Origin of the sequence: Peribacillus alkalitolerans (genome assembly GCF_010882125.1) — a bacterium.
Lineage (GTDB): Bacteria > Bacillota > Bacilli > Bacillales > DSM-1321 > Bacillus_BN > Bacillus_BN alkalitolerans.
In genome coordinates this window covers 57672-115342 of the sequence record NZ_JAAGVZ010000010.1, presented here as the reverse complement: position 1 = coordinate 115342, position 57671 = coordinate 57672, and the positions used below count along the sequence as shown (strand labels likewise).

General features: G+C 37.0%; 55 protein-coding genes and 1 riboswitch (2 of these 56 cut by a window edge). Of the genes, 27 read left to right on the top strand and 28 right to left on the bottom strand.

Features of this window, described 5'->3' with window-relative positions; all coding sequences use genetic code 11:
- A protein-coding gene (locus G3O09_RS13645; RefSeq protein WP_240338432.1) for an alpha/beta fold hydrolase crosses the window boundary here: on the top strand, positions 1-702 show its 3' portion. It extends 105 nt beyond the left edge of the window; the window shows 702 of its 807 coding nt (coding positions 106-807); the start codon falls outside the window, past its left edge; its stop codon occupies positions 700-702.
- Between the two features lie 89 nt (positions 703-791).
- Here the strand turns inward: G3O09_RS13645 and G3O09_RS13640 are convergent, their stop codons facing one another.
- Complete coding sequence (locus G3O09_RS13640; protein ID WP_163102032.1) at positions 792-992, bottom strand: cold-shock protein; 201 nt, start codon at positions 990-992, stop codon at positions 792-794.
- Positions 993-1246: 254 nt separating this feature from the next.
- A complete protein-coding gene (locus G3O09_RS13635; protein ID WP_163102031.1) occupies positions 1247-2653 on the bottom strand; it encodes a SpoVR family protein in 1407 nt (468 codons plus the stop codon).
- 206 nt (positions 2654-2859) lie between these two features.
- Here G3O09_RS13635 and G3O09_RS13630 point away from each other — a divergent pair, with 206 nt between their 5' ends.
- Entirely contained in the window at positions 2860-3951 is a 1092-nt protein-coding gene (locus tag G3O09_RS13630; protein WP_163102030.1) for a nitric oxide synthase oxygenase, read from the top strand.
- A 262-nt stretch (positions 3952-4213) separates the two neighbouring features.
- On the opposite strand, the gene G3O09_RS13625 is transcribed toward G3O09_RS13630, so the two are convergent.
- On the bottom strand, positions 4214-5161 hold the full coding sequence (locus tag G3O09_RS13625) for a TIGR03943 family putative permease subunit (protein ID WP_163102029.1): 948 nt from the start codon (positions 5159-5161) through the stop codon (positions 4214-4216).
- Positions 5162-5176: 15 nt separating this feature from the next.
- Positions 5177-6187: a permease gene (locus tag G3O09_RS13620; RefSeq protein ID WP_163102028.1), complete on the bottom strand. Its 1011-nt coding sequence runs from the start codon at positions 6185-6187 to the stop codon at positions 5177-5179.
- Positions 6188-6379: 192 nt separating this feature from the next.
- Between G3O09_RS13620 and G3O09_RS13615 the strand changes: the two genes are divergently transcribed.
- Complete coding sequence (locus G3O09_RS13615; RefSeq protein ID WP_163102027.1) at positions 6380-7666, top strand: glycoside hydrolase family 18 protein; 1287 nt, start codon at positions 6380-6382, stop codon at positions 7664-7666.
- A 70-nt stretch (positions 7667-7736) separates the two neighbouring features.
- The gene (locus G3O09_RS13610) at positions 7737-8036 is read left to right on the top strand and encodes a YiaA/YiaB family inner membrane protein (protein WP_163102026.1); all 300 of its coding nucleotides are present in this window, start codon (positions 7737-7739) and stop codon (positions 8034-8036) included.
- 137 nt (positions 8037-8173) lie between these two features.
- Here G3O09_RS13610 and G3O09_RS13605 read toward each other — a convergent pair whose 3' ends face one another.
- Positions 8174-9151: a M14 family zinc carboxypeptidase gene (locus tag G3O09_RS13605; protein ID WP_163102025.1), complete on the bottom strand. Its 978-nt coding sequence runs from the start codon at positions 9149-9151 to the stop codon at positions 8174-8176.
- Positions 9152-9295: 144 nt separating this feature from the next.
- Between G3O09_RS13605 and G3O09_RS13600 the strand changes: the two genes are divergently transcribed.
- Entirely contained in the window at positions 9296-9535 is a 240-nt protein-coding gene (locus G3O09_RS13600; RefSeq protein ID WP_163102024.1) for a YhdB family protein, read from the top strand.
- A 100-nt stretch (positions 9536-9635) separates the two neighbouring features.
- On the opposite strand, the gene G3O09_RS13595 is transcribed toward G3O09_RS13600, so the two are convergent.
- The 3 genes from G3O09_RS13595 to G3O09_RS13585 form a co-directional block, all read right to left on the bottom strand.
- Positions 9636-11363, bottom strand: a complete 1728-nt coding sequence (locus G3O09_RS13595; protein WP_163102023.1) for a phospho-sugar mutase — start codon at positions 11361-11363, stop codon at positions 9636-9638.
- Positions 11364-11496: 133 nt separating this feature from the next.
- A complete protein-coding gene (locus G3O09_RS13590; protein WP_163102064.1) occupies positions 11497-13008 on the bottom strand; it encodes a bifunctional GNAT family N-acetyltransferase/carbon-nitrogen hydrolase family protein in 1512 nt (503 codons plus the stop codon).
- Positions 13009-13378: 370 nt separating this feature from the next.
- Complete coding sequence (locus G3O09_RS13585; RefSeq protein ID WP_163102022.1) at positions 13379-15064, bottom strand: glycoside hydrolase family 13 protein; 1686 nt, start codon at positions 15062-15064, stop codon at positions 13379-13381.
- A 98-nt stretch (positions 15065-15162) separates the two neighbouring features.
- On the opposite strand from G3O09_RS13585, the gene G3O09_RS13580 reads away from it, so the two are divergent.
- The 6 genes from G3O09_RS13580 to G3O09_RS13555 all read left to right on the top strand — a co-directional run bounded on the left by G3O09_RS13580 (position 15163) and on the right by G3O09_RS13555 (position 20483).
- Entirely contained in the window at positions 15163-15594 is a 432-nt protein-coding gene (locus G3O09_RS13580; protein ID WP_163102021.1) for a disulfide oxidoreductase, read from the top strand.
- A gap of 2 nt (positions 15595-15596) precedes the next feature.
- Positions 15597-16064: a thioredoxin family protein gene (locus G3O09_RS13575; protein WP_163102020.1), complete on the top strand. Its 468-nt coding sequence runs from the start codon at positions 15597-15599 to the stop codon at positions 16062-16064.
- A gap of 255 nt (positions 16065-16319) precedes the next feature.
- Positions 16320-17441 carry a tyrosine-type recombinase/integrase gene (locus G3O09_RS13570; protein WP_163102063.1) on the top strand — a complete coding sequence of 374 codons (1122 nt, stop codon included), beginning with the start codon at positions 16320-16322 and terminating at the stop codon, positions 17439-17441.
- Positions 17442-17454: 13 nt separating this feature from the next.
- Positions 17455-19566: a tyrosine-type recombinase/integrase gene (locus G3O09_RS13565; RefSeq protein ID WP_163102019.1), complete on the top strand. Its 2112-nt coding sequence runs from the start codon at positions 17455-17457 to the stop codon at positions 19564-19566.
- A complete protein-coding gene (locus tag G3O09_RS13560; RefSeq protein ID WP_163102018.1) occupies positions 19559-19939 on the top strand; it encodes a DUF6262 family protein in 381 nt (126 codons plus the stop codon). Before G3O09_RS13565 ends, G3O09_RS13560 begins: the two co-directional genes overlap by 8 nt.
- Before the next feature lie 145 nt (positions 19940-20084).
- Complete coding sequence (locus tag G3O09_RS13555) at positions 20085-20483, top strand: hypothetical protein (protein WP_163102017.1); 399 nt, start codon at positions 20085-20087, stop codon at positions 20481-20483.
- A gap of 695 nt (positions 20484-21178) precedes the next feature.
- Here the strand turns inward: G3O09_RS13555 and G3O09_RS13550 are convergent.
- Together G3O09_RS13550 and G3O09_RS13545 are read right to left on the bottom strand one after the other, a co-directional pair.
- The gene (locus tag G3O09_RS13550; protein WP_163102016.1) at positions 21179-21355 is read right to left on the bottom strand and encodes a hypothetical protein; all 177 of its coding nucleotides are present in this window, start codon (positions 21353-21355) and stop codon (positions 21179-21181) included.
- A gap of 296 nt (positions 21356-21651) precedes the next feature.
- Positions 21652-22074 (bottom strand): DUF5365 family protein, encoded by a 423-nt coding sequence (locus G3O09_RS13545; protein WP_163102015.1) that lies wholly within the window; start codon positions 22072-22074, stop codon positions 21652-21654.
- Positions 22075-22488: 414 nt separating this feature from the next.
- Here G3O09_RS13545 and G3O09_RS13540 point away from each other — a divergent pair, with 414 nt between their 5' ends.
- Positions 22489-23406 (top strand): RluA family pseudouridine synthase, encoded by a 918-nt coding sequence (locus G3O09_RS13540; RefSeq protein ID WP_338048411.1) that lies wholly within the window; start codon positions 22489-22491, stop codon positions 23404-23406.
- A gap of 61 nt (positions 23407-23467) precedes the next feature.
- Here the strand turns inward: G3O09_RS13540 and G3O09_RS13535 are convergent, their stop codons facing one another.
- The 3 genes from G3O09_RS13535 to G3O09_RS13525 form a co-directional block, all read right to left on the bottom strand.
- Entirely contained in the window at positions 23468-23728 is a 261-nt protein-coding gene (locus G3O09_RS13535) for a GlsB/YeaQ/YmgE family stress response membrane protein (RefSeq protein WP_163102014.1), read from the bottom strand.
- 227 nt (positions 23729-23955) lie between these two features.
- Positions 23956-24786, bottom strand: a complete 831-nt coding sequence (locus G3O09_RS13530) for an aldo/keto reductase (protein ID WP_163102013.1) — start codon at positions 24784-24786, stop codon at positions 23956-23958.
- A gap of 128 nt (positions 24787-24914) precedes the next feature.
- Complete coding sequence (locus G3O09_RS13525; RefSeq protein WP_163102012.1) at positions 24915-25814, bottom strand: manganese catalase family protein; 900 nt, start codon at positions 25812-25814, stop codon at positions 24915-24917.
- 468 nt (positions 25815-26282) lie between these two features.
- Here G3O09_RS13525 and G3O09_RS13520 point away from each other — a divergent pair, with 468 nt between their 5' ends.
- The 4 genes from G3O09_RS13520 (at position 26283) to ald (ending at position 30719) form a co-directional block, all read left to right on the top strand.
- Positions 26283-26900: a DUF47 domain-containing protein gene (locus G3O09_RS13520; RefSeq protein WP_163102011.1), complete on the top strand. Its 618-nt coding sequence runs from the start codon at positions 26283-26285 to the stop codon at positions 26898-26900.
- Positions 26901-26914: 14 nt separating this feature from the next.
- Positions 26915-27913, top strand: coding sequence for an inorganic phosphate transporter (locus tag G3O09_RS13515; protein ID WP_163102010.1), 999 nt, complete (start codon positions 26915-26917; stop codon positions 27911-27913).
- A gap of 268 nt (positions 27914-28181) precedes the next feature.
- Positions 28182-29435 (top strand): helix-turn-helix domain-containing protein, encoded by a 1254-nt coding sequence (locus G3O09_RS13510; RefSeq protein ID WP_240338431.1) that lies wholly within the window; start codon positions 28182-28184, stop codon positions 29433-29435.
- 150 nt (positions 29436-29585) lie between these two features.
- Entirely contained in the window at positions 29586-30719 is a 1134-nt protein-coding gene (gene ald, locus G3O09_RS13505) for an alanine dehydrogenase (protein WP_163102008.1), read from the top strand.
- Positions 30720-30765: 46 nt separating this feature from the next.
- On the opposite strand, the gene G3O09_RS13500 is transcribed toward ald, so the two are convergent.
- Both G3O09_RS13500 and proC read right to left on the bottom strand, forming a co-directional pair.
- The gene (locus G3O09_RS13500; RefSeq protein ID WP_163102007.1) at positions 30766-32154 is read right to left on the bottom strand and encodes an L-cystine transporter; all 1389 of its coding nucleotides are present in this window, start codon (positions 32152-32154) and stop codon (positions 30766-30768) included.
- A gap of 578 nt (positions 32155-32732) precedes the next feature.
- Complete coding sequence (gene proC, locus G3O09_RS13495) at positions 32733-33548, bottom strand: pyrroline-5-carboxylate reductase (protein WP_163102006.1); 816 nt, start codon at positions 33546-33548, stop codon at positions 32733-32735.
- Positions 33549-33701: 153 nt separating this feature from the next.
- On the opposite strand from proC, the gene G3O09_RS13490 reads away from it, so the two are divergent.
- Together G3O09_RS13490 and G3O09_RS13485 are read left to right on the top strand one after the other, a co-directional pair.
- Positions 33702-35276, top strand: coding sequence for an MDR family MFS transporter (locus G3O09_RS13490; protein WP_163102005.1), 1575 nt, complete (start codon positions 33702-33704; stop codon positions 35274-35276).
- Positions 35277-35370: 94 nt separating this feature from the next.
- The gene (locus G3O09_RS13485; protein WP_163102004.1) at positions 35371-35982 is read left to right on the top strand and encodes a DNA-3-methyladenine glycosylase; all 612 of its coding nucleotides are present in this window, start codon (positions 35371-35373) and stop codon (positions 35980-35982) included.
- Here the strand turns inward: G3O09_RS13485 and G3O09_RS13480 are convergent.
- Complete coding sequence (locus tag G3O09_RS13480; protein WP_163102003.1) at positions 35951-36253, bottom strand: hypothetical protein; 303 nt, start codon at positions 36251-36253, stop codon at positions 35951-35953. The genes G3O09_RS13485 and G3O09_RS13480 overlap by 32 nt on opposite strands.
- An 87-nt stretch (positions 36254-36340) precedes the next feature.
- The gene (locus G3O09_RS13475; protein WP_163102002.1) at positions 36341-39481 is read right to left on the bottom strand and encodes an efflux RND transporter permease subunit; all 3141 of its coding nucleotides are present in this window, start codon (positions 39479-39481) and stop codon (positions 36341-36343) included.
- 278 nt (positions 39482-39759) lie between these two features.
- On the opposite strand from G3O09_RS13475, the gene G3O09_RS13470 reads away from it, so the two are divergent.
- The gene (locus G3O09_RS13470) at positions 39760-39888 is read left to right on the top strand and encodes an asparagine synthase (RefSeq protein ID WP_240338430.1); all 129 of its coding nucleotides are present in this window, start codon (positions 39760-39762) and stop codon (positions 39886-39888) included.
- Between the two features lie 19 nt (positions 39889-39907).
- Here the strand turns inward: G3O09_RS13470 and G3O09_RS13465 are convergent, their stop codons facing one another.
- Together G3O09_RS13465 and G3O09_RS13460 are read right to left on the bottom strand one after the other, a co-directional pair.
- A complete protein-coding gene (locus G3O09_RS13465; protein ID WP_163102001.1) occupies positions 39908-40666 on the bottom strand; it encodes a hypothetical protein in 759 nt (252 codons plus the stop codon).
- 25 nt (positions 40667-40691) lie between these two features.
- Entirely contained in the window at positions 40692-41471 is a 780-nt protein-coding gene (locus G3O09_RS13460) for a tyrosine-protein phosphatase (RefSeq protein ID WP_163102000.1), read from the bottom strand.
- A 134-nt stretch (positions 41472-41605) separates the two neighbouring features.
- On the opposite strand from G3O09_RS13460, the gene G3O09_RS13455 reads away from it, so the two are divergent.
- Genes G3O09_RS13455 through G3O09_RS13450 form a run of 3 tightly spaced genes read left to right on the top strand, consistent with a single transcriptional unit; the run spans position 41606 to position 43295 of the window.
- Positions 41606-42013 carry a sigma factor gene (locus tag G3O09_RS13455; RefSeq protein ID WP_240338429.1) on the top strand — a complete coding sequence of 136 codons (408 nt, stop codon included), beginning with the start codon at positions 41606-41608 and terminating at the stop codon, positions 42011-42013.
- The gene (locus G3O09_RS22515; protein ID WP_338048412.1) at positions 42010-42183 is read left to right on the top strand and encodes a sigma factor-like helix-turn-helix DNA-binding protein; all 174 of its coding nucleotides are present in this window, start codon (positions 42010-42012) and stop codon (positions 42181-42183) included. Before G3O09_RS13455 ends, G3O09_RS22515 begins: the two co-directional genes overlap by 4 nt.
- Positions 42180-43295, top strand: coding sequence for a DUF4179 domain-containing protein (locus G3O09_RS13450; RefSeq protein ID WP_163101999.1), 1116 nt, complete (start codon positions 42180-42182; stop codon positions 43293-43295). Before G3O09_RS22515 ends, G3O09_RS13450 begins: the two co-directional genes overlap by 4 nt.
- A gap of 69 nt (positions 43296-43364) precedes the next feature.
- Here G3O09_RS13450 and lepB read toward each other — a convergent pair whose 3' ends face one another.
- The 4 genes from lepB to G3O09_RS13430 all read right to left on the bottom strand — a co-directional run bounded on the left by lepB (position 43365) and on the right by G3O09_RS13430 (position 48011).
- On the bottom strand, positions 43365-43898 hold the full coding sequence (gene lepB / locus G3O09_RS13445; protein WP_163101998.1) for a signal peptidase I: 534 nt from the start codon (positions 43896-43898) through the stop codon (positions 43365-43367).
- 312 nt (positions 43899-44210) lie between these two features.
- On the bottom strand, positions 44211-45248 hold the full coding sequence (locus G3O09_RS13440) for a ribonucleotide-diphosphate reductase subunit beta (protein WP_163101997.1): 1038 nt from the start codon (positions 45246-45248) through the stop codon (positions 44211-44213).
- A 19-nt stretch (positions 45249-45267) separates the two neighbouring features.
- Positions 45268-47514 carry a ribonucleoside-diphosphate reductase subunit alpha gene (locus G3O09_RS13435; RefSeq protein WP_275898315.1) on the bottom strand — a complete coding sequence of 749 codons (2247 nt, stop codon included), beginning with the start codon at positions 47512-47514 and terminating at the stop codon, positions 45268-45270.
- A gap of 29 nt (positions 47515-47543) precedes the next feature.
- Entirely contained in the window at positions 47544-48011 is a 468-nt protein-coding gene (locus G3O09_RS13430; protein WP_163101995.1) for an acyl-CoA thioesterase, read from the bottom strand.
- 159 nt (positions 48012-48170) lie between these two features.
- Positions 48171-48348: riboswitch (cobalamin riboswitch) on the bottom strand.
- A 167-nt stretch (positions 48349-48515) separates the two neighbouring features.
- Here G3O09_RS13430 and G3O09_RS13425 point away from each other — a divergent pair.
- Positions 48516-49001, top strand: coding sequence for an 8-oxo-dGTP diphosphatase (locus tag G3O09_RS13425; RefSeq protein ID WP_163101994.1), 486 nt, complete (start codon positions 48516-48518; stop codon positions 48999-49001).
- A gap of 33 nt (positions 49002-49034) precedes the next feature.
- Positions 49035-49454, top strand: a complete 420-nt coding sequence (locus tag G3O09_RS13420) for a cytidine deaminase (RefSeq protein ID WP_163101993.1) — start codon at positions 49035-49037, stop codon at positions 49452-49454.
- A gap of 63 nt (positions 49455-49517) precedes the next feature.
- Here the strand turns inward: G3O09_RS13420 and G3O09_RS13415 are convergent, their stop codons facing one another.
- Positions 49518-50765: a GNAT family N-acetyltransferase gene (locus G3O09_RS13415; RefSeq protein WP_163101992.1), complete on the bottom strand. Its 1248-nt coding sequence runs from the start codon at positions 50763-50765 to the stop codon at positions 49518-49520.
- Positions 50766-50988: 223 nt separating this feature from the next.
- Positions 50989-51837: an arginase family protein gene (locus G3O09_RS13410; RefSeq protein ID WP_163101991.1), complete on the bottom strand. Its 849-nt coding sequence runs from the start codon at positions 51835-51837 to the stop codon at positions 50989-50991.
- 107 nt (positions 51838-51944) lie between these two features.
- Here G3O09_RS13410 and G3O09_RS13405 point away from each other — a divergent pair, with 107 nt between their 5' ends.
- The 3 genes from G3O09_RS13405 to G3O09_RS13395 all read left to right on the top strand — a co-directional run bounded on the left by G3O09_RS13405 (position 51945) and on the right by G3O09_RS13395 (position 54829).
- Complete coding sequence (locus G3O09_RS13405; RefSeq protein WP_163101990.1) at positions 51945-52700, top strand: (S)-benzoin forming benzil reductase; 756 nt, start codon at positions 51945-51947, stop codon at positions 52698-52700.
- Between the two features lie 514 nt (positions 52701-53214).
- Positions 53215-53781, top strand: coding sequence for a sigma-70 family RNA polymerase sigma factor (locus tag G3O09_RS13400; RefSeq protein ID WP_240338428.1), 567 nt, complete (start codon positions 53215-53217; stop codon positions 53779-53781).
- Entirely contained in the window at positions 53774-54829 is a 1056-nt protein-coding gene (locus G3O09_RS13395; RefSeq protein ID WP_163101989.1) for a DUF4179 domain-containing protein, read from the top strand. Before G3O09_RS13400 ends, G3O09_RS13395 begins: the two co-directional genes overlap by 8 nt.
- A gap of 48 nt (positions 54830-54877) precedes the next feature.
- On the opposite strand, the gene yhbH is transcribed toward G3O09_RS13395, so the two are convergent.
- The 3 genes from yhbH to G3O09_RS13385 all read right to left on the bottom strand — a co-directional run.
- A complete protein-coding gene (gene yhbH, locus G3O09_RS13390; RefSeq protein WP_163101988.1) occupies positions 54878-56047 on the bottom strand; it encodes a sporulation protein YhbH in 1170 nt (389 codons plus the stop codon).
- Positions 56048-56577: 530 nt separating this feature from the next.
- On the bottom strand, positions 56578-56754 hold the full coding sequence (locus tag G3O09_RS22195) for a hypothetical protein (RefSeq protein WP_205439659.1): 177 nt from the start codon (positions 56752-56754) through the stop codon (positions 56578-56580).
- A 262-nt stretch (positions 56755-57016) separates the two neighbouring features.
- On the bottom strand, positions 57017-57671 hold the end of the coding sequence (locus G3O09_RS13385) for a PrkA family serine protein kinase (RefSeq protein ID WP_163101987.1). Its footprint extends 1241 nt past the window's final position; 655 of the gene's 1896 nt are visible here — the last part of the coding sequence; its start codon lies off the right edge, out of view — the gene reads right to left on this strand; its stop codon occupies positions 57017-57019.

Below are 57671 nucleotides of genomic sequence, written 5' to 3'. Positions count from 1 at the left end.
AGAGAATTTCGTAAACATTTCAATTTACTATTGATAGATCTTCCAGGACATGGAGGAAACAATGAGGGTTTAAAGGATGTAACAGATCGTTCCTTTGAAGGTATTGCAAAACAAGTGATTCAGGTACTTGATACCAATCGAATCCCAGTTGCCCATTTCGTAGGAATTTCACTTGGAACCATGGTAATCCGAGTGCTTCAAGACATTTCTCCTACTCGAGTGAAATCCATGGTATTAGGTGGAGCAGTTGAACGGATTCATCCACCTCTTCTTCTAGTAGCGAAGATTGCAGAAGGCTTTAAACGGGTAGTTCCATATATGTGGCTTTATCAGTTTGTTGCATGGGTTCTGATGCCAAGAGCTCATAATGCGGAAGCTAGAAAAGCATTTATCAATGAAGCTGTAAAATTAGGACAACGTGAGTTCTTCTGCTGGTACCGAATACTGAGATTGGAAATCAATGCATTTTTTACTAATAAAAAGATATTTGACGAGACTCCGACCCTTTACATAATGGGCAGTGAGGATTATATGTTTTTGCCGATTGTCAGCAAACGATATAAAAAATTCAAGAATGCCACATTACACATCCTTTCAAAGACAGGTCACGTGTGCAATATCGAAAATGAAAAAGAGTTCAATGAATTAGCGATCGATTTTATTCATGATCATTCTTTGTTGGCTTCAAAAAAACAAGCTTAATGCTTTAGGATTCTTGGGTTTGATACGATTTTTTAATAGTAAAAATAAAACCAGACTCGTTTTTCAGAGTCTGGTTTTTGTATTCATCGTTAGGCCTTTTGAACATTCGTAGCTTGAGGCCCACGTTGTCCTTGTTCAACTTCAAAAGTTACTTCTTGACCCTCGTCTAATGATTTGTACCCTTCACTTTGAATTGCTGAGAAGTGAACAAATACATCCTCTCCACCTTCACGCTCGATGAATCCAAAACCTTTTTCACTGTTAAACCATTTTACTTTACCACGTTCCATTTTTTGTTGCCTCCTGAAAATAAACAATATTGCAATTTAATCTTGCCTAATTATTATTACCGAATAAATCATAATTAAACATAATCTTGCTACTTTTTTATTTTGAAACAAAAATGGAACTCCGTTTAATGAGTTCCACAACCTAATCACTCGTATATTTTTACTTACCCACACTCAATACCCTTTTGCTGGAAATGGATATCCTACTTCCTAGTTCACTCTTCTATGAGGTAGAATTTCGATTGTTCTCGCTTCTATAAATACTTACGATGCATCCCTTTACTGTCATACGTGAATAGGATTGGCCTTCCTTCGACCACGGATTCAAGATGGCAAGCACGGCCCCAAAGTTGGTTAATGTATGGAAGCACCTTCTCTAAATATTTCACGTCTAGTTCAATACCTTCGTACCAGTGTTTTAAATACAACTCGCCGTTTTTTAGGAAATCTCCATCTGTGACAGTGATATAAGGAAAACCACCATTTACTCGCATGCTGACAAGTTGATCACGAACATGCTCCCATTGTTTATCAACGATTTTGTAATCCTTTCCTTGCTTTTGGAACAAATACATATCCTCTCGCATCACTAAATCCTTCGTCAAATAATTTCTTAGGAAGGAAATATCGGATTCTACCTCACGTGCTTCAAACATTTGCGCCCGACCAGATCCTATCTTTACTCCCCTACGCTGCATTTCTTCCGTTGGATTATCAAACCGTTCCTCAATGTCCTCAAAAATTTTGAGTCCTAAATAATATGGATTAATACCAGTACGTGAAGGCTGTACAACACCTGCATTCAACTTTGCAAACTCGATTGACTCAGATGAAGTAAGATCCATTTCCCTTAAGATACGCTGATGCCAAAACGAAGCCCAGCCTTCATTCATGATTTTTGTCTCTAGCTGTGGCCAGAAATACAGCATCTCATCCCGCATCATTGTAAGGATATCCCGCTGCCAATCGGTCAGCTCCCTACTGTACTGTTCTATAAATAACATAATATCCTTTTCTGGTTGAGGCGGAAATTTCTTCTTTTTCTTTTCAGGTTTTTTCTCATCCTTCTTCTCCAGATTCCAAAGATCGTCATATGGCGTTGTAGATTGTTTGATTTCGTCTTCATCTAGGTCATCCATACTCCATGAAAGTTTAGGACGAACTAAGGAAGGATCGATATGTTCTTCGATAGCCAGCACTGCATCGAGGAATGATTCAACCTCCTGCTTGCCGTAAAGAATTTCATATTGTCTGATACGGTCAGCTGTAGCTGCCATACTCTCTACCATATCTCGTTTCGTATTGCTAAATCTCACATTATTTTTGAAAAAGTCACAATGCGCCAATACATGGGCAACAATTAATTTGTTTTGTATCAAAGAGTTGGAATCCAATAGGAATGCATAGCATGGATCAGAGTTTATAACCAATTCATAAATTTTACTTAACCCAAAATCATAGTGAAGCTTCATCTTATGAAATTGCTTCCCAAAACTCCAATGGGAAAAGCGTGTAGGCATCCCGTATGCCCCGAACGTGTAAATAATCTCACTTGGACAAATCTCGTAGCGCATCGGATAAAAATCGAGCCCAAAACCTTTTGCAATTTCCGTAATTTCAGCAATTGCATATTCCAGGGCTTTTTGTTCAGAAGCTCTCATGTCCCTCTCCCCCTTTTAGCTCTTATCTCAATGTATGAAAAAAACAAGCGAAAATGACGTATAGAGGTAAAATTGCTATTTCTTGCATCGTCAAAAAATCGTCACATACTCCGTAGAAATTACTACCATTCGAAGTTTCGCATTATCCTTTGCCTTAATAATTAGATAGAATAAGTAGCAGTCAGACAATTTAAGGAGAGATTCCTTTGGATACACATACTACTACTTTATTAGAAGAAGCAGGAGCTTTAATTGAGACCTGCTATTCAGAATTAAAAAAATCAGATCAAGAAAAGAAACTTCGTTACTATGAAATATATGAAGAAATCATGGAAACTGACTCTTATACCCATACGCCAGAAGAGATTATACACGGAGCAAAAATGGCTTGGAGAAACAGCAATCGATGTATAGGTCGTTTATTTTGGTCTTCCCTTCATGTAATGGACCGTCGGGATGTAAAAAATGAACATGAGGTTAGAGATGCACTCTTTCATCATATTGACTATGCGACCAATAATGGAAAGCTCATACCCACCATTACCATTTTCCCCGCTGAAAAAAACGGAAAACAAACCGTTAAGATATGGAACCATCAATTACTTCGCTATGCAGGCTATGAAACGAAAGAAGGAATTATAGGTGATTCCACCTCTTTGGCATTTACGAAGGCATGCCTTGACTTAGGTTGGAAGGGGGAAGGAACCCATTTCGACCTCTTGCCGCTGGTTTTTCAATTTAATGAACAAGCTCCAAGGTTCTATGAAATCCCTTCGAGTATTGTTAAAGAAGTCCCACTCACCCATCCAGAACTAGACATATTTTCAGAGTTGGGCTTGAAATGGTATGCGGTTCCAATCATATCGGACATGAAGTTGGAAATAGGTGGAATTATCTATAACGCAGCCCCTTTCAATGGCTGGTATATGGGAACGGAGATTGGAGCGAGGAACCTAGCAGATGTTGACAGATACAACATGCTGCCTCGAGTGGCAGACCTGTTTGGTATGGATACGAGCCTTAATGCTACGTTGTGGAAAGATAAAGCGTTGATTGAACTGAATATTGCTGTTTTACATTCTTTTAAAGGTGCAGGAGTTAACATAGTGGACCATCACACAGCTGCCCAACAATTTAAGCTTTTTGAGGAAAAAGAAGCAGAACTTGAGCGAAAGGTGACTGGGGATTGGACTTGGCTGATTCCACCGCTTTCTCCTGCAGCGACTCATATTTTTCATAAACCATATAAAAATGATAAAATTACACCTAATTACTTTTATCAAAAGAAACCATACTAATTAAAAAGAGTGGTTCAAAAATGGTCTATTACGAATTTTTGAGCCATTCTTATATTATTTTAAGTATTCCACAACTTCCTTTATAGAATATACCGTTGTCATATAGTGATTAATACCTTCTAATATTGTGAGTTGTGAGTTCTGAATTTGGTATTTTTTTATGCAAGAATTTTGAGTGAGATAACGGAACAACCTCATCAGTTTTACTATGCCTAAGTATCACTAATTGATATTCTTCTATTGGTACAATTATCCTCTAACACTAGATTAATTTCACTACAATCGGGTAGACGTATGGCTGTTTTGGCTCTGAAGTTGTTTTCCAATTTGTCACTTGAATGATAGGTAGGTCCATTTCTCCGTACCGGCCAAGTTTTATTACCCCTTCAGCTTCGACCCACGTATCAGGCTTTAAACCTGAAGCATCATCAAACTCGGTTAAAAATCCAATGACACTCGCATCGGCCACACAATGAGTGACTAGGAATCTGGAAAGCACTAATTGATTTGAACCAAACCCTTCTTCTTTATAGACAAAACCAGTAAGCTTAATCTTTTTCCCTTCAAATGGTTTAATATCCTGAGAAATTAATTCATAGTATGTCGAAAACAGATCATCCTTCATATCAATAAAAGATTGTTTCTGCAGATCCGCTTGCAACTTTTCAAATTTATCTTCTGACATTTCCTTTTCATTGAAGGAGAGATCTGGTCCGTGTTCTCCTTGTAATACTGGATCATCTTGTTCTACTTCAGTGCTGTCTTCCTCTGGCAAATCCACTTCTGGAATTTCCCCTACTGATTTTGGAGACTTTTGGAAATCCCTTGCTAACAGAGCCCCTCCTTTACTTTCAGCCATGGATGCGTTTAACGTTTTCGCTGGTAGAATGATTCCTGTTAGAAGTGGAAGTATGATGATTACATATGAAACCAGCTTTTTAAAGGTAAAAGGTGTTTGTCCGTGATCATGATGACAAGCATCTCCATGGTCACAGGCATGTTCGTGATGATGCTGTTCCTTCCTATTCCATACCCTTGTCAATTGAACGATAAACAGAAGGAAGAAAATCAAAGCAGCAATTTTACTTAACGCTTCATATTTAGGGTTGATGTATTTGTTAATTTCACCTGTCCAATGTAAAGACATAATGAAACCCGAAAATCCTAAGATGATGAATGCACGAAACGCTTGTTGAAATGAAAATCTCACCTTACTTCCTCCTTTCTATAATCCTAGTACCATTTTGCTGATTAACATGACAACAAAGACAGTAGATGTAATGACAGTTAATAACACAACTACAAATTTAGCTTTGAATACACTCAGCATCATGATGGTGTTTTTCAAATCGAGCATAGGGCCATAGATGAGGAATCCTAGTATGGCAGTAGTTGGGAACAGATTATTAAATGAAGCCCCAATAAAAGCATCCGCTTCAGAACATAGTGACAAGAAGTAGGCTAACCCCATCATGACTAGAAGGCTGGATACCGTACCATCCCCCGCTTCTAATAAAGCTTTCGTAGAGCCATACGTTTGAAGTAGGGCTGCAAGAAACGCCCCAAAGATTAAATATCGACCCATATCAAAAAATTCATCAATAGAATGCTTTAGCATGTCCCAAAATTTTTCGATAAAAGGCTGATGACTCTGATTATGCTCATGAGGCGTAATGGCATCTACAACTTTCAATTGGTTGCCTTTAATCAACCAGCTAATGATCAATGCTATCATGATGCTAATTAAAAACCCTAGCCCCATTCGTAAAATAGCCATTCTGAGGTCGTTTCCAAACGCCATATATGTAGAATAGATTACGATTGGATTTATAAGAGGACCTGTTAATAAAAAGCCGATTCCTGCATAAAGAGGAACTCCCTTTTTGATCAGTCGTCTAACGATTGGCACAATTCCACATTCACAAGCAGGGAATAACGCACCAATTACACAGCTCATTAATACAGCAAGATACTTATTTTTCGGTATCCATTTTTGGATATGTTCTTCCCTTACAAAAATTTGAATGAACCCTGCAATCAGAACACCAATTAGCACGAAGGGCAAGGCTTCTATTAAAATGCTTATAAAAACAGTATTCATTTGAAGAATTTTTGGAGAAGCATTTATAGATATTCCCTCTCCAAATCCATTGCCAAATGAAAATAAATAAATCGCAAGACAAATCAAAATGATACCTGTCACATCAACAATATTAGAACGAAGAATACGAAACACAGCAACCTCCTTAATACACATTACTTTGAAATTCTAAATTAATTAACATTTTTCTTTTTATATACAAAAATATTATCGTAACGATTACGATTTGTAAATTCTATTTATATTTTACATTGTGTACTCCTTGTTTATCATGAATATGAATCCATCCTCATACAATGGTTATAACGCAATCAGAGGAGGGACAGCATGCAAATACACGTGGTACAGCCAGGTCAGTCATTATACAGTATTGCGCAGGGTTATGGAGTCACTGCAGAACAAATCATACATGTAAACGAACTTGAAACTCCCAATGAATTAGTTGTTGGTCAAACACTCGTCATCCCCATTGCAGGGAGTTATTATTGGGTACAGCCAGGTGATAGCCTCTGGTCGATTGCAAGGAAATTTGGGATATCAGCTCAAACACTTGCCACTATAAATCGCATTTCACCTACAACATCGCTACAAGTGGGTGAACGTCTATATATTCCTCCAACCAGAAAAGTCAGAGGAGAATTTAACGGTTATGTTGAACCGAGGGGGGGCACTGTTTCAAAAGAGTTAGAGGAAAGTGTACGAGAGAACGCACATTATTTGACATACTTAGCACCTTTCAGTTTTCAAGCATTACGGGATGGTTCACTTAAAGAGCCTCCTTTGAATAACTTTGCAGAAATCGCAAGACAGAATCGAGTCGTTTTGATGATGGTTATTACTAATCAAGAAAACGACCAATTTAGCGATGAATTAGGCCGTATTCTACTAAATGATATGAACATCCAAAATAAATTCTTAGATAATATAGAAGCTACTGCCGAAAAATATGGCTTTAAAGATATCCATTTTGACTTTGAATTTCTTCGTCCAGCAGATCGAGAAGCATACAATGCCTTTTTAAGGAGAGCAAAAAGCAGGTTTTCTCAGCAGGGTTGGCTCCTATCCACTGCATTGGCACCAAAAACAAGTGCCGAACAAAAAGGGAAATGGTATGAAGCACATGATTATAAGGCTATCGGAGAGATTGTGGATTTTGTGGTAATCATGACTTACGAATGGGGCTATAGCGGTGGTCCAGCCATGGCGGTTTCCCCTATTGGACCAGTCCGTCAAGTTTTGACCTATGCAGCCAGTGAAATGCCTGCTTCAAAAATCATGATGGGTCAGAACCTTTATGGCTACGACTGGACGCTTCCATTTAAGCCAGGTACGGTTGCAAAAGCAGTAAGTCCACAGCGGGCGATCCAAATTGCACGAGAAAACAAAGTAGCGATTTCATACGATTATAAAGCTCAAGCTCCTTATTTTAAATATACTGCCAAGGATGGGACACAGCACGAAGTATGGTTTGAAGACGCAAGATCCATCCAGGCCAAATTCGACTTAATAAAAGAGTTAGGCCTGCGCGGAATGAGTTATTGGAAGCTAGGATTATCCTTTCCTCAAAACTGGGCTTTGCTCGAGTATAATTTTAATATAGTAAAAAGAGCGTAAATTTCCATAATTAATAAATTTACACTAACGATCTAAAATAATTGTAGTGAGAGAGCATGGAGGGAAATTTATGTATTCACAAAAGCATAGAAGGCGCAATACGACAGCATTTACTGTATTAGCCTATTTCACTTTATTCGCAGGTGTAATTTTATTTGGAATTGGGTTATACAATGAAACCAGTCTGGAGTTAAACGAGAAGGGTTACTACGTCGCTGTCATGTTACTTTGTATTGTTGGGGCCATCCTCACTCAAAAAGTGGTTCGTGATAATGCAGAAGATGACGATATTATTAAGGAGCAAGAAAGAGAGTTAACAATAAAGGTATCAAGTGCTGAGAAAAACAAACCTAAAAGTGAAGGTTTCTAAATTATCTTTGTAGCATTTCTTTTTCTTTAACCTTAAAATTTTGGCGTTATTTAAGACCAGATTATTTTGTTTTTAACTATTTTTATTATCCATGCCGGGATTCTTAGCAAACCCCGGCATTATTTTTAGCATTTAATTCAACTTTCATCATTAGAAATACGACCTATTTCATTTAATAGCATAAAGGGAACCAATTTGTTCCTATGCCATTCTTCCTCAAACTGGAAAAGTGGAGGATGTCGGTTTTCTATTAGCTCGCATAATTCTAACGTCAAGGCCGGCCTATGGAATGTAGTGATAAACCAATCTGTATAGCCTCCCCCTACAGCACCTTCATCGGGGAGATCCAATTTGTACCCGGTCAATTCCGCTGTTCTCTTGGCTATTGTATAATCCCTCACAATATTTTCTGGTTGATTGTGATAATACCAATAAATCTCTTGTCCCGAGGTATGATATGCTACAGCCATCAGAGGATCAATCTTATTGGTTAAGTCTACGATTGCACGTGTTTCTTTTGTAAAAATTGGTGTTTTCCCACGATAAAACTGATAATAAGGATGTGTAACGTCTCGATCTAACCCTTCCCAGCCTGCAGGGTATTGGCGGTTTAAATCTACTCCGATCCCATTTGCTTTCCAACGGGTAAATTTAGGTAAAAAACCATTCAATTTGTATATGTTCCATTTTCTCTTCCAATCAAATCCGGAAAAATCGCCTTGTTGTATGGAAACCCCATCAGGATTCAGCATCGGTACAATATAAATGGATATAACATCGAGTTCTCGACTATCATAGCCTTCAAAACTCCCCCTTTGTTGGTAAGCCTCCCCATACACTTCTAGAATCTTCATAAGCATAAGGGTTGTAAACCATTCTCGACCATGGTGAGCACCTATAAGAAGTAGAGTTTTTTCACCTTTTCCAATCCTAACCCCCCATAAATCCTTTCCAAAATGGCTTTTACCAATAGTCTCCACCTGTAATGCATCAGGATATTTTTTCATTAATTCCTTAATATCTTTTGTCATATCCCCGTAACTATATGTTTGTGAAGTATTAACAACCTGGGCATGAGCCATGAATGGATGAAGTAGGAGAAGAATAAAGACCATTAGTATTTTCAGACTCCTCACCTCCCCTTTTTATTCTGGTAAAAATCCACAAGCTAGCAACAGCAGGATGACCAACTTTTACAATGAAATCTTTCTTCCTCCGTGACTAACACTATTCTTAACTCCTAGTAAGGAGGAGATAACATGAACAACACCGATTACGATAGAGCGTTGTATTATACACATCGTTCTGAATGGGATAACTTATTGATTCTAATGGTTCGGACCAAGGATCAATTTCTATCGAAGAAAATAGAGCTTTTCCTTCACGCCTACCGTTTTGAAAAGGATTATGAGTTGGTTCAAAACAGGCTATATGATTTACTCCGCTATCTTGACCATGCAGCAGAATCCACGTTTCCAGGCATTGCGCTGCATGGTTAATTATAGATTTTGTTCTTGCTCCAAAAAATATTCTTAACCACTCGTTGCGGGACTAAACGGAAAAGAGGGTCCAAAAATATTTGGACCCTCTTAACATTTTCTACAACATTTCTTGAATTAATTGCATGAATTCCTCAGTGGAGGTATTTAATTTTTGCTCTGCTTCTTCCATTGTGTTGCCTTGAACACCAAAGTAAAATTTGATTTTAGGCTCTGTACCAGATGGACGAAGGCATATCCATGTACCATCTTCAAGAGTGTATTTTAAGACATTAGATTTTGGAAGCTGGATTGGTTGGTCTGTTGAAGTGACTAAGTCATATTCTGTACTTGTTAAATAGTCTTCAATTTTAACTACCTTTTGTCCTGCTAATTGTAATGGTCTCTTGCTTCGGAAATCAGAAAGAATGGACTGGATTTGCTCCGCCCCATCCTTTCCTTTTAATGTTAAAGAACGTAACCCTTCAAGGAAGAATCCGTATTTACGGAACACTTCTAATAGACCTTCGTACATCGTCATTCCCTTTTCCTTAAAATAAGCACACACTTCAACCGCAAGAATGGCTGCTTGGACCGCATCTTTATCACGAGCAAAGTTACCAATTAAATAGCCATAACTTTCTTCATAGCCAAATAAGAAGGTATTGTCTCCTGTTTGTTCATACTCCTTCATCTTTTCAGCTATAAACTTAAATCCAGTTAACACATCGACTGTAGTGAGGTTGTTATGATTGGCAATCACTCGACCAAGTTCTGATGTCACAATGGTTTTAAGGACGACTCCATTTACAGGAAGCATGCCTTTTTCCTTTTTGGATGATATTAAATAATCCAATAATAAAGCACCTGTCTGGTTTCCTGTCATCACCACATATTCGCCTTCGAGATTTTTCACGGCAACGCCTAGTCGATCGGCATCTGGATCTGTCGCAATTAAAATATCCGCTCCGATTTCCTCACCCTTCTTAATGGCAAGTTCAAAGGCTGCGTGCTCTTCAGGATTCGGTGAAGTCACTGTCGAAAAATTCGGATCTGGCAGCTCCTGCTCTTCCACTACCGTCACATGTTGATATCCCATACTTTTTAGTGCGTTTCGAACTGGAATATTAGCTGTTCCATGTAATGGAGTGAAGACTATTTTAATATCAGACATATTTGCAAGTTGAGGATTCTCCAATATCGTTAAAAGCTTTTCATTATAAGCTTGATCAATTTGTTCACCAATTTCAATCAAGCCTTTTTCTCTTAACTCCGCTTCCTCTTGTACCTCCAGAGAAAGCTCGTCTTCGATGCTATTCACATATTTAATGACTTCATCAGCTGGTCCTGGTGGTAATTGTGCCCCATCTGGACCATATACTTTATAGCCATTATATTCTGGAGGATTATGGCTTGCCGTAATCACGATTCCTGCATATGCATTCAAATAGCGGACTGCAAATGAGAGCTCCGGAGTAGGTCGTAAATCGTTAAACAAATAAACTCTTATTCCTTCGCTTGCTAGTGTTTTTGCTGCCTCTAGAGCAAACTCCGGGGATTTGTGACGTGAATCATATGCAATGACTACTCCTCTAAGAGCAGCTTCTTCTCCAAACGATAAAATATAGTGAGCTAATCCAGCAGATGCTTTACGGATCGTATAGATGTTCATCCGATTTGTCCCAACACCAATTTCTCCTCTCATGCCCCCTGTTCCGAATTCAAGATTTTTATAAAATGCTTCTTCTAATGCTTTTTCATCATCTTTTAAGTTCACAAATAACTGACGTAATTCTTTATCTAGTAATTCATTATTTTCCCATCTTTGGGCCGTTTCTTTCCAATTCATTTCCATTCACTCCTATTCAAACTTCCATGTTCCTAAGGTAATTCGATACAAGACGGTTATTTCCCTTTGAATCTTATGTATAAAAAACAGAAGAATGACAGGCTACTTGAAATTTAGGCAGCCTGTCAAATCATTATTTCTTACCTGGTCTATATTGAATTTTGTAAATATCATGTCTTCGGTCCTTCAGCTGTTTCACTGTACCAGATTGGCGCTGGCGTCGCAATATTTCTAAATCAACGTCCCCAATCAAGACCATTTCTATATTCGGATTCGTTTCCCCTACAATTCCATCACGAGCAAATTCAAAATCAGAAGGAGCAAAGATCCCTGATTGGGCATATTGGATATCCATATTTTCCGTTTGTGGAAGATTACCCACCGTACCAGAAATGACGGTATATATTTGATTCTCGACTGCGCGTGCCTGTGCACAATATCTCACCCGAAGATATCCTTGGCGATCCTCCGTACAGAATGGTGTGAAGATGATTTTCGCACCTCGGTCTGTCGCAATCCGTGCCAATTCTGGGAACTCGATATCATAGCAAATCTGAATAGCGATTTTCCCACAATCCGTGTCAAACACCTTTACAGTATCTCCCGGACTGATTCCCCACCACTTTTGCTCATTTGGGGTAATGTGAACTTTATATTGCTTTTCTATCGTACCATCACGTCGGAATAAATAAGCGATATTGTATATATTATCATCATCTTCTTTTACAAAATGTGAACCCCCGATGATATTCACATTATATCGTACAGCAAGAGTAGTGAATAATTCAATGTATTGCTCAGTAAATTCTGTCAGCTTCCTAACAGCCATACTAGGGGATCGTTCATTTAGAAATGACATAAGCTGTGTAGTGAACAATTCTGGGAATACCGCAAAGTCTGCATTGGCATCGGAAGCAACATCTGTGAAGTATTCGACCTGGTTTCCAAAATCCTCAAATGAGGAGATCTGTCTCATCAAGTATTGGACCACACATATCCTAACAGGTTGTGCAGTCCTGTAATGTCGGTTCGTTTTAGGATGATAGTCAACATTGTTCCATTCCATCAAGGTAGCATATTTATTGGATTGTTTATCATCTGGTAAATAGTTTGGATTAATTCGCATTAGTGTAAATCCATTTAGCAATTGGAAGCTGAGCACAGGATCATAAATTTTATGTAGTGATACTTCCTTTACATATTCTCGTGGTGACAATTCTTCCGCATACTTATGGTAATTAGGGATGCGCCCCCCAATGATGATACTCTTCAAATTCAGTTGCCTAGCAAGCTCTTTTCGGGCCTCGTAAAGTCGTTGACCGATTTTCATCCTGCGATACCCTGGGTGAACCATGACTTCAATTCCATAAAGATTATATCCATCAGGATCATGATTTGTAATATACCCACCATCTGTTACATCATCCCAGGTATGGCGATCATCGTATTCGTCAAAATTGATAATCAAGCTAGAACAAGAACCAATAATATCCCCATCATACTCTGCACAAAACTGACCTTCAGGGAAGATTTCCAAATGACTTTCTAACTGACTTCGCTTCCATGGGTCCATACCTGGGAAACAGACAGCCTGTAAAGCGATAATGTCATCTATATCTTCATGCTTTATATTCCGAATCATCATCTTTTTTTCAAATTTATGTAAATCTAGGTTTGACACAAGCTTTCACTCCTTTTCATTAGGTATTTAACCTGAAGAAAACTTTTAAAACCTATCAAAGTATTCACACTATGTAGTATTTACAATTCCTTAGTAACCATCACAATGTTTATTTTTGAATTGAAGATGGTTTGATATTTTGATAAATATGAAGAAAAGGTTCCATAATGAACCATTTTGATAAAAGAATACATCTCAATGAGGAACGGCTATGTGCTCCATCTTCTCTACCTTTGCCAATAGAAAAAAGGCTGGTCCTGGGAAACTTAACTTATCTCACATAAAAGTGAAAAAAGTACTTAGACCCAAAACAGCCTTTTCATCATCATTATTATTATTTTAACTTATACACGCGTGCTTCCCATGGTCGTAATGTAAACGAGACTGGACTCTCTTTCTCATCGATTGAATCGTAATTGGAAATGATAAGAGAATGATCATTCCATGATTCATCCAATTTCGCATCAAATTCCTGGTTAGAACTCGAGAAGTTTGTCGCTATTAGCCATAACTCATCTTGGTGACGTCGAAGATAAGCATAAATGGACGGATGCTCTTCTAACAAAATCTCATATTTACCATAAACCATGATTTTATTTTCTTTTCTTAATTGAATAAGACGTTTGTAATAATGGAATACAGAATTGCCGTCTGCTACTGCAGCTACAGCATTAATTTCTGTATAGTTGGGGTTTACAGCGAGCCAAGGTGTGCCTGTTGTAAATCCACCATGAGCTGATGAATTCCATTGCATTGGGGTCCTAGCATTGTCCCTTCCTTTTGCATAGATGGATTTCATTAACTTTTCAGGACTATCACCGAATTGTTCCGTTCTTTCTTTAAACATATTTAATGTTTCAATATCTTTGTATTCCTCGATAGAAGGGAACTTCACATTAGTCATCCCCAATTCTTCCCCTTGATAAATATAAGGAGTTCCCTCCATCATATGAAGACATGTAGCTAACATTTTCGCTGAAAGTTCTCGATAATTTTTGTCATTTCCAAAGCGAGAAACGACTCGTGGCTGGTCGTGATTATTCCAATATAAGCTGTTCCAACCTTTACCGTGCAGATCGACCTGCCATTTTGTTAGGATATTCTTTAACTTCAATAAATCGAAAGGGATTAGATCCCACTTCCCACCTGGTCCACCATCAATGTCCATGTGCTCGAATTGGAACACCATATTCAATTCTTGACGATCATCACCTGTATATAAAATACCTTCTTCAGGAGTGACCCCAGGCATTTCCCCTACTGTCATGATGTCATATTTGGAAAGAACTTCACGGTTCATTTCTTGTAAATAATCATGAATTTTAGGTCCATTCATGAAGTATTCGTGACCGGAAGCATATTTTTTTCCTGGTTGCGCAGGTACTGAAGGAAGTCCCTCCACTTTTGAAATGAAATTGATGACGTCCATTCGGAAACCGTCAATTCCTTTGTCCAACCAGAATTTCATCATTTCGTAAATTTCTGTTCGTAAGACCGGACTTTCCCAGTTTAGATCTGGTTGTTTTTTTGAAAAAAGGTGTAAGAAGTATTCATCAGTTAATTCATCATATTTCCAGGCAGATCCACTGAATACTGATTCCCAATTATTCGGTTCTTCCCCCTCATTGCCGGGTCTCCAGATATAATAATCTCGGAAAGGATTGTCCTTAGATTTTCTTGATTCAAAAAACCAAGCATGCTCATCAGAAGTATGGTTCACGACTAGATCCATCATTAACTTGATGCCTCTCTCATGCATACCAGCAAGCATTTCTTCCCAATCATCCATGGTGCCGAATTCATCCATGATATTTCGGTAATCACTAATATCATATCCATTATCATCATTTGGAGATTGATAAACAGGTGAAAGCCACACTACATCAATTCCTAATTCTTTTAAGTAATCCAGTTTAGCTGTGATTCCTTTGATATCACCAATTCCATCTCCATTGGAATCCATGAAGCTACGTGGATATATTTGATAGACGACAGCTTCCTTCCACCATTGTGTTCGCAATTTAGACACATCCTTATATATTTTTCAGTTGCAATTATTTTACTTCACTTTGTTAAAATACTATAATTTTTTAGTAATAACAATTAGGTGGGATTAATTTGAACGAACGACAAAAACGAGATGAAAACCTATTATTCATCGCATGGGGAGCATCCATTATCGCCATGTTCGGAAGTCTGTACTTTTCAGAAATCCGTCAGTATGAGCCTTGTGTCCTATGTTGGTATCAACGCATTCTCATGTATCCTTTTGCAATTATTCTAGGTATTGCAACCGTAAAGAAGGACTTTGCTATCGCTTTCTACACCATGATTCTCTCTGGAATTGGAATCATCATCTCAACTTACCATTATTCATTGCAAAAATTATCTTTCTTTGCCGAGGCTGCACCTGCTTGTGGACGAGTCCCTTGTACAGGACAATACATTAACTGGCTAGGATTCATCACCATTCCGTTCCTTGCTTTAACTGCATTCATCATTATCTTTATTTGCAGCCTACTTATTTGGAAAAACCGAAAGGGGAAATAACCTTGAAAAAAGTCATCATATTTTTAGCAGTTATCATCGTCCTATTTGCTGGGATTGCTTATGTTACTAAGATGCAGAATTCGGAAAAATCTGAAGACAATCCATATGGTAAGGATACTCTTAATCCAGCCACTGTTGACCTTCTTGAAGACCCAAATTACCAAAACTTGATTCTACCTGATGAGCTAGAAGAAAAACTGAACAATAAAGAAGATTTGACAGTCTATTTCTTTAGTTCAACATGTCCTCATTGTAAGGCGGCAACTCCTGTCTTAATGCCATTGGCAGACGAGCTTGGAGTTGATATTGTCCAATATAATGTTCTTGAATTTGAACAAGGATGGGATGACTACGGCATTGAATCCACTCCAACTCTTATTCAATTCAAAGATGGTAAAGAAGTGGCTCGAATTGTAGGAAATCAACCTAAAGAAGAGTTCCAAAGCTTCCTAGAAAACAATTCGAAATAATATCAAAGTAGGGTAACTCATAGATTAAATAGACTAAACTAATAAGAGGATATTATGTTCAATATATGAGCATATATCCTCTTTTTTCATACATATTAGATTTATTAATTAGATATTGAAAATATAGTCTAATATGTAAATAATGAATTAGAACTCACGTTCGTATCTAAGGGGATGGGCGACGTAGCCCCACAGTGGGAGGCGTAGTGAGGTCTTTAGACCGACCGTCACTATATTTTTAAGGGGTGAAGTGTTATTAAGATTCAAGAGGTTATCTTAGAGAAAAACAACAAGAGGTACATATTACTGGATCAAGAGGGGTTCCCTGTAATGCCAGTCATGAGGTATATAAAGTATTTAGATAAGACAGGGAAAAGCCCAAATACTCAAAAAACATACTGTTATTCCTTAAAACATTTTTTTACCTACTTAGTTGAAATAGGCAAAAATTATAAGCATATTAGGTTAGAAGATTTGGTGGATTTTGTGGGATGGTTAAGAAGCCCTTATGTGAGTTCAAAAGTCATTTCCATTAAACAAAAGAAAGCAAAGCGAACAGAAAAAACAATTAATCTTACAATAACAGTTATCGCAAACTTTTATGACTACCTTTACCGTAATGAAGAGGTTCAAAATGACATGATGGATAAGTTGATGAAGCAAGTGTTTACATGGGGTAACTCACGTTACAAAAGTTTCTTACATCATGTAAATAAGGACAAGCCATCAATCAGAAACATACTGAAAATAAAAGAGCCACGAAAAAAAGTAGATACACTTACCAAAGAACAAGTACAACAAGTATTACAATCAACCACTAATATTCGAGACAGGTTCTTAATTCAATTGTTATTTGAAACGGGGTTACGAATTGGAGAAGCTCTCGCTCTTTTCATGGAGGATTTTGTTTTTGATCATGCAAATGGACACCGAATTCGTTTGATAGATCGTGGGGAATTAGAAAACGGTGCTATGTTAAAGACTGGTGAACGAGAAATTTATGTATCGCAGTCCTTAATGGATTTATATGATGATTACTTGTATGAAGTGCTTGATGAATTAGAATTGGATTCAAATTTTGTTTTTGTGAAACTACGAGGAAAAGATGTGGGGAAACCAATGGAATATTGGAACGTTGAATCCCTTTTTAAGCGTTTGAAAAAGAATACAGGGATAAACCTACACCCTCATCTATTTCGTCATACACACGCAACAATCTACTATCAGAAAACAAAGGATATTAAACAAGTTCAAGAACGATTGGGACACTCTCAAATTCAAACAACAATGAACCTGTACCTACATCCTTCGGATGAAGATATTCGAGAAGATTGGAATAAAGCACAATCTGAATTTAACCTAAAGAAAAATAACTGAAAGGAGTTACTGGATGAAGCAAGTTAAGAATGTTCAGGTAGAAGAAATAGGCTTTCACGAAGGCTTACAAAGAGAACTTTCAACGTATCTCGAAAAAACTGTACATGAAGATGGTTCTATTACAATTAAACAAATAAACAATCCCTATTTCTTAGTCAATGACAAATGGAGTATCAACGTTATAGGTGAAATCAAGCAATTCAAAGAAGTGGTAGCGAACTATAAATATTCAAATAATTATCTTCATTTTCGATTCAATAACCCTTCAATCAATTTAGAATTGAAATATGTTTATTATCAGCACTTATTTAATGATCTATGGTCAGTCAGAAGTATCTTTACCTACGGTAGTCCATTAAAAAAAATGGCGGATTTTATAAACGAAAATTATCCTAAACTCTCATCTTTGTTGGATTTAGATATAGATAAAGCAGAACGAGAGTATTTGTTTTGGCTAAATAACAAAGGTATCAAATCACATTATCTCCAAAAAGATAAGTTTGAATATGAAAGTTATGCTAAAACCTTTGTCGCAAGATTTTTAAGAAATGTTTATAATATCTTCTTCCAATACACTGATAAACGAGAAGAATGGGAAAAAGACAAATGGGATGTTCGTATTTTACATGATAAATACGGTATTGATTACAACAAAAGTAGAACTCACTATTACCTTGATTTTACAAAGATTGATGAAAAAGTTCGTGAACAAGTAAAAAAATACTTTAAACAACGGTTATTGAGTAAAAATAAATTCTCTTGGGGTACGGCAAGAAATTATCTTACATACACCTTAGAAATGTTTTTTACGTTTGTATTTTCTTTAGAACCAACATGGAAGGATATAAAATCTTTAAAACGGACTCATATTGAACAATTTATTGAACATTTACATGAATACGCTAAAAATAATATAAAACGGAACTCGCATCCTGAACATTATGTAAGTAAGGTATTGTCAATCTTACAAAAGTTTCTTGAAGACATTCAACGGTATGAGTATGACATGGCTCCAGAAACCCATTTAGGACTATTGATTTTTCCCGAAGATAAACCAATGCCACGAAAAAAATCTATTGATCAAATAGACTATATTCCAGACTATGTATTAGAGCAACTCTTCACTCACATTGATTACTTGCATAGAGATGTGATCCCTATTGTTTGGATTGCGTTTAAGACAGGTCTTAGAATATCAGATGTATTAGGATTAACCTCTGATTGCCTGGTAAAACTTAATGGTCAATATTCCATTGAAACGGATGTTGAAAAAACATATGTAAAAGGGCATCGAATCCCAATTGATGATGAATTAGCAGATATTCTTGCGGTTTTTATCGAGAAGTCAAAAGAACTTAGCAATCAAGACAACAATCCCGAAGGGTATATTTTCGTTCGTTATCGTGGTCATCGGAAAGGAAAACCGTTTAGACAATTTATTGTTAGTCAACAACTCAATATATTAGCAAAGCAAAAAAACATCACTGACGAAAAGGGCAATCTTTTTCACTTCAAAACCCATCAATTTCGACATACATACGGAGTAAAAATGTTAAATGGGGGTGCAGATATTCTGACAGTACAAGAGTTATTGGCTCACAGATCCCCCGAAATGACATTAAGATATGCCAAATTATTAGATAACACTAAAAGAAAAGCGTTTGAATCGGTTATAAAGCAAGGTGTATTTAGCTTTGACTTAAACGGTGAGGTTCAAGAAATTAAAGTAGGAGAAGATATACCAACAGACATCTTAGATGCCTTATGGCAGGATCACAAGCTAAATGCGATGGACAACCCTTACGGAACGTGTCACGCTCGTTTGAACGGAAACTGCCCTCATATGGAAGCTCCTCCTTGTTTGACTTGTGGGGACAATCAAACACCATGTAAGGATTTAGCGGTTGGTTTTTCAAAATTAGATAAACAGAAATATGAACTTCACATTAAAACAACTACAAAAGCAATTGAAATAGCAAAACAAAGAGGTCGAGAAGAAATTGCGGAGAAAAACCAAAAGAATTTAGAACGTTATCAAAACATTTTAAATACCCTCCAAGAAGGGAATGTTATCTTTGGTAGACAAGATCGGATGAAAAGAAAGTTAGGTGTTAAAAATGGCTGAATATGACCGTTCTGCACATTTGAAGGCGATTCATGCTAAACGAAAGGCAAATACCTATCAGAAAGTAGATGAAGCCATTAAAAGGCTCATAAAAGCCAATGAGAAAATAAATTTTAATAGTGTATCCAGTGAAGCTGATTTATCCAAAGCAACGCTCTATAACAACAAGGAATTTCGTTCGAGAATTGAAACTTTACGAAATCAACAGTCACAAGTGCCTACACCGAAACAAATAAAACGAGAAATGAATGAAAGTAATAAGGATGCCCTCATTGCATCCCTAAAAAGAAAAAATAAAAAGTTGGAAGAGGAAAACAAGCAATTAAGAGAACAATTAAAAGTAGCTTATGCAGAGGTTTACAAAAAGTTATGATGGAGAACACCGTTCTCCCCTTCTTGTTCAACTAAAGGGGCAGGTTAGTTTAATAAGAATTACTTTCTTAAACCCTAAAATATGGAATATAATTAGACGAAAAGATAAAGTGTTTTAACAAATAGTTAAAGAGAGGTGATTCTAAATGAATTTAGAAATACCCAATAAATGTGAGTATTCAATATTACTAATACAAGGGGTTAATAAAGAAGGGGAAAACTCTGATTTAACCTCAAAGATAATTAAGGATAAGGAAAAGGTTAAAGAGTTTATAGAAAAAGTGGACCAAATGGAATTTGTCGAGGCAACAAAAAAAGAATTATCCGAGATGAATAAGGAACAAACTATTGAGGGTAATTACTTTTTTGTTTTGTCAGATAAAGAGACAATGGATAATAAAGTCTACATAATGTTCTTTCTTGGGGATGGAAGGATTATTTTCCAAGAACCAAACGGAGAACAACAAAAAATTAATTGCTCTTCAAAAGAGAAGCATCTAGGTTTACTATTTGAATTGAAAAGATTATTTAATATAACGTTTTAAAGTTTTTTAAAATAAAACAGATTGTTTCTTGTTAAACTAACGGGGGCAAGAGTTAATGAGGGTGATCGCTGCGGCGGTCTTTTTGTTTGTTTGACTAAAGGGGCAGTTTAGTTGAAGAAGGCATAATAAATTTATATAGTCCTATCCCCAAAAATGGTTTTTACATAAATACATTTTTGCAAAGTGATATTTGACCAACATTGACTTTTCTGAATATTTGCGCTATAATAATTATAGTTAAATAGTTCGTATATTGAGCACTTACGAGTGTAACTGCAGCCCCATCTATACCAGTAGCAATAATCTTACTCCTGTTAGCAATTGTATTAAGAATTATCAGCATAAAAATATTGACGGGAGAGATGTCTATGAAAAAATTACCTAGTCTTCTAAACGCAAAATTCCTTATATCTGTTGTAACGGAAACAGTTTGGACAGGATTAGCTGGTATCGCTGTAAGTGCTGAGTATATGAGCGAATAAGTTTTTAAGAAGTCGTCATTTGACGACTTTTTTTGTTTCCATTTTTTAAAAGCGCATTATCTAAGAAAAAGGGGTTTGTTATTAAAGTAAAAGATTGCAAAACAAAGATGAAGGGTATCTTTGTGAAGGAATATACTTAAACAATCGGGTGCGTTAGTTGAAGAAGAAAGGACATAACATATTAGTCATATATAATATGTTATGCCCTTTAATTTATCTAACTTCTTTTAAATTTAGGTATTGATAAATTATTAGTTGCCCTCTTTTTATCAAATCGACTTGATCTATTACCAAAGTTCGGACAGCAAGTTTAAAAGTGATATCCATACTAATAAAAATTCGTACCATGGCACATGAAAGTCCATGTGATGCCTTAATTTGGATTTTCATCTTCATTTCCTCCTTAAAACCCTATATCCTGTATGATGTTTAATTGCTTTTTAGAAGAGACCCCCATTTCTTTTATCGAAACTGGAAAAATACATTCAAAACGGGAAAAATAAAAATCGATAATGCCAAAATACAATCGAAAATCCCCAATATCGATTTTTCGACAATTCTAATCAAAAAAACACACTCATTGGTTTGATCAATTATATGGTGCTTACCCAAAATGTTTGAAGTTATCTTCAAGGCAGCAAAAAAAAAGACAAACAAAACACCTCCTGAAGGTGCATGTTTGTCTCTTAAATCAACATGGAATTAGCTGGCTCCGAAAAAAGATAGAAAGCTTCTTCCTTACCCTTTTCTGTTGTATGTAGGGATGAATACTGGGAATATAAAATTGGAATGTAGACGCCGAAAATTTCCAATTGTTTCGTGTTTCGTACATATAACTCTTCTAATGCTTCATCATCTATGTTTGTTCCTACCTCTTTTCTCTCGATGATAGAGATGATGGTTTGCAAGCATGTCATGATTTGATAAGCTTCCTTTAATGTGCCATAGTAATAAGGACCTTGATTTGGGTGCTGAAGCATGCCCATTTTTTTATAACATTGTATTTCCTTATCACTTAAATATCTTGGAAGAATGTTAGCGTGAACATAGGATAAAAGAGCTGTAATCTCTTCTTCCTGCTCGTGAGTAGAAGAATAAACAATCTTCACAAAAACCCCACCTTTAACTGGACCAAAAGCCATTTTATAAATTGAACCTATCGATTTGCATACGCTTGCAAAAAAAGAAACTAAAGATTGTGTGTTTTTATTCCGTTCGTCTTTATTGCTTTAATCGCTGCAATTACCGATGAAGTTTTTAAATACTCTGTTTTCCTTTTTTAGAATAACATAAATACTATAAAAGTAGGGTGGTAATTATACCCACTGTCATTAATTTATAAAACTTTAGTCCTTACAATTGTATATCTGTTTACAATAACTCAGTACATAAGTAATTTATTTAAGGAAAAAGATTGTTAAATAACCATAATGTAGTGTCAATATTCCTTATCACCTTAAATTTGATACACCTCATCCGAGCATAACTACACATTTTATTAAGCACATTTTCAAATAAAGGAAGTGGACCCACTGATTAACTATGAAAGAAAAGGCGATTTTGCGGAATTAGCCGTCCCTAAAAAATGGGAACAATATACCCTAGATAGCTTACTAAAAGAATACTGGAAAGCCCCTAAAAAATTGGTTCACGAATGGAGAATGAACAAATCAATTTTTGTAAATGGGAAAGTACCTAATTGGTTGGCTACATTAAATGCAGGGGATCGTATTCTCTTACCATTCTTTATAGAAGAAGAACCCGAAATAGAACCAACCTTTCATGAAATTGACGTCCTTTACGAAGATGACCATGTGATTGTCTTAAATAAACCAGCTGGAGTTGATACACACCCTTCATCACATGAACAAATCAATTCATTAATTAATTTCGTTTCATTTTATTGTTTATCAAATGCGGAGTTAAGGAAAGTCCGTCACATTCACCGTTTGGATAAGGATACTACAGGTGCGATACTATTTGCTAAGCACGCTTTCGTTGGGAGCTTATTGGATAAATTACTAGAAGAAAGAAAAGTTAAAAGAACATACTTGGCTTTAGTTCAAGGTCATTTAAAACAAAAAAAGGGAACTATTGATCAACCAATTGGACGAGATCGACACCACGCAACCAGACGCCGTGTATCACCAACTGGTCAATCTGCTATTACTCATTTTCAGAAGCTTACATACTTGCCAGATAAAAAAATGACTTTAATCTCGTGCCAACTTGATACAGGCCGGACCCACCAAATCCGGGTTCATTTAGCTTCTATTGGCCATCCTCTGGCAGGAGATACTCTCTACGGTGGAGAACCAATTTTTGAACGCCAAGCCCTTCATGCCTATTCGCTTGATTTCGTTCACCCAATTACAGAAGAGCATATAAAAGTATATGCTCCATTCTGCGATCAACCACCGATTTTTCCTGAAATGGAATAGGTAATAATTAGAAACAATAACAAAAAACGATCCTCACAATAGGAGGATCGTTTTCAATCTTTTAATGTGTTGTCTTTCTCATGCCTCTGAAGATCATGCTTAGTAGGAAGACGAAGATTATCGCACCGATTAAAGCAGGGATTATAGCAAATCCACCTACATCAGGTCCCCAATTTCCAAATAACAAGGAGCCTAACCAAGCACCGATAAAACCTGCAATGATATTACCAATTATCCCGAATGGTACATCTCGTCCGATGATCATGCCTGCTAACCAACCGATAATACCTCCTACGATTAATGCCCATAAAAATCCTAACATGTTTATTCCTCCTTTTTAAGTTGATGCTTAAAGCATAATATTATTGCTTGTGTTGTTAGTGTTTTACTTTCCCGCAATATTAATTCTTGAAACCTAAAAAAAACAGAAAAAAAATTTAGTATCAATTGAATAAGAAGAAAGAGATTTGGGTAATACGCAAAAAAATACCACAGCCTTAAGACTGTGGTAAAAAATGTTCTTCACTTTCAAAAGAAAATCCAATCTTATTAAAAATTAAAATTATCAGGATCTGGCCCGAAGCGTGCATCCATATTAAGTGCATCGATTTGAGTCATTTCTTCTAAACTTAATTCAAAATCGAAAATTTGAGTATTTTCTTCAATACGCGAAGGTGTGATTGATTTTGGAATAATCACATTTCCGTGTTGAAGATGCCATCTAAGAATCACTTGGGCTGGTGACTTGTCGTGCTTGCTGGCAATATGATTGATTGTAGGCTCGTCCACTAATTTGCCTTGACCGATTGGAGACCATGCTTCAATTACGATTTCATTCTTTGTACAGAATTCACGGATCTCCGTTTGAATTAATCTTGGATGTAGCTCTATTTGATTGATGACAGGCTTATGTTTCCCATGCTTCATGATATCCTCTAGATGGTGAACATGGAAATTACTCACTCCAATGGCACGAACCTTACCATCTTCATATAACTTTTCCATAGCCTTCCAAGTCTCCACGTACTTGCCTTTTACTGGCCAATGGATCAAATATAAATCAAGGTACTCAAGACCAAGGCGCTCAAGACTGTCCTCGAAAGCTTGTAAAGTTGTTTCGTATCCTTGGTCGCTGTTCCATACTTTTGTTGTGATGAACAATTCTTCCCTTGGAATACCAGATTCACGGATAGCTTGTCCCACACCTTTTTCATTTTTGTAAATGGCAGCAGTATCGATTGATCGATATCCCACTTCCAATGCTTTTTTTACAGAATTAACTGTTGTTGCGCCTTCTTCTACTAAATATACGCCAAAACCAAGCTTTGGCATTTTAACACCATTATGTAATGTAATTGTTTCTGTATTCACATGGCTCATATTTACGACCTCCTTATTTTTACTTTATTTTAACATTCGTCAATCTTGTATCCTACATTAATGCTTAATCAAAAAATAAAAGGTACCCAGAAGGTCGCTTAACAAAACCAACGAGTACCATAAAATGATTAAGGTGTAATATTCCCTTCTTGAAGCAATCGTTTTAAAATTTGCTGGAAATCCTCTTCAGATATTCCAGGTGCGAATTCTTCTGGAAGGTCTGGAAGGTCAATCATTGGCGCTCCTTTTGGTGCACCTTCGAAAACCTGGAGTGGCATTCCATCTTCTGGATGAGTTCCTTTCCAAATTTTTGTGACCTCTTTATAGTCAGTATCGCTGAATGTATAAAGCCTGGTGTGTAAGCCCTGCTCTTCGAATTTTCTGGCATGCTCGAATTTATTATTGCTGATGTCTGGAATCGGCAACATTTTCGTTACATCAACCCCTGTAGCGATTTGAAGTGCCTTTGCATATGCTAGGATGTGAACACCTCCACGGACGAGTAGGTAGCCAATCATTTCTCTAGCAACTGGATTATCAGTCATTTCATATACTCTCATTTTATGAGTCCTAGCCCCACACTCTAAGAAGAAATTATGCAACAAATCAAGTACAAGATTACCACTGTTAAATACATTATTACCAGTCCATGGGTTTCCAGTCGAATCCCCCGGCAAACCTGTTTGTGCATTCACAATGAAATGATACGGATTCCCTTTTAACCCTTCGCGCAAAGGTGTAGTGTCCGGGTCTCCTGGATTTGTAGTACCCTCGAGGCACAAATTAATCGTATTAGTTACAAGTTCTACGTGGCCGAATTCCTCGGCTGTAATGCTTGCCACCAAGTCATAGAATGGTCTAAGTTTCTTTTTGTTACGAAAATTGAAAGATTGGAACATATAGTTATTAAGTGTAGACATTTCACCAAATTTTCCACCCAATAATTCCTGGACAACCTTTGCCGCTTTAGGATCAGCACTTTTAGGCCGTGGAAGCTCTATCGCCAAACGATCAAATCTTTTAATCAAAGCTGTCCCCTCCAACCTTAGATGAACATTACAATCTAAAGTATGAAGGAATCATTACAAATATGAGTTTTAACTATGGATTATAAGGGAAAAGTCTAAAATACGTATTTTCTCAAAATATTTAAAAATAAGATCACGGCAATGATAGCCATTGTAATAATCAGGTATTTTTCTTCTTTCTTCCCAAACATCATCCTTCACCTTCTTATCTTTCAGATTTATGTTCCCCGTTCTCCCATGGGCTAAGCTTAATATAAATTTATTAAAGAAAATAACCTATTTTCCGACGAAATGTTACAACAATGTAAATATTAAACGACGCAACGCATGTTATGTTAATTTTATGTAAATTTTAATAGTAGCATCTTTCTTAATTAAAGGTTTATGAGTACAATAATTCACGTTCAAACTTTTGAACAGGGGTCTTTTAAAAAAATACAATTTCTTGGATTGTGAGGGTTTTCAACAATGGTTTTCAAAAAAAAGGATAAGTTCGGTACCCTTCTTATTAATATTTCAGAAAATTTAAAAGAAGCTGCTGATTATTTTGCTGATTACAAGCTGAACAATGTTAGCGATTTAAAAGTATTTTCTGAAAAAATGAAGGATTATGAGCACAAAGCGGATTCCTATGTACATGAAGTAATTTTAGAACTTAACAAAGCGTTCATTACTCCGATCGAGCGTGAAGATATCCTTCATCTTGCTATGAGTATGGATGATGTGTTAGATGGCCTTGAGCATTGCTCAGCGTTATTCGAAATGTATTCTATTGTGAATGCAGACGAGTATATGCTGAAGTTTGTCGATGCAATTCGTAAAAGCACTTACGAAATTGAAAAAGCAGTTGATTTACTTTCAACTAAGAAACTGTTAGATATCCGAAACCATTCAATTCAAATCAAGGATTACGAATCAACTTGCGATGGAATTTTACGTCAATCCATTAAAAATCTATTCGCAGTAGAAAAAGATCCTATTCGAATCATTCAATTTAAAGAAATTTATGAAAACCTTGAGGATATTGCTGATAGCTGCCAAACTGTGGCTAACACACTTGAAACTATCATTATGAAAAATGCATAAGGAGTCCTTCTTACATGGATACATTATTAGTGTTAACTGTACTAATTGTAATTGGCGCCCTTGCATTTGATTTCATCAATGGGTTTCATGATACAGCTAATGCCATTGCGACTTCAGTTTCTACGAAGGCGTTAACGCCAAGACGCGCTATAATATTAGCTGCTGTCATGAACTTCGTTGGTGCGATGACATTTACAGGTGTTGCCAAAACTATTTCAAAAGATATTGTCGATCCATTCACATTACAAAATGGATCACTTGTAATCCTTGCAGCATTAATCGCAGCTATTGCATGGAACTTGATTACTTGGTATTACGGGATTCCTAGTTCTTCATCCCATGCAATCATTGGTTCTATCGCTGGTGCTGCCATAGCATCTGCTGGATTTGGCGCTATTCACGCTTCTGGTTTCCTAAAAATCCTTCAAGCGTTGCTACTTTCACCAATCTTGGCATTTGTAGTCGGTTTTATTGTTTATAGCATTTTTAAAATTGTCTTTAAAAATAATAACTTGCCTAAAACAAACAAGCGATTCCGTTATATTCAAGTTGCTACAGCTGCACTTCAATCCTACACACATGGAACGAATGATGCTCAAAAAGCAATGGGTATTATCACAATGGCTCTTATTGCAAATGGATATGCCGATACAACTGATATTCCTTTTTGGGTTCAACTCTCCTGTGCGATTGCAATGGGTCTAGGAACATCAGTTGGTGGGTGGAAAATCATTAAAACAGTTGGTGGGAAAATTATGAAAATCCGTCCTGTTAATGGCGTTGCTGCCGATTTAACTGGGGCTAGTGTGATTTTCGGTGCTTCTTTCCTAGGTGTACCTGTTAGTACTACACACGTTATTTCTTCTTCTATCCTTGGGGTTGGAACTGCTCATCGTGTGAAAGGTGTTAAATGGGGCACTGCTCAGCGAATGTTAATTACTTGGGTTATTACTTTGCCTATCTCAGCTACATTGGCTGGATTAATTTACTTTATATTAAATATTTTCTTCTAAATAAAAGGCTCCTTTGTACTCAATGTTCAAAGGAGCTTCTTTATGTTTAGCTCTGTTAAAACTTATTCTGGATTTATCCACTTAGATGATTGGAGTGGAAGTCGCTCGACTCCTGCGGGAGCAGCGGGAAGCGAGTGACTGGAACGGAAATCAACAGCCCCGTTTAACAGATCCTTATGTTTAAAAATTCATTAGTTCTTACGATTAATCTAATCGCTGATTTATAGTAAAATGAAGGAAGTGAATGTTTTTAAAGGAGCTATACATTGTGGACGAAAAGCAAAATAGTAGCATATTTAAAGGATTGAACGGAGATTTAGTTGAATTTGCCGATCGCGTAAGCGCAGTTCTTGGATGTCCAATAACAATAGAGGATGCTAACCACCGATTAATAGCTTATAGTATGCATGACGACAGTACGGATCAAGCCCGTATTGCAACGATTATTGGAAGACGAGTCCCTGAAAAAGTAATCAATAGTCTTTGGAGAGAAGGAGTCATTCCTAAATTGCTAAAAGATCCCTCTCCTGTTTTGATTCCATCCATTACAGAAGTTGGACTTGGCAAGAGAGCTGCTATTTCCATCCGTAAAAATCAAGAAGTGCTGGGATTCATTTGGGCTTTGGAAACGACCAAAGAGTTTACGGAACATGATTTGCATTTCTTGGAGTTAGCGGCTAAGGAAGCTAAAAATCAACTCTTACAACTACAGATGAGGAAAAAAAGAAAAGACGAGAGTTATCAGGAGTTTTTATGGAAGCTGTTGACAGGCCATTATGAAGATGAGGCAGATATATATGAAAAACTGAGTGATTATGGAATGGCGGTGCCTGAAGTATTTACAACCATCGTTTTTACCTTCCCGGACGAAATCACTACAGAAACAGAGCGCAATATTTCATATATGCTAACTACTACACAAAAGGTAAAACCTTTGTTCTTCACTATCAATATCAACCATTTAATCGTTTTAGCCAGTCCAGTCATCTCAAATCCTTTCCCTGCTTCAATCAATGATTTTATAAGCGTCTTTACCTCTCAAATGGAAACCCGATTTAGTGTGCGGGGCATACAAGGGGCTGCTGGACAATCATATACCAGCCTTTCTAAAGCACAAGACACTTATCAAGAAGCCCTTTACACGTTAAAAATTAAACGAATATTCCCTGAAATAACGTCTACGCTACACCTTTATAGTGATTTAGGGATTTATCAATACCTTGATGTCTTATCTACGAACCAAAGACGTGGTGCAGAACATAAGGGCTTATTAAGCCTAAAAGAATATGACGCAAAAAATCAAACGGATTTAGTACGTACCCTCCATATGTATCTACAGCATGATGGTAACCCATATGATACGGCGAACAGCTTACATCTACACGTTAATACCATTCATTATCGATTGAAAAGGATTTCTGAGATTGGAAGAATTGAGTTAAAGAATCCTTTAGTCAAAATGGCCCTCTTCTTTGAGTTATTATTAGAGAAATTTATAGAAGCGAATTCGAGAAAAATGTAAGTATAACACGGGTTCCTAAAGGCATTTGTAGAAATCTACAAATGCTTCTTTTTTTATTTTTTCTTTTACACAAACAAAAAAAGATGTCTTTTGATTATAATTTTGGTACAAACTAAATAATATTCGCTTTCCTTGGAGGTAGTAATAAACATGCGTATTGGTGTACCTAAAGAAATTAAAAATAATGAAAACCGTGTAGCTTTGACTCCTGCTGGTGTCGTTGCTTTTAAAAATGCTGGACACGAAGTATATATTGAATCTAATGCTGGTATTGGTTCTGGTTTCACAAACGAAGCTTACATGTCAGCTGGTGCTGTTATCGTAGAAGAGGCTTCTTCTGTTTGGGAAACAGCTGAAATGATCATGAAGGTTAAAGAACCTCTTGAAAGTGAATACAAATACTTCCGTAAAGACCTTGTATTATTCACTTACCTTCACCTAGCTGCTGAGCCAGAATTGGCTGAAGCTTTAAAGGAAAACGGAGTATTTGCAATCGCTTATGAAACTGTAACGGTCAATAATACACTTCCATTGCTTACACCTATGAGTGAAGTAGCTGGACGTATGTCAGCACAAATCGGTGCACAATTCCTTGAAAAACCAAAAGGTGGAAAAGGAATCTTACTTGGTGGAGTTCCAGGTGTAAAACGTGGAAAAGTTACAATCATCGGTGGTGGAGTTGTAGGTACTAACGCAGCTAAGATTGCTATTGGTCTTGGTGCAGACGTTACAATTATTGACTTAAGCCCTGACCGCCTTCGTCAGTTAGACGATATCTTTGGAAATGAAATCACGACTTTAATGTCAAATCCATTTAACTTGGCACAAGCAGTTTCTGAATCCGATCTAGTAATTGGTGCTGTATTGATCCCTGGTGCAAAAGCTCCTAAGCTTGTAACAGAAGAAATGGTTAAAACCATGTCTCCTGGTTCTGTAATCGTTGACGTTGCAATTGACCAAGGTGGAATTTTCGAAACAGTTGACCACATTACAACACATGATAATCCAACTTACGAAAAACATGGCGTTGTTCACTACGCAGTAGCTAATATGCCTGGTGCTGTTCCTCAAACATCTACAATCGCTTTAACGAATGTAACAGTTCCTTTCGCTCTTCAAATTGCAAATAAAGGCGCTGTTCAAGCTGTTAAAGACAATGCTTCACTTGCTAAAGGTGTAAACGTAGCAAACGGCTATGTAACTTATGAGGCAGTTGCTCGTGACTTAGGATATGAATATATCTCAGTTGAGCAAGCAATCCAAAACACTAATGTAAACGCGTAATATATAGAAAAGACTCAGTCCTTGAAAATAGGACTGAGTCTTTTTTTTAGGCCTCTACTTCTAAACTATTCGTTGCACTATTGTATTCTTCTTTATCAAGCTCATTTGTTACCTTACTTGTTAATATGCCTGAAGTCATGCTTCCGCTCACGTTAACAGCTGTTCTTCCCATATCAATTAGTGGCTCTACCGAAATCAGTAAACCCGCTAATCCAACCGGTAAGTTCATTGCGGATAGGACAAGTAAAGCAGCAAATGTGGCTCCTCCACCTACTCCAGCTACACCAAATGAACTAATAGCCACCACAAGTACCAACGTTGCAAGGAATGAAGGATCTAGAGGATCTTGCCCTACCGTCGGAGCAATCATGACAGCAAGCATGGCTGGATATATACCGGCACAACCATTTTGACCGATGGACAATCCGAATGAACCCGCAAAATTAGCAATTCCATCAGGAACACCGAGTTGCTTTTGTGTCTTTATGGTAATCGGCAGAGCACCTGCACTTGTTCTTGATGTAAATGCGAAAGCCAATACAGGAAATGATTTTTGAATATATTTTATTGGGCTCAACCCCGAGAATGTAAGCAATAGTAAATGAATACCAAACATAATTGCAAGCGCTACGTACGATGCACCGACAAACTTCCCTAACTTCGCAATAGCATCAATGTCGCTTAAAGCAACGGTCTTTGTCATGATTGCCAATACTCCATATGGTGTTAAACGGAGTATTAATGTTACAACACGCATTATGATTGTGTATAAAGAATCAACAATGCTTGCAATTTGGTAAGCCTGTTCAGGATTTTTTCGCCTTACTCCTAAATAAGCAATCCCTAGGAATGCCGCAAAAATAACGACGGATATTGTTGAAGTTGGTCTAGCACCTGTGAAATCAAGGAACGGGTTACTAGGCACTAAGTCAAGAATTTGATTTGGAAGCGTTTTTCCTTCAATCGTTCCGTATCTTTCCTCCAATTCTGTAGCACGGGCTGTTTCTGCATCCCCTTGGTCGATTTGGACGGCCTCCAGATCAAATACCAAAGTAGTTGCAATCCCTACAATTGCTGCAACAGCTGTTGTACCTACTAAAATCCCTATAATAAGAACACTTATTTTTCCTATATTCTTACTAAGTTTCAGTTTTGTAAAAGCAGATAAAATGGAAATAAAGACAAGTGGCATCACAATCATTTGTAAAAACTTCACATACCCACTTCCAACAATGTTAAACCAATCAATTGAAGTCGATAGCGCAACTGACTCAGGCTCATATGCATATTGCAGGACAAAACCAAAGAGAATCCCTAAAGCTAATGAGGTAAAAACACGTTTAGAAAAAGATATATTCTTGCGTTTCATATAAAACAGGACCGCGATTAACACTAACATAATTGCAATATTCAATAAGATTAATCCTGTTTCCATATCCTTTCCCCCTATACGTCATAAGATATAAACCTTTTCCCTATCAGTTAACTCGGATTTATAAAAAGCATCCTCCTTCCCTTTTGTTATTCAAACTATATGATGACCATTGAATTTTATTCCTAGAAACCTAACTGATTGGTAGCCCTCTAGATGAAGTTGCACACTCTTTGATTTCTTATGTAACTACGTTAATCGGCTGACTTACTATTTATGCTTTATAAAGAAAGCTTCTTTTCACATAGATTGTTGTTTTTAGACTATAAAAAGTTGTCCGTTGATTTCAGCGAGAAGCACTTGCTTTCCGCGGGGAGGGTCGGGAGCCTCCTCGGCGTTACCGCCTGTGGGGTCCCCCACTTCCCTCTTTTTCCCGCAGGACATTGAATAAGCTTCCTCGAATAAACACCGCACGAAGGAAATGCGAATGCATTTTCGTGGAGCCAAGTGCCCTCCGCTACAATCAACACAGATGGTTAAAGTTAAAATTACGCTTATAATGAACAAACTTTACGAAAACAGCATAAAAAAATAAAAAAGAGGTGATTCACTATCAAAAAGATTGTGGATCACCCCATTAATTATTTCATCGTTTCGCTTAGAAACTTTATTTTGTTTGTGCACTCATCCATGGCCATCAATATTGAGGAACGGAATCCTGTCTTTTCAAGAGATGCTACTGCCTCGATAGTTGCTCCCCCAGGAGTACATACATCATCCTTTAATGCTCCAGGGTGACGTCCTGTTTCAACCACCATTTTTGCCGCGCCTAATATGGCCTGTGCAGCAAGTTTATATGCTTGATCCCTAGGAATTCCTTGTTTGACCCCACCATCAGCCATAGCCTCTATCATCATATAAACATATGCAGGTGATGAACCTGAAATAGCTGGGATTGCGTCCATAAGATTCTCGGAAATACGCTCGCATTTTCCTATGGATTGCAAAAGATTCTCTATAACCGATTGATCTTCTTCAGTAATAAACCTATTGATACAATAGGGTGTCATGCCTTCTCCCACCATAGATGGTGTGTTCGGCATAGTTCGGACAACCTTCACTTCTCTACCAAATGCCTCTCGAACATACTCTGTATCAATGCCAGCGGCAACGGTAACAATAATAACCGATTCTCTCACAATATCTTTAATGCTTTCAATGATTTCACCATAAAGATTTGGCTTTATTGCTAGGAATAATATATCTGAACGCTTAGCGACTTCTTGATTATTTGTCGTACCCTGGATCTCAAAACGCGTCTTCAAATCTTCGAGTGTACTTTCTGTTCTGGCGCTCACTAATATTTTAGAGGGATCCATCCCTTTTCGTCCTATCATTCCGGATAAAATAGCCTGTCCCATTTTGCCGCAACCAATAAATCCAATTGTATGCTTCATATGCTGTTCTCCTAACCAAATAGTTTCACTCATTATAATACATGAAAATGATTTTTTACCAACTCAAACAGGCTGAGACAAACGTTGACTAATTAGTCAACCATCTTATATAATTTTGACCATGTAGTCAAAAATAAGTTAGGAGTCCTCATTATGGAAATTAATCAACCAACTATTAATAAAAAACTTGTATTAACTGGTCTAATCATCGGGATGTTTTTTAGTTCTTTAGAACAAACCATTGTAGGAACAGCCATGCCAACTATTATTGGGGAGTTAAATGGCTTTTCAATTTTCGCATGGGTCACAACAGCATATATGATAACCTCAACGATTATCGTCCCGATTGTCGGGAAATTGTCGGACCTATATGGTAGGCGTTCACTATATTTAATCGGAACCATCATTTTTATCATCGGTTCAGGATTATGCGCGACAGCTACTACCATGGAACAGTTAATCATTTATCGTGGTTTACAAGGGCTCGGTGGGGGAATGATTATGCCTCTCTCCCAGACCATTATTGGTATTATTTTTAGCGCGGAGCAACGTGCAAAATGGCAAGGTGTGTTCGGAGCATTATTTGGAATAAGCTCCGTCATTGGACCTTTTATCGGAGGAGTCATTGTAGATCATATAAGCTGGCATTGGATTTTTTTAATTAACGTGCCCACTGGCCTTCTTTCAGCCTTACTGATTTTTGTTGGAATGAAGAATGACGTGATTGAGAAAAGAGAAAAAATCCATATTGACTACCTAGGCATTGGCACATTAGTTGTAGGATTAATCCTTTTGCTTTTAGGTTTAACATTTGTCGGGGACAAGTTTGATTGGATCTCAGGTCAATCCGCTTTCTATTTTGGAGGGGCATTTGTAATCCTAGTAATATTCAGTATTATTGAAAGAAAAGCAGTTGAACCTATAATTGATTTATCTTTGTTTAAAAATCGTATTTTTGCGACGACTAACGCTTTAGGATTCTTATTAGGCCTTGGAATGTTTGGTGCAATTATGTTTGTACCTATGTTTATGCAAGGGATACTCGGTGTATCGCCGACGCGAGCTGGTTCAACGATGACTCCTATGATGATTTCTTTGATTGTCGCAAGTATTATTGGAGGTCAGCTTTTACTCCGATTAAGATTTAGAAGTGTCCTTTCATTAGGGATGATTATCACTACCTTAGGCTTCTATTTAATGAGCACGATGGGTTTAACCTCAAATGAATGGACAGCATACTTGTATATGATTGTACTTGGTTTTGGAATGGGTCTGGTTATGCCCACTTTAACAATCGCTGTACAGAATGAGTTTCCTAAAACCCAATTAGGAACAGTTACAGCTACATCAACTTTTTTCCGAAGCATTGGTGGAACCATTGGTATTACCATCTTGAATGCGGTAATGAATAATTCATTACAGAGTAAAATGAATGCAGCAGTGGAAAGTGAAAGCAATCCGATAATACAAAAAGTTCTTAGTTCCCTAGCTGACAAAACGGATATATTATTTGGTCTATTGTTAAAACCTGAGGAATTAAAACTACCTAGTGAGATTAAGAACTCTATAATCCATACAATTAAAGTGGTCTGGACTGATGCATTCTCTTTAGTCTTCTCAACTGGCTTAATTATTGTAGCATTAGGGATCTTCGTCTCTTTAACGATTGGAAAGGCTAGAATTAAGCGAGATGCAGAATTAGAAAAAGAAACAATTTCTGAAGAATAGCGAGGTGGGCTCAATACCGAGCCCACCTTATTTAAGATTAACAACCTTTCAGCTGGGTAAAATTTTTAGAAGTAATGTTAGGAGGTATTCACACTTGAAAAATCATGACACTCGATATCTTCCCTTATTACCCGTTGAACATGAATTCTTTTTACAACCCACTTTGAAACTAGCACAAGCCTTGTTAGGCTGTCTATTGATAAAGGAAACTGAAGAAGGTGTCTCAAGAGGCTTCATTGTTGAAACAGAAGCTTACATGGGGCCTAAAGACCAAGCAGCCCATAGCTTTAATAACAGAAGGACTAAACGCACAGAGGTTATGTTTGGAGAAGCAGGACTTGTATATACTTACGTCATGCACACACATTGTTTAGTGAATGTTGTAAGTGGACATATCGATAAACCAGAAGCAATTTTAATCCGGGCAGTTGAACCGTTTATTGGTAAAGAGTTAATAAAGGTGCGGAGAGGTATGGACAATTTGGTGCTAGCCTGCAATGGGCCTGGTAAGCTAACAAAAGCTCTAGGTATTACCATGGATGATTACGGCAAATCGTTTAGAGATTCCACGATTTATATTGCTGAAGGTTTCTCTCCACTGCAGATTTCTTCAGGACCTAGGGTGGGAATTCCTAATTCAGGGGAAGCAAAAGACTATCCATGGAGGTATTGGATTACAGGGAATCGTTTTGTTTCAAGGTCTTAAGTGTTTTGAATCGATTAATAAAGGAATGAGGCCTTTCTTTTACTTGGAAAGGGAAAACTCCCTGACTAGTATGCAAATACAGAATCCCCTCTTTTGTAGAGAATTCTTTGAAAGATACATCATGTACATTTTCAAAAGAGAATTGATGGGATGGTGTCTCTACATATTGAGCAGTCAGTTTTATTATATGTCCCTCTTCCCAAATCATTAATTGACCGTTTTTTATCACACGATGGACTGTCACAAAAGGCATATATGTAATAGCATCCACTTTCTTCCTCCTAAAAATATTAGTATATCTATTATACGTTAAATAAAAATAAGGGACCATCTTCATACAAGATGGTCCCTTTTTTTGCTATATTCTAGCTTCTTTGTTTTTCTTTTTAGATAGCTTGTTTTTGATTTTCATTAAGCTTTCATAAACCATTGGTACCACTAGTAACGTTAATAGAGTAGAACTCGTTAATCCACCTATTACTGTCACACCTAATCCTTTAGAAATTAGTCCGCTACCTTCTAAACCGACGGCCAACGGAGCTAAAGCACCAATAGTTGCGATTGCCGTCATCAATATTGGACGAAGGCGTGTGCCAGCAGCTTCGAGTAAGGCTTCTCGAGTTGATAGCCCTTCGTTCTCCATATGGATGACACGATCAATCAACACGATAGCATTGGTTACAACGATACCAATCAACATCAATGCCCCAATCATGGCTGAAACAGAGATGGTCTCTCCTGACACTAGTAAGCCTACTAAAGCTCCAATGACTGTAAATGGTAGTGAAAACAAAATAGCGAATGGAGCCAAACCGCCTCCGAATGTTACGACAAGTACTAGATATACGATAGCGATGGCTGCAAGCATAGCTAATCCGAGTTGAGTAAACGATTCAGCTATATCTTCTGTAACCCCGCCCATTGAAATCTCAACATTAGATGGAGTTTCTATCTTATCCACTTTTCCCTTCACAGCAGTAGATACTTTTGTGACATCCTTTGTGGTGATTTCACCAGAAACATCGGCATAAATTTTGCCATCTCTTCTAGTGATTGTATCCGATGTATTACCTTCCTCAATAGTAACCAACTCTTTAATTGGTACAGACATACCTAAAGGAGATTGGATCGTTTTGTCTGTTAAATCTTCAATATCCTCATATGTCTCTTTTTCCACTTGAAGGTAGACATTCACATCTTTGCCTTCATGCTGGATCGTCGTAATGACCTCACGCTGGCCAGCACGAGCAAATTCCATACCTAGTTGGGCAGCTGACAATCCAAGCTTACTTAATTTTTCTTGGTCAGCGACTAATGTGTATTCCTCATAGGTTTCCGAAATACTTGATTCTACATTCTTTAAAGAATCTTGATCTTTCATGACCTTCTCTACTTCTTTTACAATAGGTTCAATTTCTTTCATGCTTTCTCCATACACTTGTACAGTTAAAGCACCGCTTGAACCCATCCCTGAGAAATCTTGAGTAGCCCATTCTCCTTTTTCTGTATCCTTTTGAAGTAGGTCAATCACCTTTTCGCCTTCTTCAGAGAAGTTCGGAGTATCACTGTCGTATTCAACGAAGAACAGGGCAGAGTTATTTTCTCCAGGATTCATAGGGTTTTCGCCACCGACAGAGAATTGAACGGTTTTAACGTTCTTACGTTCCATGAAGAAGCCTTCAGCTTCATCAGCAACATCTACTACATCTTCCTGTGTCTGACCTGGTTCAGGCTTGAAAGTGACAGCTAGCATTTTTTGTTCATCTGAAGGCAAGAAACTTACCCCAATGACCGGAACTAAGAACAAGCTACCAATTAACATCCCAATAGCAATCAACCATGTGATCCATTTATGGTTTAATGACCATTTCAATACTTTCTTATAAAACACACCAAGCTTTGTTGGAGATTCTTCATCATGTTGCTTTCCTTTAACGCCCTTTTTGAATAAGGAATGTGCCATCATTGGTACGATAGTAATGGCCACCAATAATGAGGCTAATAGTGAGAATACGATTGTCAATGCGAATGGAAGGAACATCTCACCAATTGTCCCCTTCACTAAACCAAGCGGTAAGAACACAGCAATCGTTACAATTGTGGAAGACATGATTGGCATGAACATTTCTCTCGTTGCATCCACTATCAATTCCTTGCCACTTAATTTCTCATTTTTCAACGACATACGTCTAAAGATATTCTCAATGACAACAATTGAATCATCTATTACACGGCCAATGGCAACTGTCATTGCCCCTAATGTCATGATGTTCAATGTAATGTCCATTTGTTTCAACAGTAATATTGCAATCAGAAGTGATAAAGGAATCGAAACGACAGAAATAATAGTCGTACGTATATTACGTAAAAACAGGAGAATGATAATCATGGCAAAAATCGCACCAAAAACCGCTTTGCTTAACATCGTTTCAACCGACTTCTCAATCGGTCCACCTTGATCATAGATGGATACAATGTTCATTCCATCATAGTTTTTTTCCAAGGTCTTTATTTCTTTTTTGACTTCATTTACAACTTCAACTGTATTCGCATCGGAAGCTTTTACGACTTGAATACCAATTGACGTTTCCCCATTTGTTCGTGAAATGGATTCTGCTTTACCTACGATTTTTACATCGGCAATCTCCCCTAATGTTACAGTGGGGATTTCAATATTTGTAGGAACCGCTCCCTGCTGTTGATTCGTACCTGACATACCCTGTGCACCAGGTTGTGGAGTCATTCCTTGCTGTGATGGAGTAATGGGAATTTTCACTTTCTTTAGGTCTTCTATCGTTGCAATATTCCCGTCAATTACTACAGACTTCTGTGTATCCTTAAATGTGAACAATCCTAAAGGAAACTGAACATTAGCTCCCTTAATCATGTTTTGTACTGTTTCTTCTGATAGGCCAAGCTCTTTTAATTTATCCGCTTTAAAGGTTAGTGAAGCTTCTTCTAATTGCTGTCCTGATACTTGAATGGATGCTACACCGTTAAGGCCTTCCAAGGTTGGTACAATTTCTTCTTCAACTTGCTTTGTTAAATCTGCAAGAGATTGACTTTCATTAGAAATGCTTAAGGACATGACTGGGAATGCATCAAAGCTTAATCGAGAAACTTGTGATTCCTGCACACCCTCTGGAAAGGTCATGCTGTCAACTGCTTCTTTGACTTCAGCTTGTGCTTTTTCCATATCTTTTTCAAATTCATATTGAATCTGAATGGATGAAGCATTTTGGAAGGAAGATGAGCTGACTACAGAAACCCCTTCATGGTTTTGTATTTTCTTCTCTATAGGTTCTGTTATTTTGTCTGCTACTTCTTCAGGTGTGGCTCCTGGATATACTGTTAATACTGAAACAACCGGCATTGTAATATTGGGGATTGTTTCGAGCTTCATATTTAATCCGGAGTACAAACCTGCAATGGTAATGATGATCGTAAGAAGCCATACTGCAAACTTATTCTTCAGTGAAAACTGTATCACTTTTTTCATAAACTTCTCCTTTGTAAATAATACTTTTTGACTAAACGGTCAACACCTTATCAGTTTAACTGACCAATTGGTCACTAGTCAATTATTATTAATTGTATAGATATACCAAATGTCCAAATAATGAATGACCCATCAGTCAAATTTTATTTGCATATACTTCCTTACATACAACATTAACAATAGAAATTAATAATAAAGGAGAGAAATCTTCCCTATCTACATGAAATGAGGAGAATGCTCATGATGAAGGATTAATTCCCACAGCTTAAAGTACAGCCGTGACTACTGCTGGTCATGCAATGCAACAAATACGTGGGCCAAATAAAATGATTGCCAATACTATATTTGGGTTTGGTTTAGCTCATATAGTATTGGGCGTACTCGACTTAGTTAAGCATAGAAGATAAAGATCCGAGAGCACAGCGATTAACCACTGCTGCTCTCCTTTTCAATTTGATTTATTGCTTCCCTCATCCTTTTAGAAAACAATTGTGGATCATCAACAGTAATATATACTTTAGTGACTTCTCTCTTTCTCCCAAATGGTTCTGTCACAGTAACTGGATTTTTCAATTCCAAACAATATTGTGGGGTTTCCATTTCCATTAAAGTTGCCATATAGACGTCTTTTTTCTTTTTTTCTTCTTCATAATCTTTCCCATCAAGTAATCGTTCTAAATCACACAAAGGAATTACCATCTTCGATCTCCAGCCTAGTTGGACTAGTAATGTATCTTTTCCAAGGATAAAAGGATTTCGCAAATATCCTTTATAATCACTAATAAAGAACACAAACAAATAAAAATTCAGGAACAAATGAATCCATGCTATTACCGGCTTCCAATTGTGCAATAAATAGGAAACCCCAACAGTTTCCAATAAAGTAATGGCCAAAATAGCAATCATAAACGTTTTATATCCTGAGCTTTTATAATAAGAAAAAGATGTTTCATCTGGACTAAGTTTTATTTCCCCCGTTTTAGTAAATAAATAATAATACATTACTAATTCATGGCGTAATACCGCAACTCCAATCTTACTTCTTATACTTGAAGATAGTGCCTCGGAAATTTTATTAGGAAAACTCCCCACTTTTATTTTTCGATAAGCAATGATTATCCTACTGATTCGATAAATCAACATAACGATAAGCAAACATTCAATAGCTATTATGATATTTTTCATTGTCATTCACTTTCTACGAGATTCATTATTCCAAGATATTATGTTTCAACTTATTAACGGTATCTTGATCAATATTGCAGCCTGATATTAAATACTCTTCAATCGAGCCGTATTTTTCTATTAAAATATCAATTATCTCAATCAAATATTCTTCCCTTACCTCAAAAATCGGTTTTAATCTTTCTGTTGGGACTTGAAACAAAGTTCCCCATCTGATTATTCTCTCAAGCTTTTTCATCCTAATTTTGTTTAATTCATTGGATAAAAGATAATCTTGCGTAACGAGTTCCATAGGTACTCCTGCCACCAATTGGACCATAGCTGATATAAAGCCTGTCCGGTCTTTTCCTCCTGTACAATGTAGAAGAATAGGATAATTAGCTTTGTCTGCAAGTAATGAAATTACATCTCGAATTTGATCTGTCCGTTCAAATGAAATGGTACGGTAGAAATCCTTCATGAATTCTTCAAAATCCAGATTCGTTTCACCTTTTAAATATTTAAAGAATTCCTTCTTATTATTAAACTCTTGACTATCATGCTGTATAGGAACAGTGATTGTTTGTAAGCATGTGTTCTTTACAAGCTTATTCGGATACGTTTTCCGTTCAATTTCTCCGCGAACGTCAACAATCAACCTAAAGCCGAAAGTCTCCATCGTTTTCATATCTTGTTTGTTCAATTTAGAAAGATCTCCTGAACGATACAAGATGCCTTCTTTAAGTTTCTTTCCTTCACTAGTCCGCTTACCACCTATATCTCGAAAATTATATAAACGTTTAAACGGGCTTTGATACTCTTCCATGTTATGCCACCTTTTTATGGATAAATTACCCAATATTATTTAGTATAAATAATTATTGGACGAGTTTCAAAATTATTTCGAACGTTTTTTCCAGACCTGACCAATATAGAGTGAGAAGTAAAGGAGGATGTACCGTGAGACGTGATGAAGGCCTTCACACATTAATTAATCAAGCGATTTCCGGAAATCGTGACTCATTCAGTCAAATCTATGATTTGACTATTGAGGAAGTCACTCGCGCTGTTTACTTCCTTCTTACAGATCGCGCTGATTTGGAGGATGTCATTCAAGAAACCTATATTCAAGCATACCATGCCTTATCGAGGTTTGACTCTTCTAGAAACTTCAAGCCATGGCTAGTTGGCATCGCTGTTAACCAAGTCAAGAAACAAAGACGGAAGAACTTTAAGCTATTCATGCTTTCTGAGAAAAAGAAACAATTCGAGACTACCACTTTCGGTGAGGATGCTAGCCAAGTGGTGCTTTCCACATTAGAGAATGAAGAGTTACTTACTTGCATTGAAAACTCCCTGTCAAACTGAAGCAAGTCATCATTCTACGTTATCTAAATGACTATTCGCAGGAAGAAATTGCAACCATATTGGATATACCAGTCGGTACTGTTAAGTCTAGAATCCACTCTGCCTTATCTAAGCTAAGAGGATTAAATCAAATCAACACCATTTTTCAAATAAGCGAGGGGAAACAATGAATAATCTGGAGCAAAAAATCAAAAACGCCTTACAAGAGAAATCCAAAAGCATCCATGTTTCCTCTTCCGTGAAGAAATCAATAATGAAAGAAATCGGGAATGAAAGGGGTAAAAGATATATGTACATGAAAAAGAAAACAATCGTATCTGCCGTTGCCACTGTAGCTCTTGGGGTAGGCATTTATTCAACGGGCTTTGTTTCTCCTACGATGGCATCAATGCTCGAAAAGCTACCTGTTATTGGCTCTGTTTTTTCAGTTGAAAAGCTTAGTGATACTGGCTATATGAATGCAATTAAGGAGAAAAGTGGAGTTACCGTAATCAATCAATCCGTAAAAGACCAAGATGTGAAGGTTACTATATCTGATATGATTCATGACGGTGCAAGATTTTCCGTGGCTGCGATTTTTGAATTCCCTAAAGGAGCCGATGGGTCAAAAGGCGTTACTGGTTTTGAATATATAAACTTTGCTGAGAATAATTGGATCAAAACATCTAATATGTTCTGGAAATATAGCAAACTAGAAGGCACAGATAACAAATATATCGCTATTGCCGATTTCCCTTTTACCCACTTTAACTCTAATATTCCAGAAAAGTTTAACCTTCAATTTAAGTTCACTGAGATTGGCGGTGTGGACGGGGACTGGAGCTTTAATATCCCAACTCATCGAGAAGCATCTGAAGTCAAAGAGTACACCTACAACACTGAAGAAAGTAACATAGTAGATGATACAACATATACATTGGAAAAAGTTATTACTGCTCCAAGTGCTACAGCGATTAACTTCCATGTAAAAGGAAAAAAAGTCGCTGAAGCTGCACAACCTAACCCAAAAGCTGAAGGCTATTGGATCCACAATGAACTATCAGTAGAAGTAACGGATGATAAAGGGAATAAGATTAAATCTATTACTTCCATCACACCAAACGAATGGTGGGAAAAATACGACCATGGTATCGAATTAGGTGGATTGATGAATTACGTTTCTAAGGAAGAATTTAAGCAACAAATCTGGGTAAGTCCTATTGAAAAGGGAACAAAACATCTTAACATCAATGTCACTGATCATAAAGGTGGAACACTGAAGTATAAGGTAGATCTAAAGTAGAATAATAAAAATAAGCCCGTTTAAATCTTATGGATTAGCACGGGCTTTTTTTATATGAGTTTGTATATATCATTTTGGAATACCCAATTCTTGTACAGGATAGTAACGGAACTTTACTTCCCCTATGACTGAGTCCCTATGTATAAAACCGTATATTCTACTGTCTCCGCTTTTCCTTCGATTATCACCCATGACAAACAATGAATCCTCTGGCACTTCGACTTTAAAATCCTCAGTTAACTTTTCTTGTGTTGTAATTTTCTCCTTGTTTGACTTTAAATAGGGTTCTTTGAATTCTTTCCCATTGATATAAAGCGTGTCATCCTTTACTTCTACAGTATCACCAGGTAGGCCAATCAGCCTTTTGATATGATTATCCTCTGAAACTGGTGAATGGAAAACGATCATATCAAAATGCTCAAGCTTACTAACCTTTGTGATAACAACCTTATTCTTATTTTCGAATGTAGGCATCATGGATTCACCATGAACGGTCACTGGAGTAAATAAAAAATGACGACAAATAATGGCTATGGCTATAGCAAAAAACAGTGACTTTACCCAAGATAAGAATTCTTCTTTTGTATCGCGTTCTTCTTGCATAGGACTCCTCCTCAAGAATAGTAAACCATCTCTCACTTTATTTAGACGTAAACTATTTCCCCTAGGTTTCATGGGTTATCCAATTTTTTAAAAAATTCTAATTTTCTAAGCACATCTCATAAGTGTATTGAAGCATTCACCGTAGGTAGTTTCGAAGCGTATATTGATAAAATGGAATTAAATGTAGAGGAAATAGCCGAGATTATTATTAAGAAAACTAGATTATAAAATATCACCCAATATGGAAAATACGAGTAAAAAAAAGAGAAGACTCAAAAGGGATTTTCTTGTCCCTTTTAAGTCTTACTAGTCTTATAGATCATCAAAGCCGTTCGCGTCAGATGTTTTCGTATATTGTCTTGATCTTTGCTCAAAAAAGTCCGTTTTCCCTAAATCGACTTCCTGGTATGCTATGATCCATCTCATAGGGTTGCTTCGGTACCCATCAAATGGTGCTTCAAAGCCAAGCTGTTTGGCTCTCATATTGGCCATGAATTTGATGTAATCCTCCAGTTCTTGCATGAGAATTCCTTCCATATCATTACCAATAATATATCTACCCCACTCAATTTCTAGCTCTGCTGCCTCTCTAAAGGTTTCCTTTCCAAATGTTCGAAGCTCCTCAGTGTCATAGGAAGGATTCTCCTTCAGCACTTCTTTATAAATATTTTCAAACAACCCAACATGAAGATGCTCATCGCGATTGATATAGTTAATCATCGTGCTACTAGCAAGCATCTTTTGATTCCTGGCCAAATTATAGAAAAATGCAAATCCAGAATAAAAGAATAACCCTTCCAGGATCACATCAAAAATGATGGCCTTTAAGAAATTTTCTATTGTCGGCTCTTCTGCAAAATCTCTGTACCCCTCTGTAACAAACTCATTCCGCTTTTGTAAGATTGGTTCACTTCTCCAAAACTCGAAAACTTCATCCTGTTGCTGCTTGGATACTAGACTAGAAAGGACATAGCTATAAGAATGGTTGTGAATGACCTCTTGTTGTGCAAGTATGATCATCAGCGCATTAATACTCGAATCCGTCACATAATCGGCGACCTTGCTCGCAAAATCAGTCTGGATGCTATCCAACAAAGCTAGTAAGCCTATAATCTTCAAAAAAGCATCCTGTTCTTTCTTTGAAAGCAACGGGAATTGTTTGATATCATTGGACATATTGATTTCAAAAGGTGTCCAGAAATTTGCCAGCATTTTCTTATATTTTGGATAAGCCCATGAAAAACGGACATCATCCCAATTTAATACATTCGAGCTCCTTCCATTAATAATGGCAGTTGAGCAGTTAGGGGCTCCTTCATCAACGAGTGCCCTTTTTGTTATTTGAGTCATAAATGGATTCTCCTTTCAGTTAACTATGGCAACTTTCACAATCTTCTATTTCAGCACCTGAAGTTGACCTAACATAATAAGTCGTTTTCAATCCTGAGCCCCATGCATCCAAATGCAAATCCAATAATGCTTTCGCCTTTATATCATTCGAGACATAAAAATTGAATGAAATGGATTGATCGATATGTTTTTGTCGTTTGGCGTTTTGCTTGATACTCCAGTGTTGGTCGATGGTGTATGCACTTTTATAAAACCAGTTCGTTATCGCTGATAAATCTGGAGCAGTAACGGGTATCTTATAATCCTTTTTTTCTTCGGAATAGGATTTCCGGAATATCGGGTCAATACTAGCAGTTGAACCAGCAATAATAGAGGTGGAAGAGTTTGGTGCCACCGCCATTAAATACCCATTTCGAATACCATGCTCCATGATTTCCTGTTTAAGCTCAATCCATTTTTCTGATTGATAACCCTTGTAAGAAAAAAAATCACCCGTATGCCAGTCAGATCCTTCAAAGTATGGATAGGTCCCTTTTTCTTTAGCCAGTTCCATACTTGCTTTTATAGTCAAATAGGCAATTTCCTCATATAAAGAATCACAATAGTCCACCGCTTTTTCACTTTCCCAACGGATTCCTTTTTGAGCAAGCAAATGATGCCAACCAAAAGTGCCTAAGCCTATCCCCCGGTAACGTTCATTCGTTAATTGTGCCTGAAGAACAGGAATTCCGTTTAAATCAATAACATTATCTAGCATCCGAACCTGGATAGAGATTAAACGTTCAAGCACAGCATCTCCAACGCTTTTTGCAAGTGCAATAGAAGACAAATTGCACACCACATAATCTCCCGGTTTCTTATGGATGATAATCGTTCCATCATGAACAATCTCTTCTTCAACTAGGGTAGGACTCATATTTTGAGTGATTTCTGTACAGAGATTGCTACAATAAATCATACCTTTATGCTTGTTGGCGTTCTGGCGGTTTACTTCATCACGATAAAACATATATGGAGTACCCGTCTCTAGCTGGGATTTCATGATCGCCTTCATGATTTCAATAGCTGGAACTGTTACTTTCGATAAATCCGGATGGTTTACGCATTCCCAATATTTTTCACGGAACACTCCATCGCCACGACTCTCATCAAAATGATCCTCCAAGGAGTAACCGAGGATACGTCTTACCTCATGAGGGTCAAATAAGTGCCATTCTCCTCTAGCCTCTACTTGCTCCATGAATAGATCAGGAATGCAAATTCCTGTAAACAAATCGTGGGTACGCTGACGTTCATCACCATTGTTAAGACGGACATCTAGAAAAGAAAAAATGTCCTTATGCCAAACATCAAGATAAACTGCTATAGCCCCTTGCCTTTGGCCCAGCTGATCAACAGAAACTGCTGTGTTATTCAGCTGCTTCATCCACGGTATTACTCCTGAACTAATTCCTTTGAAGCCTTTAATATCACTACCCCTGCTTCGGATTTTCCCAAGATAAACGCCGATTCCGCCACCATTTTTGCTTAGGGTTGAGATATCTGTATTCGAATCATAAATACCTCTTAAACTATCATCCACCGTGTCTATAAAACAACTTGAAAGCTGTCCGTAGCTCTTTCCTGCATTCGCTAAGGTTGGCGTCGCAACCGTCATATAAAGATTAGACAAAGCCCAATATGCTTCTTCTATCAAATTTAATCGTTTATCTTGCGGTTCGTTCATCATTAATGTCATAGCGATAATCATAAAGCGTTCCTGCGGAAGCTCGTAAACCTGTCCATCATGTGATTTCGTCAAATAGCGTTCTGCTAAGGTTACAATCCCAATGTAAGTAAACAATCGATCCTTTAATGGATCAATGATCGAACCTAGAAAGTCGATTTCTTCTCTCGCATAGAACTCTAGCAATCTATCATCGTATATTCCCATTTCACTCATAGTCTTAATTAATCCATAAAAGGATCCATATTTCTCCTCATCCTTCAAGCCACGAACCTTTCTGCATTGTTCATACAGCCTTGAAGCATACAGATTTGCAGCAACAAACGTCCAATCCGGTTCTTCCACACTTATTCTCTCTACAGCAGTCAGTATGGAGAGGTGAAATATTTGATCTTTTCCCATGTTATCTTTTGAGTTGAATGAACGATTCATTTTATGTATATATGATTCAAAATCTAATTGAGGGAATTTAGATTTCATTCCCTCAATCATTTTAAAAATTTCTTGTGAAACAGCTTGATCATTTGTCAGCGCACCCATAATATACCCTCCCATTTTTTGTTCAAATATTATTTTTCTTTAGAAAGTCGTATTGTTCTTCGTTCATTTGCTGTAGCAAAAAGCTCGTTCTCTTCCTCTGTTTCAGGAATAACTCCTGGCACAGGCGTAGGCTTACCATCACTATCTTTCGCAACCATAGTGAGGAGGGAAGTCGTAGTAATTTTCTTAATATCCGAATGCAAATCCTCTGATTGAACTTTAACGAACACTTCCATAGACGTTCTACCTGTAGATACCACTGAAGCTTCCAATGTCATGATATCGCCTACTTTTGCCGAAGATAAAAAATTAACACTATCAATAGAAGCGGTAACAACAACAGTACGACTATGTTTCATTGCACAAATAGCTGCGATCTCGTCAATATACGCCAATACTGTTCCACCAAAAATAGTGCCCATATGATTAGTATCAGGTGGTAATATCAATCTCGTCTGGATAGTTCTAGATACATTCGATGATAGTTGCTGTTTCATAATGTTCCTCTTTTCCTATAGATTTCGAAAACGGGAAATAGAAACATAAAAACCCATCACTCTGTAAGAGTAATGGGTTTAGAACGTTGATGTACCAATAGACCTAAAAAAAAGCCTATCAATCTACCCTCATTCTATCTCCCCAACTCCCGAAGAAGATAAGACGCTATAAACATGGCAGGTCTCCTGACTTGTGCGTCATCCTATACTAAGTCCTTCCCATCTAATCGACAGTGGATACCTTAGTTCGTCTGCACTTACAGTTGCGGGAACAGTGCTGGAATTTAACCAGCTTCCCTATTATGCCTTAATCGGCACCATATTCATTGGTTTTATCAATATATAGTACTTACATTTATAATCAAACACAAGATGTTGTATTAAACTCTATATTCGATAATACTGGATAATCTTTCATTTAGCAATTAATTTTTTTATTAAAAGAATTACAAAGGTTTATTTAATGATAAAATTAAAGAAAAAATGAGAGGAATTTTATAAAAAATGTCTCGTAATTGGAAGGATATTGAACACCGAATCTACACAATGTGCATGGTCCAAAACGGTGATAATGTTCTATTGATCAAAAGGCCCACTGAAAAAGGGTTTCCTGGCTACCTTGCTCCAGGGGGAAAGATTGATTTTCCTGAAAGCATTTTAGAAGGTGCTGTCCGAGAGGTCAAAGAAGAGACAGGTCTCACCGTTACTAATCTAATTTTCAAAGGCTTGGATGAATATGTAAATCCAAAGGATAGGGTCAGATATATGGTGTTTAATTATTGGACAAATACTTTCCATGGCAGCCTCCTAGATAATCCCCCAGAGGGAGAATTGCATTGGATTCCTATTGATCAAGTCTTACATTTGCCTTTACAGGATTGGTTTAGAGAGAAATTCACCTTATTTCTAGAACAGGGAACTTTTGAAATCCACCGAGTTTGGGATACAGATTCTGATCAGCATGTTGACACCAAGATTTTTAGAACATGATATTCAGATAGATGATGAAAGGAAGTTCTGATTATGCACATAGAGCAACAGTTATTCGAAGCATGTACGGATTTATTAAAAAAGAGATATCCGAAGGGATGGGGAGGCGCTGCAGCAATGCGCTTATTGGATGGCACCATTCTTACCAGTGTTGCTCCTGAGGTATTTAATGACCAAGCCAACCTTTGCATTGAAACAGGAGCATTCTTAGAAGCATTTAAGTTAGATAAGAAAGTAACCCATTCTATTTGTGTAGTAAGAGATGATGAAAAATCAAACTTTAAAGTTTTGTCACCCTGTGGAATATGCCAAGAAAGATTGTTTTATTGGGGGCCAGAAGTGAAAGTCGCAGTTACAGTACCTAGTAAGGAACTAGTATTCAAAACATTAGCAGAGGTACAACCTTATCACTGGTCAGCCGCTTACAATTTATTCAACGAGGCCAACAAGTAAGATCTTCCCTTTATATTCAAAAGAAAGACTTCCTTTTATGGAAGCCTTTCTTTATATATTCAATTAAAACAATGTAGTACAAACAGGTTTTTCATGCACATTAAAAATCTCATTCAATATATTTAATAGATTAGTATTGGTGATTGTCAATTTCCCGAAACGGTAAAGAGTCCGAGCATCTACCACGCCCATTATTAAGGAAGAAAAGTCAGATATATCAAGCTCGATTCTATCTTCGTGATCCCTATATTCTTCTATGCTAATTTTTCCATCTTGGGAATGTATCATAAATTTCTGAGGTTCCGGTGAATGAAAACTGTCATGGAGAACCACATTGAATTTGCAAGATATTCCTAGCCTCGGAGTTGCTGTAAGTATTTTCTCAACATCCAATATCTTGTACATTAATCCCACACCAGCTGTATTTGTCTCATGAAATACGCTAGGTATAAGGTTATTCGTCCCGTTTCTAGGGTCTTCTAACATGAATTCCAATCCTTCATCCTGGGTATGCAAAGATATTCTATGGATTTGGTCAGCTTGACTGTTGAAGAAGTTACAAAATTGAGCTAATACCTCTGGAGATTTATATACCATATGATGGACTAATAAATCGTTCAATAAAAAATGGTCGTCTTTGACTTTCTTGAAAGAAAATAAAATATAGCCCTTCAGTCTTCCATCTTCCATTAAACCTATTAATTTATTATTTGGGTTTTTGAACAGCTTTTCGATTTCATAATCAGAGTTGATGATCATCCCATGTCTCGACTTTGCTATTGAATTATAGCAGTCTTTAATTGACTCTTTATGAGAATGGTCAAGGAACACAAGCTCCTTTTTTATGGATGTCTTCGGAAAACTTGAAGGCTCAATATAATATTGATTCTTCTTCATCCCATATCCAAAGCCCATCTTCTTATAAAAATCAGGCCGAAATGGATAGAGCATAACAATAGGAGTACGTCTTTCTTTGAAAAAATCAATGAAATAACTGATTAAGTCCTTTGCCACTTTTTCTTTTTTATGCAAAAAATCAACTGCTACTTGTCCTACTCCTCCAGCATCTATCAGGTTGCCAAATACGTTCATCTTAAAATAATGGATCCTCATTCCTCCAAGCAACTTCCCATTTCTGAACAACCCATAGAAATCAATGTCCTCTACCTCTTCTTGGAGATAAGTAAGTGTATTCGTAAACCGTTCTTTGAATTCTGGGGTATTTTCTGTAGTTCCTGGATAAGCATTTAAAACAATATTCACGAAATCAGGTAATTCCTCTTTCTCTAATTTTCGGATTACACTTTCCATTTCCATCCCTCCAGAACATTTAAGCAATATTGAATTGTGGATTTTTCTTGCCAACCTTTTTCTTAACTAGGATTTCATAAAATAGACTGCCAGTTTTATTTCATTTCCATTTCCATTTATATGCAATAAATATCTATTCTAAGAATTATACTAGTAAAGATTTAAAGTGTAAGAATGGACTTGTTATCCCAACGACACATAATTTTTGATGCACACCCCCTGTTTATCCCTTCAACTGTGCTAATAAATCAATAATTACTCTCGCAGCCTTCCCATCTTCATCCTTCGTTCCTGAGAATTCTGTGATTTCAATCCCTTTGACTCGTTTGTCACTTAAAATGATTTGAAACAACCTCCAAGCCTTTTCTAAGTCCAATCCTTTTTCGCTCGGAGAATAGGCAGCTGGCATAATAGTATCGATCAGTACATCAACATCAAAATGAACCAGGATTGAAACATCTTCTGGAAGAGATGCTAAATGATTTTGTACAGAAATTAACCGCTCCTCCTTTTCAAGCACCGCTAAAGGAATTATGGTCATTCCTAAAGAATCTTCAGGTACAGACTGTGGTCCGATTACACTGATGGAAGAAGGATCAATACGCCTTTTATTACTCCAAAACGGTTGTTCTTTCAAAAAGAACCATAAGCCCATTGCTGCAGCCCCAATACAATTATCTGACACAGGCTCAACAGTATCGACATGTCCATCTATAACTAACAAATGGGTATTATCACCATATATCTCTTGAAAAGCAGTATAAGATCCTACTACTATGCTACAATCCCCACCAAGCAAGATCGTAAAAGAATCTTTTTGAAATATCTCGTTCGCGTTATCCACAATAGTTTCCCAAACGTTTCTTGGAGACGGCCAATTCCGAATCGGACTAATATTGTGCCTAATGAGATCCTTTCCCTCCAATAGATCCTCTTTATCGACCACTTGGAAACCCAATTCTTCAAATCGTTCCACTATACCAGCTTCTCTTAGAGAAGCTGGGGCAGATTCCGTTCCAGCATACAATGCACCGGCATAACTCGGAAGCCCAACTATATATATTTTTCTCATGATTCTCCCCCTTACAATCAATCTTTACTATTTCTCCCAATAAATCGCATTCCCCTTCTCCAACATGATAGAATTTAAAACAGAGCAACGGAAAATGGAGGATAAAGATGAAAATCGCAATTATATCTGGTGCATCAAAAGGACTTGGTGCCGCCATTGCAAAAAGAATGCTAAATGAGGGCATTGGAGTTATTACCACATCACGATCAACTAATTCCGAACTTGAAAGTCTAGCAAATGAAAAAGGACTATTTTTCAGGCACTATCCATGTGATCTATCCAATCAAAAAAACTACTTGGACACATATATAGAAATAACTGATAGCGTGTTAGAACTAAATTCCGAAACTATATATCTTGTAAACAATGCTGGTGTCATTGAACCGATTGACACTGTGGGTAAATTACGTGAAGAAGCTATAAATATGAGTATTGAAGTAAATTTAATCGCACCCATGCTAATCACTAATCTAATACTGGGTAAGCTTCAATCTTCATCTTCAAAGCTTTTTGTTGTAAATGTTTCATCAGGAGCAGCCGAGCGCCCCAAACACGGCTGGAGCGCTTATTGCTCCGCTAAAGCAGGATTAAATATGTTCACAAAAAATGTAGCATTAGAACAAGAATCTGTCGGGACACCTCATAAAATAATCGCTTTCAGTCCTGGAATTATGGACACTGATATGCAGGGGACCATCCGTTCCTCTTCAAAGGAGTCCTTCCATGAATTAGAGAGATTCCAGCAATTTAAAGAAAACGGCTCTCTTAGAAGCCCAGAAATTGTCGGGAACGCCATGCTCGATCTCCTACTCCAAAAGGAAATTGAGAATGGCAAAGTTTATAATGTGAATGAGCTAATTTGATCTAAAAAAAAGGGTGACTCGAATGAGTCGCCCTCTTACCTAATTACTATTGATCCCTGTAGTGATAAATTCATATGGATAGTTAGGATGAATAAATGTTTTATCATTGTCCCCAGAAACTGTTATCTTCAACGGATGAACTTCAGCTCCCCTTTCAGTTGGATACCAATGTGCTTCATTTTATCAAGATGATAACATTTTAAATGTAATTGAAAGATTTTCATTACACCATCCTCCACTTCTTTCAATTATCTTTACGAAAATTCTCAAACAAACTTTTTAATATTCTCTAGTATCCTATATCAACTTATTTTTCCATATTACAAGTAATAATTTTCCTTTAAGTTGAATTTTACCCTTGGAATTTTCTGTTAGAGTATTTAAAGTGTTTAATAGTATTGTTTAGTTACCTTTAAGGAATTCAAGCTCTATAAATATATTACTTTTTTGGGGATTTTCGGAACCACAAATCATCCTACATCGTCTAACGTTAGAGAAAGAGAGGAGGATTTAGATGCAAGTAAAGAAAATGAAGGTCATCCCTTCTCCTGCTTCAATTACTCATTTACCAAGAGAGGAAAAGCTCATTTGGTTAATGGAAGAGTATGGAGATATGGTAATACGGCTTGCGTACACTTATGTAAAAGAGAACCAATTTGCTGAGGATATATCACAAGAAGTTTTTATCAGCTGCTTTCAAAACTTAGATGCCTTTCAAAACAGAGCTTCATACAAAACTTGGCTTTATCGGATTACAGTTAATAAATGCAAAGATTTAATAAAAAGCTGGTCTTATAAAAACCTATTATATAAAGATATCATTGGTACTATCCTGACTTTAAGAACTGCCTCGACAGAATCCGGATTGATTCATTTAGAAGAAAAAGAAATGATCTTTGAAAAAGTGTTAATACTTCCCATTAAATATAGGGAAATTGTCATCTTACATTATTATGAAGAGTTGTCTATCAATGAGATATCCGAATTATTGAACTTAAACTCCAATACGGTTAAATCCAGACTCCATCGTGCAAGGAATGTATTAAAAATTTCGTTTCAGGAGGGGCAGTTCTATGGTTGATAAATTTCAATATCCTAAAGAAATAACCGAAATCCGATTTAAAGATAAAAATAAACAATATGTATTGAACTCTATTAATGGTTATAAAGAACATAAAATGAAAAAGAGCAACAAATCGGGGATGAGAAAAATTGCATATTTTAGTATTGCTGTAGTAGCTTTCTTTTCCATATTGATTGGATCAGCCTATGTCTCACCTGCAATGGCCAAAGTAGTCGCGCAAATTCCTTACCTTAGTTCTTTTATTAAACAGGAAGAGATAAAATACCAGGTCTTAGATGTTGTAGCGGATGCTTTGATAAAAGAAGGTTACGATTTTAGAAACATAGAGATTTCCATTCAAAAAAAAGAAATGACTATTTTATTAGCAGGGTCAAAACAATATTTATCTGATAATAAAGATGCTGTGCAAAAGAGTGTTAACGAAGTATTAGATTCAAATCAATTCGGAAAATATTCAGTTAAAGTTAAGGTAGACACAAGAGTTTTCGCACCACACAAAGAAACCGCAGAAGAAGCACAATATATTAAAGACAGTCAGGAACTTGAAAGAAAGATCCTCGAACAACTCGAGAAAAATGGTTATGTAACGGCTTTCCCTATCGAGGCTCGTATTAATAAAATAGAGAAATTCATTTACGTGGCGGTACCGAAAACAGAAAAAAGGATACCAGAGCTAAAAGAACTCCTTCGTTCTACCGCTCAGGAATACGGAGAATTCAAGCTTAAAGTAACTAGAATAGATATGAAAGCGCGTGAACAAGAACTACGTTGGGGCAAAAATAATATAGTAAGCATTATTGGTCATGGTTTAATGGAAAATGACGAGTTTAAGGTTACTGGATACGGTTATTCCTTCCATCCACTGCCACTACAGATTAAATTAAAAACGTCCATCAAATCCTCTGATTCAGATGCGAAAGATATCGTAGAAAAAATTGAAAATGAGATTAAAACCTTCATTCAAACGGATGAACTGACAAAAGATGTAAGAAACGATCCATATGAGATTATCATTCTAAGTAAAGATAAGAAGAGACTCAATTAAACAATTTTAGGAGTGACCCCTTGAAACTTGGGTCACTCCATTTTCATCCTATACAAACTGCTTATTCTCTTCCTTCTTAAAGAAGCTCTTCATTGAATGAAAAACATCTGATTTTTGTTTAAGGATAAAATAGCGGAACTTTTCATTGTTGACGTTTTTATAGGCGCTCATAAGAGTAGAGTGACGGTTATATTGATTAACCTCTCCATAGCCGAACATATTGGAATGTTTCATTATTTCTTCTACGAGCTTTACACAACGTGCATTGTCAGAGGTCAGGTTATCTCCGTCAGAGAAGTGGAATGGATAGATGTTATATTTACGAGGATTATATTTTAAATCAATGACTTCTAAGGCTTTGCGGTACGCAGATGAGCAAATTGTTCCTCCACTCTCCCCTTTGGAAAAGAAGTCTTCCTCACTCACGACTTTAGCCTCTGTATGATGTGCGATAAATTCAATATCGACTGTTTCATATTTCGTCCGAAGAAATCTAGTCATCCAGAAGAAAAAGCTTCTAGCCATATACTTTTCCCACATCCCCATACTTCCAGACGTATCCATCATCGCTATGACGACCGCTTTAGAATCGGGCTTGACGATTTCATTCCACGTTTTGAACTTTAAATCTTCTTTATATATTGGATGAAATTTAGGCTGGCCACTCAACGCATTTCGCTTGAATGCAGTCATCATCGTTTTCTTTTTATCGATATTCCCCATTAAGCCTGTTTTACGAATATCGTTGAATTCAATGTTCTCAACAATATTTTCATCCTGTTCCTTCCGTTGCAGATTAGGCAGCTCCAACTGACTGAAGAGCGCCTCTTCTATCTCCAACATAGAAACTTCTGCTTCGTAGTAATCTTCTCCCGCTTGGTCCCCAGCCCCTTGCCCTTTACCCGGTGCTTTTTGGTTAGCTGATCCATCTCTTGCGACCACATCACCTACTTGACTATCTCCGTCGCCTTGGCCGACATGCTTATTTTTATCATAGTTGTATCTAATTTTGTATTCATCTAGAGAGCGTATTGGAATCTTGATCACTTCACGACCATTTGACATGACAATGTTTTCTTCTGAAATTAAATCCGGCAAATTATTCTTAATCGCTTCTTGAACCTTTTCCTGGTGACGTTGTTGATCGTCAAAGCCTTTGCGATGGAGGGACCAATCTTCCTTGGAAATCACAAATTGATGATTATTAGCATCCGACATATTTTTCCCCTCCTACATAATTTTTTTAAAAATGCATTCACACATTTCCATTTCCTTCATATTATATGGCGAGTGTCAAAAGCACCGATTAAACCGGACTCGGCAATCAGTGCTTTACGAAAACAATACATTAACATGTGGGTGATAGGTTATCCCACTCATATCTCAAAGAATCCTCTAATGGCTGAGTGGCAAAATAATGAATATAAAATTCAAGTATCTCCTTTAATATAGTATCCTTTGAATATTCATACATAAAAGGAAGTTGGATTACTCTATCCTATGCAGGAAAACAGAATAATTTCCAAATTATTTAGACAATTGTGCTTTAGCCTACTAAATTTTTTCTTATTGACTACAAATATGAGGCAAGCTCCTAATTTTTATCTCATTATTCAAATCGTTTTATTTAAAACGAGGGAAAATATTGTAGAGATGGAAGAGAAATAAGGGGGAAGCAATCAAGAAGGCTAAAGAAGAAATTAATCAAATAAAAGCAAAGAGGGATTCCCCATTTGCTTTTTATCCTCCTACGATTGTTCCTTAACTTTGAATTGGAGTGGATCAGACATCTTACCGGTCTCTTGCTCCAACTCTTTACCTGTCTTCATTCTATCCATTTCCTTACCTAGCACTTTCATCTCTTTCATGTTCTTTGCCATAGAGCTATTTTCAGGTACTTTCTCCTTTTTTCCATCCTTTGTCATAGTTCTTTCACCTCTAAGTTTATTGTTTATTACCATGTACCCCTTCACTCTTATAATGAAACACGACTTGGGATTTTAGTAGGTGCTTAAAATCTAGTGATCTTTTGGTCGCTAAGCCTCCACAAAAAATAGTGCATTCAAACCCTTACTAGGTATAATTAATTTTGTTTGTCTGTTAAAAAGTTTTGGTGGCTTACTAAGACATATCACACTAAATTGAAAAGCCGTTGGACAAACCAACGGCCATTTCTATAAAACCATTTTATCGATTCAACAAACTTCCTACATAACGTAGCAATTCATTAGCAGAAGCTGCGCTATATCCATGATCGTCTACTAGACGCTTTACAACTTCGTTAATCTTCTTCAGCTGTTGCTCATCCGGAGTCTTTGAAGAGGTCGTAATTTTCACTACATCCTTCAAATCTGCGAAAAGTTTCTTCTGAATGGCTTCACGTAAACGGTCGTGTGAATTGTAATCGAATCGTTTTCCTTTACGGGCATAAGCAGAAATACGGATTAAGATTTCTTCGCGGAATGCTTTCTTCGCATTCTCAGAAATGCCGATTTGCTCTTCAATAGACCTCATTAGCTTTTCGTCTGAAGTAATTTCTTCTCCAGTAAGCGGATCACGAAGCTTTGACTTATTGCAGTATGCCTCTACATTATCTAAATAATTGTCCATCAATGTCTTGGCCGATTCTTCATAGGAATACACAAATGCTTTTTGAACCTCTTTCTTCGCAATAGTGTCGTATTCCTTACGCGCCAGGGATATATAGTTCAAATATTTCTCGCGAAGCTCGTTTGTAATGGAAGGATGCTGATCCAATCCTTCCTTCAAAGAACGTAATACATCTAAAGCATTTATTGAAGGCACTTCTTTTCGGATGAGAGTAGATGAAATCCGGTTGATC

Coding starts and splice junctions, on each gene's coding strand:
- G3O09_RS13640 (WP_163102032.1), bottom strand. CDS start 992: ATGGAACGTGGTAAAGTAAAATGGTTTAACAGTGAAAAAGGTTTTGGA.
- G3O09_RS13635 (WP_163102031.1), bottom strand. CDS start 2,653: ATGAGAGCTTCTGAACAAAAAGCCCTGGAATATGCAATTGCTGAAATT.
- G3O09_RS13615 (WP_163102027.1), top strand. CDS start 6,380: ATGCAAATACACGTGGTACAGCCAGGTCAGTCATTATACAGTATTGCG.
- G3O09_RS13610 (WP_163102026.1), top strand. CDS start 7,737: ATGTATTCACAAAAGCATAGAAGGCGCAATACGACAGCATTTACTGTA.
- G3O09_RS13605 (WP_163102025.1), bottom strand. CDS start 9,151: ATGGTCTTTATTCTTCTCCTACTTCATCCATTCATGGCTCATGCCCAG.
- G3O09_RS13600 (WP_163102024.1), top strand. CDS start 9,296: ATGAACAACACCGATTACGATAGAGCGTTGTATTATACACATCGTTCT.
- G3O09_RS13595 (WP_163102023.1), bottom strand. CDS start 11,363: ATGAATTGGAAAGAAACGGCCCAAAGATGGGAAAATAATGAATTACTA.
- G3O09_RS13590 (WP_163102064.1), bottom strand. CDS start 13,008: ATGATGATTCGGAATATAAAGCATGAAGATATAGATGACATTATCGCT.
- G3O09_RS13565 (WP_163102019.1), top strand. CDS start 17,455: ATGAAGCAAGTTAAGAATGTTCAGGTAGAAGAAATAGGCTTTCACGAA.
- G3O09_RS13560 (WP_163102018.1), top strand. CDS start 19,559: ATGGCTGAATATGACCGTTCTGCACATTTGAAGGCGATTCATGCTAAA.
- G3O09_RS13555 (WP_163102017.1), top strand. CDS start 20,085: ATGAATTTAGAAATACCCAATAAATGTGAGTATTCAATATTACTAATA.
- G3O09_RS13550 (WP_163102016.1), bottom strand. CDS start 21,355: ATGAAAATCCAAATTAAGGCATCACATGGACTTTCATGTGCCATGGTA.
- G3O09_RS13535 (WP_163102014.1), bottom strand. CDS start 23,728: ATGTTAGGATTTTTATGGGCATTAATCGTAGGAGGTATTATCGGTTGG.
- G3O09_RS13530 (WP_163102013.1), bottom strand. CDS start 24,786: ATGAGCCATGTGAATACAGAAACAATTACATTACATAATGGTGTTAAA.
- G3O09_RS13520 (WP_163102011.1), top strand. CDS start 26,283: ATGGTTTTCAAAAAAAAGGATAAGTTCGGTACCCTTCTTATTAATATT.
- G3O09_RS13515 (WP_163102010.1), top strand. CDS start 26,915: ATGGATACATTATTAGTGTTAACTGTACTAATTGTAATTGGCGCCCTT.
- ald (WP_163102008.1), top strand. CDS start 29,586: ATGCGTATTGGTGTACCTAAAGAAATTAAAAATAATGAAAACCGTGTA.
- G3O09_RS13500 (WP_163102007.1), bottom strand. CDS start 32,154: ATGGAAACAGGATTAATCTTATTGAATATTGCAATTATGTTAGTGTTA.
- proC (WP_163102006.1), bottom strand. CDS start 33,548: ATGAAGCATACAATTGGATTTATTGGTTGCGGCAAAATGGGACAGGCT.
- G3O09_RS13490 (WP_163102005.1), top strand. CDS start 33,702: ATGGAAATTAATCAACCAACTATTAATAAAAAACTTGTATTAACTGGT.
- G3O09_RS13475 (WP_163102002.1), bottom strand. CDS start 39,481: ATGAAAAAAGTGATACAGTTTTCACTGAAGAATAAGTTTGCAGTATGG.
- G3O09_RS13465 (WP_163102001.1), bottom strand. CDS start 40,666: ATGAAAAATATCATAATAGCTATTGAATGTTTGCTTATCGTTATGTTG.
- G3O09_RS13460 (WP_163102000.1), bottom strand. CDS start 41,471: ATGGAAGAGTATCAAAGCCCGTTTAAACGTTTATATAATTTTCGAGAT.
- G3O09_RS13450 (WP_163101999.1), top strand. CDS start 42,180: ATGAATAATCTGGAGCAAAAAATCAAAAACGCCTTACAAGAGAAATCC.
- lepB (WP_163101998.1), bottom strand. CDS start 43,898: ATGCAAGAAGAACGCGATACAAAAGAAGAATTCTTATCTTGGGTAAAG.
- G3O09_RS13440 (WP_163101997.1), bottom strand. CDS start 45,248: ATGACTCAAATAACAAAAAGGGCACTCGTTGATGAAGGAGCCCCTAAC.
- G3O09_RS13435 (WP_275898315.1), bottom strand. CDS start 47,514: ATGGGTGCGCTGACAAATGATCAAGCTGTTTCACAAGAAATTTTTAAA.
- G3O09_RS13430 (WP_163101995.1), bottom strand. CDS start 48,011: ATGAAACAGCAACTATCATCGAATGTATCTAGAACTATCCAGACGAGA.
- G3O09_RS13425 (WP_163101994.1), top strand. CDS start 48,516: ATGTCTCGTAATTGGAAGGATATTGAACACCGAATCTACACAATGTGC.
- G3O09_RS13420 (WP_163101993.1), top strand. CDS start 49,035: ATGCACATAGAGCAACAGTTATTCGAAGCATGTACGGATTTATTAAAA.
- G3O09_RS13415 (WP_163101992.1), bottom strand. CDS start 50,765: ATGGAAAGTGTAATCCGAAAATTAGAGAAAGAGGAATTACCTGATTTC.
- G3O09_RS13410 (WP_163101991.1), bottom strand. CDS start 51,837: ATGAGAAAAATATATATAGTTGGGCTTCCGAGTTATGCCGGTGCATTG.
- G3O09_RS13405 (WP_163101990.1), top strand. CDS start 51,945: ATGAAAATCGCAATTATATCTGGTGCATCAAAAGGACTTGGTGCCGCC.
- G3O09_RS13400 (WP_240338428.1), top strand. CDS start 53,215: ATGCAAGTAAAGAAAATGAAGGTCATCCCTTCTCCTGCTTCAATTACT.
- G3O09_RS13395 (WP_163101989.1), top strand. CDS start 53,774: ATGGTTGATAAATTTCAATATCCTAAAGAAATAACCGAAATCCGATTT.
- yhbH (WP_163101988.1), bottom strand. CDS start 56,047: ATGTCGGATGCTAATAATCATCAATTTGTGATTTCCAAGGAAGATTGG.
- G3O09_RS22195 (WP_205439659.1), bottom strand. CDS start 56,754: ATGACAAAGGATGGAAAAAAGGAGAAAGTACCTGAAAATAGCTCTATG.